Origin of the sequence: Streptomyces sp. NPDC088197, from assembly GCF_044741185.1 — a bacterium.
Classification (GTDB): Bacteria; Actinomycetota; Actinomycetes; order Streptomycetales; family Streptomycetaceae; genus Actinacidiphila.
Genome location: NZ_JBIUSD010000019.1, coordinates 1 through 56,130, shown reverse-complemented (window position 1 = coordinate 56,130; position 56,130 = coordinate 1). Strand labels below are relative to the sequence as shown.

Sequence of the window (56,130 nt, the reverse complement as noted above, 5' to 3'; positions counted from 1 at the left end):
CCATTCAATACGTGGTCGAGGAAGCCGTGTCCGCACAGCTCTCCGATGTGCTCATGATCACAGGTCGCAACAAGCGCGCCCTGGAGGACCATTTCGACCGCAACTACGAGCTGGAGGAAGCACTCACCCGCAAGGGTGACGAGTCCCGGCTCGCGCGGGTACGCGAATCCAGCGGTCTGGCGACCATGCACTATGTGCGCCAGGGTGACCCGAAAGGCCTCGGTCACGCGGTGCTGTGCGCCGAACCGCACGTCGGTGACCAGCCGTTCGCCGTGCTGCTCGGTGATGACCTCATCGACCCCCGCGACCCGTTGCTGGCGCGCATGGTGGAGGTGCAGGAACGGCACGGCGGCAGTGTCGTCGCCTTGATGCGGGTCGATCGTTCGCAGATCCACCTCTATGGTGCAGCCGCCGTGGTGCCGACGAGCGACGACGATGTCGTGCGCGTCACCGACATGGTGGAGAAGCCGAACCCCGACCAGGCACCGTCGTCGTACGCGGTCATCGGCCGCTATGTGCTCGACGCCGCCGTCTTCGACGTGCTGAAGAAGACCGAGCCGGGGCGTGGCGGCGAGATCCAGCTCACCGACGCGTTGCGTGAGTTGTCGCACCGGGACCACACCGGCGGGCCGGTGCACGGTGTGGTGTTCACCGGGCGGCGTTACGACACCGGTGACCGCGGTGACTATCTGCGTGCGATTGTCCGACTGGCATGCGAACGTGATGACCTGGGGCCAGATTTCCGGACCTGGCTTCGTTCGTACGTCACCGAGGAGATGCAAGAGTGAGTCATGACGCCGACCGGGTGTGGTCCGTCTCCGAACATCTCGACAGCATCCTGGGTCAACTGACCCCGCTGGAACCGATCGAGTTGCAGATCCTCGACGCGCAGGGGTGTGTGCTGGTCGAGGACGTCACGGTGCCGGTGGCGCTGCCGCCGTTCGAGAACAGTTCCATGGACGGCTACGCGGTGCGGGTCGCCGACACCAAGGCGGCGACCGAGGAGCACCCGGCGGTGCTCGACGTGGTCGGCGATGTGGCGGCGGGAAGCGGTGAACTGCCCACGGTGGGACCGGGCCAGGCCGCCAGGATCATGACAGGCGCCCCGCTGCCGCCCGGCGCTGAGGGTGTCGTGCCGGTGGAGTGGACCGACGGCGGCACCGGTGGCGGCCCGGCGGCGAGCATGAGCGCGCACAGCACCGATCCGGCCGGCGCGGCGGGTGAGGTGCGGGTGCACCGGCCGGTGGAGCACGGGCAGTTCGTGCGGGCTCGCGGCAGTGATGTCGCCGCGGGGGAGTTGGCGTTGGCCGCCGGTACGATTCTCGGCCCGGCACAGATCGGGCTGCTCGCGGCGATCGGGCGCGGCGCCGTCAAGGTGCGGCCCCGGCCGCGGGTGGTCGTGGTGTCCACCGGCAGCGAGTTGGTGCAGCCGGGTGAGGACCTCGGACCCGGTCAGATTTACGACTCCAACAGTTTCGTGCTCACCGCCGCCGCGCGGGCGGCGGGCGCCATCGCGTATCGCGTCGGCGCCGTCGCCGACGAGGTGGAGACGCTTCGCGCCACCATCGAGGACCAGCTCATCCGCGCCGACATCATCGTCACCAGCGGCGGGGTGAGCGTCGGCGCGTACGACGTCGTCAAAGAAGCGCTGTCGTCGATCGCGGACGGCAGTGAGATGAACGTCAACGGCGACGACGGTGAGGGTGACATCTCCGCGCCAAGTGGACATGTCGACTTCCGCAAGCTCGCGATGCAACCGGGCAAGCCGCAGGGCTTCGGGCGGATCGGCCCCGACCGCACACCGCTGCTCGCGCTGCCCGGCAATCCGGTGAGCGCGTACGTGTCCTTCGAGCTGTTCGTCCGCCCCGCGATCCGCACGCTGATGGGTGCCGGGTCGGTGCACCGGGAGGTCGTGCGCGCGGTGTGCGTCACCGCGATCGAGAGGTCGCCGGAAGGCAGGCGGCAGTTCCTGCGCGGTCACTACGACCGGGCGTCCGGTACGGTCACGGCGGTCGGCGGTTCCGGGTCGCACCTGGTCAGGGCGCTCGCGCACGCCGACGCGCTGATTGTCGTACCGGAAGCCGACACCTCGGTCGAGGCCGGCGCGGATGTCGAAGTGGTGGTGCTGGAGCCGTAGGCGATCGGCCGCCGGGCGGTCCGCGCGCACACCGGCGCGGACCCGCGGGCCGCGCGGGGGTCCCTGCCGGTACGGTGTCTGCCCAAGAGACCGCACCGGGAGAACGATGAGCAGCGCGCAGCAGCACCTCACCCACCTCGACGAAGCAGGCGCGGCCCGAATGGTCGACGTCTCCGCCAAGGACGTCACCGCGCGCACGGCCAGGGCGACAGGACGGGTCCTGGTCGATCCCGGCGTCATCAAACTTCTGCGCGGCGCAGGCGTTCCGAAGGGCGACGCCATCGCCACCGCGCGGATCGCCGGGATCATGGGCGCCAAGCGCACCCCTGACCTGATCCCGCTCTGTCACCCGTTGGCGGTGTCCGGTGTGACAGTCGACCTGGTGGTCGCCGACGACGCCGTGGAGATCACCGCCACCGTGAAGACCACCGACCGCACCGGGGTGGAGATGGAGGCGCTGACCGCGGTCACCGTCGCCGCGCTCACGGTCATCGATATGGTGAAGGCCGTCGACAAGGCTGCGGTCATCACCGATGTGCGGGTCGAGGAGAAGACCGGCGGCAAGTCCGGCGACTGGCACCGCGCATGACCGGGCCCGCCGTACCGCAGGCCGCGCCGGGCCGCACCCTGCGCGCGCTCGCCGTCACCGCGTCCAACCGCGCCTCCGCGGGGGTGTACGAGGACCGCGGGGGCCCGCTGATCGTCGCCGCGCTCCAGGAGTGGGGATTCACCGTGGACGGCCCGCGGGTCGTACCCGACGGCGCGCCCGTCGGCGAGGCGCTGCGGGAGGCGGCCGAGGCCGCGTACGACGTGGTGGTGACCACAGGCGGCACCGGTATCTCGCCGACGGACCGTACCCCCGAGGTCACCCGGGAACTGCTCGACTACGAGATCCCCGGTATCGCCGAGGCGATCCGCGCGGCGGGCCGGGAGAAGGTGCCGACCGCCGTGCTCTCCCGTGGCGTGGCGGGGGTGTGCGGGCGCACGCTGGTGGTGAACCTTCCCGGTTCGAGCGGCGGGGTCAAGGACGGCCTCGCCGTACTCGCCCCGCTCCTGGTGCACGCCGTCGACCAGATCCATGGCGGCGATCACGTGAATGACCAAACGACTTCAGTCCCTGGGAGACCGAGCTGAACGGGTCCTGGCCGGTTGAGTTGGTGGACGGTGACATCACCCTCCGCCCGATCCGGATGCGTGACCAGCGCGCCTGGCGCGAGGTCAACCGGCGCAACCGCGACTGGCTGCGTCCGTGGGAGGCCACCGTGCCGCCCGCCCCGCCCGGCCATGTCGCGCAGCGCCCCACGTACCGTCAGATGGTGCGGCACCTGCGCTCGGAGGCGAGCGCGGGCAGGATGCTGCCATTCGTGATCGAGTACCAGGGGCGGCTCGCGGGGCAGCTCACCGTCGCGGGCATCACCTGGGGGTCGATGTGCTCGGCGCACGTCGGTTACTGGGTGGACGAGGCGGTCGCCGGGCGCGGTGTGATGCCGACGTCGGTGGCGCTCGCCGTCGACCACTGCTTCCGGCGCGTCGGACTGCACCGCATCGAGGTGTGCATTCGCCCGGAGAACGGTCCCAGCCGCAGGGTGGCCGAAAAGCTCGGTTTCCGGGAGGAGGGGCTGCGTCCGCGCTATCTGCATATCGACGGTGGATGGCGGGACCATCTGGTCTACGCGCTGACGGCGGAGGAAGTCCCGGAGGGGTTGCTGAACCGCTGGCGGCAGGCCAGGCCCGGGACGCACCAGAAATAAAACAATTGTTCGAAAATGAAGCCAATCGCAAAAAAATCTCGGCATATCAGCCAGATCGTGCGACACACCGGGCCAAATTGCGTATGGCGTGTCTCGATCACCCCTACCGTGTAACGCGTGAGCAGTAGTGGCCTCATCTACGCAGTCATCGTCGGGGCCTGGGCTGCCTACTTGGTGCCCATGTGGCTCCGTAGGCAGGATGAGCTCAACGAAGCGCGTCCGACGGAACGCTTCAGCACCGCCATCCGGCTTCTGTCCGGGCGCGCGGCGATGGAGCGGCGTGTCGCGAAGGCGCGAGGTGAGAGCGTCGAACCCGCGGAAGACGCAGCCGACGACGTATCCGAGGACGACCTCGCCGGAGCGGTGGACGTCCGCGGACTCGCCGTGCCCGCGACCGAGGTGCGGCCGGGCATCCCGCAGGGCGCCCACGGCGTCCACGGAGCACGCGGTACTCAGGGCGCGGCCGGCGCGCATGGTGCGCACACCGCGCATGGTGCCCGTCCCGGCGTGCCCAACCCGCGTGCCAAGGTGCTCGCGCGCCGTCGCCGCACCACGACACTGCTCTTCCTCGGCTTCACCGTCGGCGCCGTCGCGGCGGCCGTCGGCGGCGTCGCGCTGCTCTGGGCGCCTGCCATCCCGGCCGTTCTGCTGACGGTCTACATCGGCCAGATGCGTCGCCAGGAGCGGCGTCGCTTCGAGGTGCGCATCGACCAGCGGTACGCCGCCGAGGCCGCCCGACGCCTGCGCGCCCGCCCCGAACCGGCCGCCGAGGAGCACCAGCACCTGCACCAGGCGGCGCCCGCCGAACGCCCCGCACCCTCGCCGCGTACGGCTGACCGGCGCGCCCTCGTCGAGCAGACCGACCACGCCGAGTGGGTCGACCAGCAGCGCGCGCAACAGAACAACGACGACGGCTGGGAGCCCGTACCGGTCCCGCTGCCCACCTATGTGACGGCTCCGGTCGCTCCCCGTACGCCGGGCGGCGTCGACCCCGGCGCGCCCGACACGTGGAGCGCCGCCAGGTCCGGCACCGCCGCCGCGGAATCCGCCCCGGCGGCTGCCGCGCAGGAGTCCGCCCCGGCCGCCCCCCAGCCGCGCCGCCCGCGCCCCCGCACCCCCCGCACCCCGCTCTTCGACCAGTACGCCGACCCCTCCGACCGCCCCCGCGCCGCCAACGAGTAGTGCCGCCAGGCTTCCCGGCCATCCGGACCAGCGTGAATCGCGTTCACGACCACCCGTCTCGGGATGCTAGAGTTTTCCTCGTTGCAAGGGCCTGTGGCGCAGTCCGGTAGCGCACCTCGTTCGCATCGAGGGGGTCAGGGGTTCGAATCCCCTCAGGTCCACAACCAACTGTTTACGAGTTGTCTGGTGAGCGGTTGACGAGATCCCGTCCGATCTGATTGATCGGGCGGGATCTCGTCGTTTCTGGTGTCTGTTCGATGTGCTGTCCGAACGCGGCAGGCGTCGTGACATCTGTCCGGTGGTCGACAGCCTGTGGGGCCGGGGTGGGTCGGGTGCGGAAGGTGTTCCGGGGCCTTAGCCGGGCGGGCGTGATCGCGTGTGGTGCTGAGCTCTCAGGTGACGGTGCGGATCTGCGGTCGTGCGGGCGGAGGAACCCTGGTCGCGGCGGGAGGCGAGAGTGCTGGACTGCTGGGTGCGCCGGCTTCGCAGAGGGTGGTGAGGGCTCGCTCGGTGCCGGTGGTCTGCTGCCAGGTGAACAGGATGTGCAGGTTGATGCTGCAGATCATCAGCGCGAGCAGGATGGTCTGCGCGACTCGCCCGTGGGCGAGCCGTTCGGCGGGGTCGGAGATGTCGAGGCCGTGGCTCTTGGCTCTGCCTTTGAGACCTTCGATGTTCGCCCGCTCGGGCCGGTAGACGTCCTGCCAGGTGGGGTGGAGGTAATGGCGGTCCTGGCGGAATTTGTCGAGTTTGCCGAGGCCACCTGGCCGGACGGTGATCGTCGGCTTCTGGCAGATCCGCGGCAGCTCGTTCATGGGCAAGGGCCGCAGCCGTTCGCCTTGCGGGATCGGGAGGGTGGGCTTGGCGGCGGTGTGTGCGGCGGTGGCTCGCTTGTTGGTGAGGTCGACGACGGCCGACTGCGGCGCGGGGACGCGGTGGGAGTGGTTGGAGCGGGGGCAGGTTACGGCAGGCGAGGGACCCGTCGACGAGGAGGGCGCCCTGGTGGGTGCCTTGGACGCCGGGTACTGCTGTTTGTAGTCGAGGACCAACTGGTAGCCCATGGTGCGGACCGGCTGTGCGACGTTCTCGGTGGTCTGGTCGGTGTAGGCGCGGTCGGCTGCCAGCAGTCCCGTCGGGAAACCGAACGGGGCGAGCTGGGCCAGGGAGTGAACGGCGTTCGGGCCGATGCGCTTGCCCGGGGTGTCCAGGCCGAGGGCGAGTTGCGGATGCCGACTGACACGTTCACCGGCCTGCGGGTGACCTGCGGGGTGCCGTCGGCTGGCGGCGACCAGGAGGCTGGCGGAGTGCCCGAAGATTCCTTCCTCGGAGCCTCCGCAGTAGTGCCAGCCCGCGGTGAGCTCGACGGAGGCCAGGCCCCGTCGTTCGCGGGGCGGCTGGTGCCAGGCGGGAATCGGTGTGGTGTCGGCGCCGATGTCGCCCCGCCAGCCCTTGAGCAGGCCCCGGCGGTGAGCGAGGCGGACGGTGATCAGGATCAGACGATCGCTGATCTCCTGCAGCAGCTCCAGGCGCCGTTAGTGCTCGGCGTCCGTGTCCTCCCAGGCGTCGGCCACGATCCCGGCCTCTTCGGCGGGAAGCTGGCGGCGCCGGTCGCAGCGCTGCGGGTCCAGGGCGGTGGTCAGGCGGTCGAAGGACCGGTAGACGCGGCGGGAGAACGCGACCCTGGCGTGGCCGTCAGCCCTGCTGTTGTCCGGGATGCCGAGCCAGGAGCGGGTAGGGGCCCGCAGCTCATCGGGCAGAACCCGGCAGACGTCCGCGAGGCTCGCGCTGCGGTGGTGATGCAGCGCCAGCAGCAATCCCACCAGCACGGTCCGCACTGGCAGCCCCTTCGGTCCCGGGCGGCCCGCCAACTCGGCGTCAATCAGCTCCAGCACCCCGGACTGGTGCAGGACGGCATCGAGCTGGCCGACCTTGGAATCGGGGATCTCGAAGGGGGCGTCGGTCACCGGCCGGGGTCGGCAGCGCTTGATCTTCTCCGGGTTCCGCCAGGCCCGGGGCTTGGTCACCGCTGCTCCGGGCCCCGCAACAGCCGGGCTGCGGTCGCCTCGTCCACGGGCGGCACCAGATGCTGCCAGCGGGCCAGGGAGGCGGCGGAAGCCAGTCCGGCCGCTTGGGCGATCAGGTGGTGATCAATATGCGCGCGCATCACTCGACGATCCACGTCGCTCGCAGCCGGCCCACGGACACCGCGGGCGTATTCCCCGGCGGCCGGTGCATCAGGGACCAGGAGCCGATCAGGTTCTTGGAGTATTCGACGGTCCGCCCGGGCCGGAACACGTACCCGCTGCCCGCCCGTTCCGCCAGTTCGCCCAGCAGGGCATCCCAGCCGGCTCGGGCGACGAGCGGGACCACACGCTTGACGCCCTTGTGCAGCAGCGGCCCGCCTTGGCGAGGACGCCGCAGATCGACGCCGCGACTGGCCGCCACCTCCCTGGGCGTGAGCCCCAGCCCCGCGCCCAGGCCCAGAAGTGCCAGGGCATCGGTCCGCTGCTGGCCCGGCAGGTGATCGGCCCAGTGCCGCAGACCCGCCAACTCGGCTGCCGTGTAGGGCTGGTGGGGAGACGCTTCCGCGTGCATCCGCGACGGGGCTGCCTCTCCGCGCTCGCTGAAGGCCAGAGCATCCCGCACCCGCAGGAGCCACGTCCGGTAGGTCCGCACCGACGACGTTTCGATGTCTCCTGCCCGCGACAGGACGAACGCGTCGATCACCTCATTGCGCAACCACGTATCCGGATCGCGTTCCAGCCCCGCCGACTCGGCCCACAACGCCAGGCGCCCGAGGACGTGCAGCAGCCTCTCCACCTCGTAGGGAACCGAGCTCACCGTGGCAGCGGCCACCGAGCTGACGAGTGGCGCGACCTCGTCCCAGAGCGGTGGAGCCTGCCGGGGGCGGTAGCGGGCGATCTTCGCAGACGTATCGGGATCAACGACCACGGCCATACATACCGGCTGGACAAGCAGCCATTCCAAGCGTGATCGACTTCGACGGACAGGATGGTGCGCGCATGGTCGGCGGACGCGCCCGCGCACGCTCCCCCCGGCAGATGACCCGCGATCCGGAAGCCTGGCCCGAACAGACCAGCCCCGACCCCGCGGCCGAGGCGGTTCGACAGATCGCTGACGCCCTCACCTGGGCGCTGGCCGATCAGGGACTGAGCCTGCGGGCGGCGGCGGCCGGTTCCGGAGTCAACCGGCAGGCCATCGCGGATCTGCTCGCCGGGCCGGTCCTGGCCCGACGTGGCCACTGTCGCCCGACTGGGCGCGTTCACCGGAGGGCGGCTGTGGCCGCGAGATTCCACGACCGATCGAACTGGGACGCATTGAGCCGCGATTCTCGCCCGAATCCGCACAACGGCGACCGGACATGACGACTTCGCGGCTCCGCGCTTTGAGGGGGAAAGGCATCTACTACGCTCGAAAACGCGGGAGCCACCGTTCACTTGGGCGCTCACGCACATTCGGCACCGCCGAGCTGAACCCTCGGCGGTGCCACCCTCCCCGGCCGCACCGGCGGCCGTCGCGTCACCTCATGCCCACTCCTTCCTGGCGGTGTCCGCCAGCCGTGGGCGCGATCGCGAAATACGCCGTCGGGCCTTCAACCACCCGGCCCTCTTTCGCCATCCGCTTCAGCCGGGAACGGGTCGTCTCCACCCGCCGCGTGCTCGTGACGTCCTCGCCGATCGCCACGCAGATGTCCTGCACCTTCATCGCCCGCCCAGCCCCAGCCAGAAGCACCAGCATCTGCTCGCGTGCCACCTCCCAGTCCAACTGGGTCCCGGACGCAGCAGAAGCACCCGAGCTATCGCCATCAGCCGAAGCTGAGACCTCGGCCGAACCGCGGGGCGAACTGCTGGCGGGCGGCGCCTGCCCGGCCTCTTCCGACGCTGCCTGAGGACCCTCGGTGGAAGCACCGCCGCCCAGAAGCGATTCCGCCGTCTCCCGGGTGATGGTCAACCGCGCCAGCCGTTCCTCGGCGACGGTGATCTTCTCCCGCAACGCGGACAACTCGCCGCGCACGATGGCTTCTTCCTCATCCAGACGCTGAAACAGCGATGTCATCTCGTCCCGCCAATCGCCCGCAGCCGACAGCCGGCTTCCACGGCCCCCGAAGCTCCAGGCAACCGTAGAAGGGAGCGCACCAAGATCGCAGAAGGTGACCGCTCATGCCTCCAAACGACCACACACGCCTGCCTTCCGCCCGCACCGCGTCGCCCCACGACAACTCCCGTCCGCGCCGTAAGCTCATCTCGTGCCGGCAGAGGACAGCCCCCAGAACAGCGTCAGGCACTGGCAGGAGTGCACCAGCGTCTACGACTTCCTGGAGCAGGTCCGTCTGCGACCTGGCAGGTGGCTTCCCGGCGGCTCACTCCAGCACCTGCACTCCATCCTCATCGGCTACCGAGTCGCCCTGGGCGTGCACGACATCAACGAACCCTTCGATTTCTGGCCCGACGGGGACTTCACCTACTGGCTTCGTGAGCAGCAGGGCATCTCCGGTTCCCTCAGTTGGGCAGCAGGCATCGAGCGTGCGACACCAGCGGACTCCACACCGGTCGAGGAGTTCTTCCGGCTGCTGGCCCAATTTCGCCAAGTCGGACGCCGAAGGCGGGAGGACGAGGCCGGTGCCTGATCTCCAGTTCAGCTGGGAACTCAGCGGGTCCGGCTGGGCAACCTGCCGCATCGCAGACGGTTCGTCGGAGCGCAAGGACATCGTCAGTTACCTCACCGATGCCCTTGCTGACCTGCTTCACAGCGTTGCCGGCCTCTACAGCCTGAACTCCGTCCACCGGTTCTCCTTCGACCTCGAACCGGCCGAAGTCAGGTGGGTCCTCCGACGTCTGGGGCCGGACGTGGACATAACGATCTACCGCTTCCCAGACATGTCCGCGAGCTTCGACGCGAACGACGATGCCGGCACGCTCGTATGGACCTCGACGCAAAGCCGTAGCGCCCTGAGTCACGCTGTCATCGAGGCCGCGCAGTCAGTGTTGCGGCTTCACGGCGAAGAGGGCTACCGAGCAAAGTGGGTGCAACACCCCTTCCCAGCCGCAGCACTGCAAGACCTGCGTCGGCTGCACATCCGAGAGGACGCATGCGGCAACCTGCACGACATTTCCGCCCCATAGGCGGCCCACGCTTCTCCCGGGAAGCGATCACCACTCGGGAAGCGATCTCCAAAGGCGTTGGACGGGCTGGTCAGACCCACGTCTGGCAGCCGTTCCCGACCCCGGCGTACTTCACGCTGGTCCGGTCCGTGCGGCCGCTGTCAGTGGCCTCTGTCAGGATTCCTCGATCAGCACCGTGAGCGGGAGAGAGTTATGGGCACTTGGGACGTCGGTCCCTTCGACAACGACACCGCAGCGGACTTCTGTGGCGACCTTGACGAGGCTGCCGCAGGCGAACGCGAGGGCCTCGTCCGCGGCGCTCTCACCCGTGTGATCGACACCGTGGACTACCTCGAAGCGCCAGAATCAGAGGTAGCCGTGGCCGCGGCCGCCCTCGTCGCGGCGCAGTGTCCCGGGGGTGAGCCTGCTGATCCGGTTTATGGGCCGGAAGAGCTCCTTCCTGATCTCACCGGCCTGCGCGATCTGGCACGTCAGGCCCTCGGCCGTGTCATGACCGAGCCGTCCGATCTGATGGAGCTGTGGGCCGAGCCGAGTGGCGCCTCCTGGCGCGCGAACGTCCGCCAGTTGCAGAACGTGCTCCTGCCACAGCCTCCTGGAGAGCAGTTCAGCCTGATCTGACCGACCGCGACCGCTGCTTGAGTCCTGCCTGAAAGGCCACCATGAGCTGGGATGTGCTCCTCCTCCGCTTGCCCGACGAGGTCACCTCGATGCACGAGCTTCCCGACGACTACTCGTCGGAACCGCTCGGCCGGCAATGCGACGTGCTCGCGGCTGTCACCCGGGCCGCTCCCGAAGCTGATCTCTCGGACCCCACGTGGGGCGACCTGTCCGGCCCCACTTGGTCCATCGAACTCAGCATCGGCTCAGAAGACCCGGTGGACTCGATCATGCTTCACATTCGGGGCTCCGGCGACGACGTGCTGGCACCCGTCTTCCGCCTTGCAGAGGCTCTGCGGTGCAAGGTGCTCGATCTCGCCGAAGGGGACCTGATCAATCCGGGACAGACGTCGGGCTGGCACACCTTCCAACAGTTCCGTGACGGTGTGCTCGGATCCGCTCAGTGATGCCGCCCGGCCGGATGATCACGTCCAGTGAAGGCGATGGGGATTCCCAACCCCTATGGCTCAGCGACGAGCCGGCCGCAGCCGGGCTGTGGGCTCGGATGCACGCCGAACACAGAGACTCCGGCCAGTGGCCCCTGCTGCTGGACGCGCTCGACCCCGAGGATGCCGAATTCCGCCCCTGGGGATCGGGCGAGGTGTTTCCAGAGCAGATGTCCGCTGCCACGGGCCACGACCCAACCGCCCTTCTCGCGAAGTGGTGGGCGACGTATACCGCCGTCGATGAAGACGACGACATGCTGTCGGCCGATCGGCGCCTCGCCGTCACCGCCCCCTTCGAGCAAGGCTGGCCTGGACGTGCACCCAGCCGAGAAGCCGTGTTGAGCGCTGACCAACTGGCCGCCGAGTACGCCGAGGTGTTCCTTTCCGACCACCCCAAGTCGCGTCTCGGGCTGGTCACCGCCGCATCCGGCGCAGAAGCCCTCACAACGGCAGGATGGTCCGGTCCCGCCAACTACGACAACGACACGGCGAAGTTCTCCGCGATCGTCGGCGACTGGGAGAACCGGTTCGGCGCCCGTGTCGTCGCTGTCGGCTTCTCCACCCTGCATCTCAGCGTCGCAGCCCCACCCACAACTGAGGAGGACGCCCTCCTGGTCGCTGCGGAGCACTTCGCCTTCTGCCCTGACAACATCTGGCAGGGCAGACGCCCGTACACACTGGGCGCGTACGCTGAGCGGCTCACCGGTGTCCACAACTGGGACTTCTGGTGGGACTGAGGCCCCTCGCTGACACCTCGCGCGGGAAACGATCAACCTTGCCGCGGGAAGCGATCTTCACGGGCGCCACGTGTGCCTGATCAGAGGTATTCGTCAACACCCCACAACAAGGCCGTTCCTGGGCGATTTCGGGAACGTTTGACGGAATCCCGCCGGTCTTCATGATCGGACGGGATTTCTGTCGTTTTACGGGGTCCGTTCGCGACGGGTCAGGGCGGCGGAGTTTTTCAGGGCGGCTTGCGGTCCCGGCCCGGCACCGGCGATACGGGGCGGGGGCGGCGGGGGCGGATAGAGTGCGGGTGGGCCGTGACTGGCGCTGAGGTGGAGTACCACCGGGGAGCGGCCTGACGCATACGTCGGTGCCGTGCGCCTGGGCGAGTGGACTGAACACGCCTGGAGGCAACGGTGGCATCGACACATACCGCGCGGCTCATGGACGGGGCCGGTCTGGCCCGGCGCATCATGGGGGAGACCGCCGCCAAGGCGTCGATCCTTGCGCGGCGCACAGGATTCGCGCCGTGCCTGGCGACGGTGCTGGTGGGTGAGGATCCCGCGTCGGTGACGTATGTGCGGATGAAGCAGTCGCGCAGCGCGAAGGCCGGAATCCTGTCGCGCCATGTGGCGCTTCCCGCGCGGACCAGTACGGCGGAACTCGTGGAGACGCTCGGCGCGCTGTCGGCCGACCCCGAGGTGCACGGCATCTTGTTGCAGCATCCGGTGGGCCCGCACATCGACGAGCGGGCGGCGTTCGAGGCCATCGCGCCGGAGAAGGACGTCGACGGCGTCACGGTCAGCTCGTTCGGCGCGATGAGCTTCGGTCTGCCGGGGTTCGTGTCGTGCACGCCGGGCGGCATCATGCGGTTGCTGGAGGAGTACGAGGTCGGGCTCGCGGGGAAGCGCGCGGTCGTGGTGGGCCGCAGCGCGATCCTGGGCAAGCCGGTCGGGATGCTGCTGCTCGCGAAGGACGCGACGGTGACGTACTGCCACTCGCGTACCGAGGACCTGGCCGCGGTGGTCGCGGAGGCGGACGTCGTGGTGGCGGCGGTGGGGCGGCCCCGGCTGATCCGGGGTCAGGACATCAAGCCGGGCGCGGTGGTGATCGACGCCGGGTACAACGCGGGCAATGTCGGCGACGTGGACTTCGAGACGGCCCGCGGTCGTGCGCGGCTGATCACGCCGGTGCCGGGCGGGGTCGGGCCGATGACGATCGCCGTGCTGCTGGCGCAGACGGTGGACGCCGCCGCACGCCAGCTCGGGGTGTGAGGGCCCGGGACCGGGACGGGCCGCCGTTGCCGCGGTGTTGAGCGCGGCCGACCTGCGCCGATGTCCGCTTGAGGGGCAATTGTCAGTGGTGGGTGGCAGGCTGTGACCGTGACCAGGACTCAGTACTACACAGCGACCACGCTCGACGGATTCCTCGCCGATGAGGCGAATTCGCTCGACTGGCTCTTCGAGGTGGACACCGAACCCGGAGAGCCGTTCGAGCGCTTCATGGCGGGCGTCGGGGTGCTGGCGATGGGTGCGACGACGTACCGCTGGGTGCTGGAGCACGAGAAGGTGGTGGAGCGGCCGGAGGAGTGGCGGCGCTGGTACGGGGACCGGCCGTGCTGGGTCTTCACGCACCGGGACGATCTGCCCGCCGTGCCGGGGGCGGACATCCGCTTCGTCCAGGGCGACGTACGGCCGGTGCACGCGGAGATGGTGGCCGCGGCGCGGGAGGGGAGCGGTGGCAGCCGCGGCTACGGGGAGAACGTGTGGCTGCTCGGCGGCGGCGAGTTGGTCGGGAACTTCGCCGACGCCGGGCTGCTGGACGACATCATCCTCGGCGTCGCGCCGGTGACGCTGGGAGCGGGCGCGCCGCTGCTGCCCAGACGGCTGGACGGGGGGCGGCTGCGGTTGACGGACGTGGAGCGGGTCGGCCAATTCGCCTATCTCACGTACGAGGTGGGGCAGCCGGTGACGCCGTCCGCCGGTGGGGGCGGGGGTCAGCCGAGCGCGTAGGCGATCAGGGTGAGGGTGACCATCGAGAGCAGGGTGGTGAGCAGGACGGTGTCGCGGGGGAGGTCGGTGGGGAGCCGGTATTCGGAGGCGAAGATGAAGGCGTTCTGCGCGGTGGGAAGTCCGGCGCACAGGACGACGGCGAAGAGGGCGTGGCCGGAGAGGGCGAAGGCGTAGCGGGCCAGCAAATAGGCCAGGAGGGGGCGGACGACGGTCTTGAGGCCGGCCAGCAGGCGGCGTTCGGTGCGCGCGGCCGGGGTGGGGCGGGAACGGGCGTGCAGCGACATGCCGAGGGCGAAGAGCGCGGAGGGAACGCCCGCGCCGCCGAGCAGTTGGACGGGGGAGACCGCTTCGGCGGGCAGGGCCAGTCCGGTGGTGGCCACCGCCAGGCCCGTGGCTGAGGCGGCGATCACCGGGTTGCGGAAGGGGAGTCGGAGCATGCGCCGCCACAGCGCGCCGACGCCGCGGTGGGTGTCGAGGTCGATCAGGACGAGGAACAGCGGGGTGACGAAGAGCATCTGGAAGAGCGCGGCGGCCACGATGAAGGACGTGTCGTGCAGGACGTGGACGGCGACCGGGATGCCGAGGTTGGCGGAGTTGACGTAGGACGCGCACATCGCGCCGATCGCCTGGTTGGCCTGGCGGTGCCGGAACAGCTTGCGGCTGCTGACGGTCAGTGCGCATGGCGGACCCGGGGGCGGCCGTATCGGGCGGGTCGGGGGGAGCGGAGACGCCGACCCGGGCGTGTGGCCTGGGTCACATCTCGGGGTGGGGGAAATAATCCGACCGCCGAAAGAGCTTGATGTTTCAAGATCTTATGAGGGGGGTCAGCATGGCGTCGAAGGTGTCGACCAGTGCGTCGGGCACGGCGGTCAACGCGGCGCGGGGCGCGGAGAATCCGCTGCCGGCCGCCGGGATACGGACGAAGGTGCGGGTGCCGCTGCGGTTCTCGGACGGGTGGGGGACGACGGCGGACGTGTTCACGTTCACCGGTCTGGTGGACGGCAAGGAGCACTTGGCGCTGGGACTCGGGGACTACGAGGGCGCCGAGTCGCCGTTGGTCAGACCGCATTCGGAGTGCCTGACGGGGGACGTGTTCGGGTCGCAGCGGTGCGACTGCGGGCCGCAGTTGCGCGAGGCGGTCGAGCGGATCGCGGAGACCGGCGGGTATCTGCTGTATCTGCGGCAGGAGGGCCGGGGGATCGGTCTGTACGCGAAGCTCGACGCGTACGCGCTCCAGGACGACGGCCTCGACACGTACGAGGCGAATCGCGCGCTCGGGCGCGGCGAGGATGAGCGGGACTACACCGCGGCGGCCCAGATGCTGGCGGCGCTCGGGGTCGACGGCATACGGCTGCTGAGCAACAACCCGGACAAGGCGCGGCAGCTCACCGCGCTCGGGACGGCCGTGGTCGAGCGGATTCCGACCGCCGTCCACGTGTCGGCGGCGAATGTCAGCTACCTGCGGGCGAAGGTCGAGCACACCGGTCACACGCTGGCGCTTCCCGCCTGAGCCGGGACGCGAGGTCGACCGCGGCGCCGCGCCTGGGCGGTGCGGATCCGTGCGCGCGAGGGCGCGGGCACGGTTGAGCGTCGTGAACGTGATTCGACCCACGATCGAAACGGTGGCGTTTCGATCGCGGGCCGTCTATGGTTATGTGTACGACATCGTTTCGACTCGGAGGGCAGGGCGACATGACGGCTGAGGTTTCCGCCACGCGTCGTACGCGCCTGACCCCCGAGCGCGAGCACGAGCTCTACGCGGCGGTGGTCGAGCTGCTGCGTGAGGTCGGCTACGAGGCGCTGACGATGGACGCGGTCGCGTCCCGTACGCGTTCCAGCAAGGCGACCCTCTACCGCCAGTGGAAGGGCAAGCCGGAACTCGTGGCCACCGCGCTGCGGCACTCCAAGTCGGTGTCCACGGCGGACATCGACACGGGCTCGCTCAGCGGTGACCTGCACGAACTCATCCGCTGTCACGACCAGGACGAGACCAAGCGGGACCAGGAACTCATGCGCGGGCTCGCCCACGCGGCCTTTAGGAACGAGGACCTGTTCCGCGCCCTGCGGGAGCTGCTCATCGAGCCGGAGCTGGTCAGCTTCCGGGCTCTTGTGCAGCGCGCCGTGGACCGCGGTGAGCTGGCCGCCGACAATCCGGCACGCGACTTCGTCCCGCACCTGCTGTTCGGGGCCGCATTGGCGCGGCCCATCATCGAAGGTCTCGACCCCGACCCCGACTTCTCACACAGATACATCGACGCGGTGGTCGTCCCCGCCCTGCGTCTGTCGTGACGAAGCGCAGTGACCACTGATGTGATCTGACCTTTCCCCGCGCCACTCAGCACGACTCGGCGCCCCGGCACGACTCAGCACGACTTCCTCAGCACGACATTCCCCGCACCACCGCTCCACCTGACACGCCGCTCTCGTCGTCGGGCTGGTTCCTCACGCCCACATTTCCATCCTCCTGACGGGAGCCCATGCCCCCATGGCCACATTCCTCTACAAGCTGGGCCGGCTCGCTTTCCGGCGACGGCGGTTCGTCGTACTGATATGGGTGGCGCTGCTGGCGCTCGCCGGTGTCGGCGCGGCGACCGCGCCGTCCGCGCCGAGCGACAACTTCACGGTGCCCGGCACCGAGGCGCAGCAGGCGTTCGACCTGCTGCATGAGCGTTTCCCCGGCACGAACGCCGACGGCGCGAGCGCGCGCATGGTCTTCCAGGCACCCGACGGTCAGAAGATCACCGCGGGACCGAACAAGGCGGCGGTCGAGAAGGTCGTCGACGAGCTGAAGAGCACACCGCAGAAGGCGACGGTCGCCGATCCGTTCGCCGCCGGCGGTGACGCGATCAGCAAGGACGGCACCACCGCTTACGCGTCGGTCAGTTACACGGCCAAGTCCTCCGACATCACCGACGCCACGCACACGGCGCTGGAGGACGCGGCGCAGCACGGCAGGGACGCCGGGCTGACGGTGGAGACCGGCGGTACGGCGCTCCAGGCGTCGGTGGAGACCGGGAACAGCGAGATCATCGGTGTCGGCATCGCGGCGGTCGTGCTGCTGATCACGTTCAGTTCGCTGGTCGCGGCCGGGCTCCCGCTGCTGACCGCGATCATGGGTGTGGGTATCGGTATCGCGTCGATCACCGCGCTGGCCAGCACGCTCGGTCTGTCCAGCACGTCGTCCACGCTCGCGTCGATGATCGGACTGGCGGTCGGTATCGACTACGCGCTGTTCATCGTGTCGCGGCACCGGCATGAACTGATGGAGGGCCGAGAGGGTGAGGACGCGGCCGGCCGGGCGGTCGGCACGGCGGGCTCCGCGGTGGTCTTCGCAGGTCTGACCGTGCTGATCGCGCTGGCGGGCCTGGCCGTGGTCAACATCCCGATGCTGACCAAGATGGGGCTGGCCGCGGCGGCCACCGTCGCCATCGCCGTGCTGATCGCGCTCACCCTGATTCCCGCGCTGCTCGGCTTCGCGGGACCGAAGGCGCTCAGCCGCAAGGTCCGCAAGGGGCGCGCGGTCGACACCGGCAAGCCGAACATGGGCACCCGCTGGGCGCGCATGGTGGTACGCCGCCGGGTGCCGATCCTGGTCGCGGGCGTCGTGGCGCTGGGCCTGGCCGCGATCCCGATGACGAGCATGCAACTGGGCCTGCCCGACGACGGTTCGCAGCCGGTCAGCACGACCCAGCGCAAGGCGTACGACCTGCTGTCCGACGGTTACGGGCCGGGCTTCAACGGGCCGCTGATGGTGGTGGTCGACGCCGCGGCGAGCGACGACCCGAAGGCGGCGGTCGACCGGATCAAGACGACCATCACCGGCTTCCCCGATGTGAAGACGGTCAACGCGCCCGCCTTCAACACCAAGGGCGACACGGCCACCCTTTCGGTGGTGCCGGACTCCAAGCCGAGCAGCGCGCAGACCGAGGACCTGGTGCACGCGATCCGCGGGCATCAGGGTGAGTTCACCGGTACGACCGGCGCGCACGTCCTGGTCACCGGCACCACGGCGATGAACATCGACGTGTCGCAGAAGCTGAACGACGCGCTGGTGCCGTATCTGGCGCTGGTCGTCGGCCTGGCGTTCCTGCTGCTGATGCTCGTGTTCCGGTCGGTGCTGGTGCCGCTCAAGGCGGCGCTCGGCTTCCTGCTGTCGGTGCTCGCGGCACTGGGCGCGGTCGTGGCGGTCTTCCAGTGGGGCTGGCTGTCCGGCCTGATGGGCGTCGAGCAGACCGGGCCGATCATGAGCATGATGCCGATCTTCATGATCGGTGTGGTGTTCGGTCTCGCGATGGACTACGAGGTCTTCCTCGTCACCCGGATGCGGGAGGCGTACGTCCACGGGGAGTCGCCGAGCCAGGCCGTCGTCACCGGCTTCAACCACGGTGCGCGGGTGGTGTCCGCCGCGGCGGTCATCATGATCAGCGTCTTCGCGGGCTTCATCGGCTCCTCCGAGTCGATGATCAAGATGATGGGCTTCGGCCTCGCGATCGCGGTCGCCTTCGACGCGTTCATCGTTCGTATGACCATCGTCCCCGCCGTGCTGGCGCTGCTCGGGCGCTCCGCCTGGTGGCTGCCGCGCTGGCTCGACCGCGCGCTGCCCAATGTGGACGTCGAGGGTGAGCAGCTCCGCAAGAGCCTCGGTGACACGGTGACTTCCGGCGGCGGCGCCTCGGGGACCGGTGCTTCGGAGGAGGAGCACGAACCCGTACGCGTCTGATCATGTGACGCTGTCGGTTGTGGCTTCGTCCAGTCGGACGCGGCACCAGGTGACGCCGTCCGTTGTGTGATCCTCCACCCGTCCGGTTGCCTTCGGGCACCGGGCGGGTGTTTGACGTTCACCTCGGAGTCGGTGGAATGTCGCGTTCCTGTCTGTCGGGGATGCCTAATATCTGGCGACATTCACAGAACATGCGTACCGGGGGAACCGATGGCACCTCAAGAAGTCCCTCCGGAAGCCGTCGGGCGCGTGAGGTCATGGTTCCTCGCCGCGCGCACACGGGCGGCGCTGCTCGCCGCGGGCGTCGCGGCGGTCGCCTTCTGTATCGGTGACGCGGTCGCGGGCAGCTACCCGTTCGGCTCGCGCACGCGCAGCGTCAATGACCTGGGCAACCAGTTCGTCCCGTACCACGCGCACCTGTGGGACCTGCTGCACGGCAGGGCCGACGGCGGGCTCCTGCTCAACTGGCAGTCCGGCTACGGCAGCAGCTTCCTGCCGGACCTCGGCACGTATGTCTCCAGCCCCTTCGCGCTGCTGGTCGCCTTCTTCCCGCGCGACCGGATCGACCTCGCCGTCTACGCCGTGACCGTGCTGAAGATCGGCGCCGCCGCCGCGGCGATGGCCGTACTGCTGCTGGCGCTGCGCCCCGGCCGGTGGTGGGCGGCGGGCGCGCTCGGCGCGTCGTACGCGCTGTGCGGCTGGACGGTGATGCTCGCGTCGTACAACCCGATGTGGCTGGACGGCCTGATCGCGTTCCCGCTGCTGTGCCTGGTGGGGGAGTGGGCGCGGACCGCGCGGCGGCCGTATCTGAGCGTCCTCGTGGTCGCCCTGTGCTGGATCGCGAATTTCTACACCGCGTATATGGCGACGATCGGCGCCGGGCTCGTCCTCATCGCCCGGCTGCTGACCGAGCCCGACCGCGACGACACGACCGCGCCGGACCGGACCGCACAGGACGGGACCGCACAGGACGGGACCGCACCGGGCGTCGGCGGCCCCGGCGGTACGCGTGAGCCGCGCGAGTGGCTGCGCGCGCTCGGCAGGGCCGCGCGCAGCATGGTGCTCGGCATCGGCCTGTCCGCGCCGCTGGTGCTGACCATCTTCAAGGGGACGAAGCTCGCCTACCCCGGCCTGGTGCAGGAGTTCGAGCCCAAGCCGTGGTCGGACCTGCTCGGCCGGATGCTCCCCGGCACGTACGGCTTCACGACGCCGTCCACGTACATCGACACCGCGGCGCTGCTGCTGGCCTTCGCGCTGCCCTTCCACCCGGCGGTGCCGCGCCGCACGCGCACGGTGTGGACGGTGCTGGTGCTGGTGGTCACCGCGTCGTTCCAGTGGAAGCCGACGCATCTGCTGTGGCACGCCTTCACCACGCCCAACGGCAGCGCGTACCGCGAGACGTTCGTGCTCAGCGGGATGATGGTGATCGCCGGGTGGTTCGCCTTCGCGCACGGTCTGCCCGGCCGGCGTCAACTCGCCTGGGCCACAGGCGTGATGGCGGCGCTGGTGGCCGTCACGCGCTTCGGTGCGGAGAAGGGCGTCACCGGGCAGGGCACGTATCCGCTGCTCGCGCTCGGCCTGGTGGCCACGATCGGCGCCCTGTTGCTGCTGCGCTGGGCGGCGGACCGGTCGCAAGGCGGTGCCGCGCCCACCGGGGCTACCGCGGCCACCAGTGCTTCCGCGCCCGCCAAGGCTTCCGCGACCGCCACGCTGCCTGTGGTGCTGGCCGCCACGCTGCTGATCGGCGCCCAGATCGGGCAGTCGGCGTTCACCAACGCCTGGGACGTCAGGAAGCGGCTGGCGACCATGGACGACTACGGGCAGTGGGGCCAGCGCGAGACGTACCAGTACGACGCCGTCGCGAAGGCCGACGGCTGGCCGGACTACCGCACCGATCCCGGACGCGAACAGACCGTCGGCAACGACCCGTTGATGGTCGACGGCCAGGGCGCGCAGTACTACAGCAGCCTCACCGCCGATGTGTGGACGAAGACCCTGATGGCGCTCGGCGGCGGCTGGACCTCGCGCGGCCGGTCGTTGCAGAGCCTCGACAACCCCGTCACCGACGTCATCTTCTCGGTCGGCGCGCGCGTCCACTCGCGCCGCGACCCGCACCAGGTGCATGTGAACCCGCCGCCGAACGTGCCGCCGACCGTCACCCGGCAGGAGGTGCCGCCGCTGGTGACGATGCGCGACGCCGCACCGGCAGGGCGCTACGGCCTCTCGCCGTACCGGAACCAGGAGTTGCTGCTCGGTTCCGCCGTCTACACCCCGACCACCGCCGAACTGCGCGACAGCAAGGGCCGGTTGATGCCGCGCACCTCGAAGGGGTACCGGGTCACCGGGTACGTACGGCATCCGCGGACCAGTACGTACTCGCTGCGGACGTCCTGCCCCGCGGGCAGCGAAGTGTACTTTTGGTCACCGGACTTCAAGGGTCAGGTCACGCTCCCGGGCGCCGCGCCGGTCGACTTCCTCGGCCGGATGCCCACCCACCGCGCCGCCGTGGAGCGCCTGGGCGATGTGCCGCGCGGCGGCGGGAAGTTCGCCCTGAAGGTACGGGCCCTGGAACCCGGCACCCTCTCCTCGGACGGCGTCGGCTGCCTCGACCGGGGCAGGCTCGCCGCCGCCGAGCGGAAGCTGGCGGCGGGCGCCGCCACCCGCGTCCAGGTGACCGACGACGGCATCAGCGCCCAACTCCCCTCAGGCGCGCACGGATTCGCGGTCGTCGCGGCCCCGGCCATCACGGGCTGGAGCTGCGCCACCGACAAGGGCTCCAGGCACCCCGCGCGCTCCTACCTCGGGCTGATCTCCGTGCCCGTCACCGCGGGCGCCACCTCGGTCTCCTGCTCCTTCACCCCGCCCGGCCTCCACCTCGGCGAGGCGATCGGCGGCGCCTCACTGCTCGGCGTCGCGGCCCTCGCGGCGTTCGGCTGGTGGCGCGGGCGGCGCCGCCCCGAGGAGGACGGCGACAGCGAACCGGTACGGCCGGTGCCCGCGGCACTGGTCGAGAGCTGAGGCGGCTCCCGCGCCTCAGAGCGGCACCGGAGACTTCCGCGCCCTCAGAGCGGCACCGGCGGCTCCCGCGCCTCAGAGCAGCACCGGCTGCTGGACGCCGTTCTCCATCGCCAGCAGCCACCGCTTGCGCGGCAGCCCGCCGCCGTAGCCCGTCAGGTCGCCGCCCGCGCCGACGACGCGGTGGCACGGCACGATGACGCCGATCGGATTCCTGCCGTTGGCCAGGCCCACCGCGCGGGAGGCGGTGGGATGGCCGAGGATCGCGGCGAGTTCGCCGTACGAGACGGTCTCGCCGTACGGGATGTCGCGCAGCGCCGACCAGACGCGCTGCTGGAAGGGCGTGCCCGACATCGCCAACGGCAGGTCGAAGCGGGTGAGTTCGCCCGCGAAGTAGGCGTCGAGCTGGGCGCGGGCGGCGGCGAAGACGGGGCTGTCGCCGCGCGGGCCGAAGGTCTCCTGCGCGGGGCGGTGCCGCTGCTCGGTCATGTAGAGGCCGGTGAGGGCGCAGCCGCGGGCGACGAGGGTCAGTTCGCCGCAGGGGCTGTCCACGACGGTGTGGACCGGGTGCTCCGCCGAGGGGGCGGGGCGGGTGGCGGTCATGAGGGTGAAGTCCCTTTCTCATCGGTGGTGTTGGGGGGCAGGACGTTGATCGGGTGGTCACCCGTCGCCCACAAGTACTGCGTGGCGTAGGCCCGCCACGGCGACCAGGCGGCGGAGTGCCGTACCAGCGCCGCCGGAGTCGTCGGCAGGCCGAGGTCGCGGGCGGCGTACCGCACGCCGAGGTCGGTGGCCAGGAAGGCGTCGGGGTCGCCGAGCGCCCGCATCGCGATCGTCTCGACCGTCCACGGCCCGAATCCGGGCAGCGCCGAGAGCTGGGCGCGGGTCCGTATCCAGTCGCTGCCGACGTCGAGGTCCAACTCGCCGCTCTCCAGGGCCCGTACGAGCGCGGCGAGGGTGTTCCTGCGGGTCTGCGGCATCGCGAGGGCGGCGGGGTCGAGTCCGGCGAGCGCGGCGGGAGCGGGGAAGAGGTGGGTGAGGCCGCCGCCGGGGTCGGTGACGGGCTCGCCGTGCGCGAGCACCAGACGGGCGGCGTGCGTACGGGCCGCCGCCGTCGAGATCTGCTGCCCGAGGACGGCGCGGACCGCGAACTCCGGCCCGTCCGTGACCCGCGGCACCCGCCGCCCCGGCGCCTTCGCCACCAGCGGCGCGAGCACCGGGTCCGCGGACAGCAGCGCGTCCACCGCCCGCGGGTCCGCGTCCAGGTCGAGCAACCGGCGGCAGCGGCTGATCGCCTGCGCCAGGTCACGCCAGTCGGTAAGCCACAACTGGCAGGCGATGTGGTCGGGTTGGGGCCGCAGCGCCACGATCCCGGTGCCGTGCGGCAGCCGCAGCGTGCGCCGGTACGCGCCCGCCCGCCACTCCTCGACGCCCGGTACCGCGGTCGCGGCCAGGTGCCCGAAGAGATTGTCCGGGGTGAGCGGGCGGCGGAACGGCAGCCGCAGTGACAAGGTGCCGGTCCCCGCGGCCGGACGCCCCTTGGCGACCCGCGCCCGCAGCTCGCTCGGCGACAGCGCGAAGACCTCGCGCACGGTGTCGTTGAAGGCGCGGATGCTGGCGAAGCCGGCCGCGAAGGCCACTTCGCCCATCGGCATCGCGCTCGTCTCGATCAGCAGCCGCGCGGTCTGCGCGCGCTGGGCACGCGCCAGGGCCAGCGGCCCGGCGCCCAGCTCCGCCAGCAGCTGCCGCTCGACCTGCCGGGCGCTGTAGCCGAGCCGCGCCGCGAGGCCCGGCACCCCGTCGCGGTCCACCACCCCGTCGGCGATCAGCCGCATCGCGCGCGCCACCAGGTCGGCCCGCTCGTTCCACTGCGGCGAGCCGGGGCTGGCGTCCGGGCGGCACCGCTTGCAGGCCCGGAAACCGGCCTGCTGCGCGGCGGCGGCGCTCGGGTGGAAGGTCATGTTCTCGGCCTTCGGCGGCACCACGGGGCAGCTCGGGCGGCAGTAGATGCCGGTGGTCAGCACCGCGGTGTAGAACCATCCGTCGAAGCGGGCGTCCTTCGAGCGGACGGCGCGTACGCAGGTGTCGAAGTCCGGGACGGCCGCGGCCGACCCGGAGTCCCGGACCGTTCCCCCGGCGGCGTTCCCGCTCGCGGCCCTGCCCGCAGCCGCGACCGCAGCCCCAGCCGTAGCCCTGTCCGTATCCCTGTCCGTATCCGTGTCCACCCCACCAGCATCGCCCGTCGTCAGGCTTCCGGTCTGGCGGAAATCCGACATGGACGTCGGGGCGCGTGCGGTGCGGGGGCGGCGGTGCGGGCGCGGCGGTGCGGGGGGGGGTAGGGACGCCCGTACGTACGGGGGCTCAGTCGGAGACGTTGCTCGCCGGTACGTAGAGCAGATCCGCGTACTCCGGGTGCTTGCCGAGCCAGCCCTCGAAGAACGGGCAGATCGCCAGGACCCGCAGGCCCTGCGCGCGGGCGGCGTCCAGGGCGGTACGGGCGAGCGCGGAGCCGACGCCGCGGCCCTCGTAGGCGTCCTTCACCTCGGTGTGGATGAACGCGATCATGTCCGGGGTGCGCAGATACGCGGCCACCCCGGCGATGTCGTCGCCGATACGTGCCTCGTACCGCTTGCTCTCGGGCGCGTCGGTGACCGTGACGTCACCGTGGACGGAGGCGGCGCCGTCGCTCATGAGCGGTAGTTCTCGACGGTGGAGGCCGGGCGGACCTTCGCGTCGCCGGGGTCCTCGCCCGCGTCCGTCAGGGCGCGGCGCTGCCGCAGCAGGTCCCAGCACTGGTCGAGCTCGCGCTCCAGGGCGGCGAGCCGCTCCTGTTCCGTCGCGCCGTCGATGCTGCCTGCGGCGAGCAGATCGCGCAGCGCCTTCTCGTCCGCGACCATCGCGCTGATCCGGCCCAGAATGGCCTGGTCTGCCGAGGAGTCATTGGGCTGTTGCACGGGGCACCTCCCGGGTCGGTACGGCCTTGTGGTCCACTCTCGCAGGTCGTGCGGCGGCGCGCTCGCGATGTGCGGGGTGATGTGACGGGTCAGACGCGTCCGGTACGTCGGGCGCGGTGCGTACGTCAGGCGCCGGCGGTGGGTTCGGCCGGGTCCGTACCGATTTTCGTACCGCCGTCCGTGCTGCCGCCCACACCGGCTTCCGCGCCGCCGTCCGTCCCGGCTCCTGCGCCGCCGTCCGTACCGCCGTCCGTACCGCAGCCCGCGTCGCCCTCCGCCCGCTCCGCCTGCTGCCGCAGCCAGGCGTCGATCTCGGCCCGTACCCGCCGCTCCATCGCGAGCCCCATCTCGGCGTCGACGATGTTCTTGGCGAGGGGCCGCAGGCGTTGCAGGGACTCGGCTATGCGGTGGGCCTCGGCGGGCGGGAGGTCGTCCATGGGCCCGATGACGTGGGTGCGGATGACCTGGGTGAAGAGGTCGGCGAGCGCGTCGGTGTGGGCGCGTACGCCGCGTCCGGCGGCGAGGACGGCGGCCAGCGGCACGCCCTCGTGGACGAGGGCGGCGGAGGCGTCGAGCAGGCGGCGGCTGATGTGGATGACGTTCTCGCCGTCGACGCCGATGTAGCCGATGTCGAGGGCCGTCGTCAGATTCTCCGGGGTGACGTCCTCGCCGAAGTAGTCGGCCAGCTCCTCGGGGGTGAGGCGGACCGGGGTCTCCTCCGACCAGGGCGCGGTGAGCGCGCCCTCCAGGCCGAGCAGTTCGGCGACGCCGCCGAGCGTGCGGCCGTTCTCCCACGCGCCGATCAGTTCGGCGATGCCGCCGAGGGTGTGGCCGCGCTCCAGCAGCCCCGCGATGGTCCGCAGCCGGGCGAGGTGGGCCTCGGAGTACCAGGCGATCCGGCCCTCCCGGCGCGGTGGCGGGAGCAGCCGCCGCTCACGGTAGAACCGCAGCGTCCTGACGGGGATACCGGCCGCCTTGGCCAGCTCCTCCACGCGGTACTCGCGCTCGGCCGCTGAGCCGCTGCCGGAGCCGTCGCCCGCGCCGTGGTCCCCCGCGCCGCCGCTTCCGTTGTCGTCCACGCGGCCAGCCTATGTGCTGTTCGGGGCTGTCCGACCCCGCCCCTGGGCAGGTATTCCGTCGTGACATCCGCCGCCGCGCGCCCGGCCGTACGCCCCCGTGTCCGGACCCGTACGCTCCGTCGCGCGCCCCGCCGCCCGGACGCGTACGCCCCCGCCGTACGCCCCGTGTCCTGGCCCGTACGCCCCACCGCGCGCCCGTCGTCCGCCACCGCGCGCCCCGCCGTCCGGGACCCCGCGCCCCACCCCGCGCCCCACATACGGACGACTTCCGCCCCTACCCCTACCGGAGGTAACCCGGCATGGTCTACAGTCCGAACCGTGCCAGTGATTGCTGGCATGATCGACGGGGGCACAATTCGGCGGAAGGCGGTGCCATGGACGAGCTCGAACACGTGCGGGTGGCGGTGATCGGGTCCGGGTTCGGCGGGCTGGGGGCCGCGGTACGGCTGCGGCGCGAGGGCATCACGGACTTCGTGATTCTGGAGCGCGCGGACTCGGTCGGCGGGACCTGGCGCGACAACAGCTATCCGGGCTGCGCCTGCGACGTGCCGTCGCACCTGTACTCGTTCTCCTTCGCGCCCAACCCCGACTGGCCGCGCGCCTTCTCCGGGCAGGAGCACATCCGGGCGTATCTGGAGCGGGTCACCGACACCTTCGGGCTCCGCCCGCACCTGCGGTTCGGCGCCGAGGTACGGCAGGCCCGCTGGGACGGCGAGGCCAACCGCTGGCACCTGACGACCGCGGCGGGCGAGCTGACCGCCGATGTCGTCGTCTCCGCGACCGGGCCGCTGTCCGACCCGAAGATCCCCGACATCCCCGGGATCGAGGACTTCCCCGGGCGCGTCTTCCACTCCTCGCGCTGGGACCACGACTTCGACCTCAAGGGCAAGCGTGTCGCCATGGTCGGCACGGGCGCGTCCGCGATCCAGATCGTGCCGTCCATCCAGCCGGAGGTCGCGCGGCTGACCGTTGTGCAGCGCACCCCGCCGTGGGTGATGCCGCGCGTCGACCGCGGGGTCAGCGCCGCCGAGCGCTGGCTGCACGGCAAGGTCCCGGCCACCGCCAAGGCGCGCCGCGGCCTGCTCTGGCTGATCAGGGAGTTCCAGGTCGGCGCCTTCGTACGGCACCCGAAGCTGCTCAAGGCCGCCGAGCGGATCGCGGCCAACCACCTGAAGCGGTCGGTGAAGGACCCGGAGCTGCGCGCCCGCCTCACCCCCGACTACACCATCGGCTGCAAGCGCATCCTGCTGTCCAACAGCTACTATCCGGCGCTCGCGCAGCCCAACACCGAGGTCGTCACCTCCGCGCTCAGCGAGGTCCGCGGCTCGACGATCGTCACCGCCGACGGCACCGAGCGCGAGGTGGACGCGATCGTCTTCGGCACCGGCTTCCACGTCACCGACATGCCGATCGGCGACCGGGTGATCGGCGCGGACGGCCGCACGCTCGCCGAGCACTGGAAGGACGGCATGGCCGCGCTGCGCGGCTGCGCGGTCGACGGCTTCCCCAACCTCCTGTTCATCATCGGCCCCAACACCGGCCTCGGTAACAGCTCGATGATCCTGATGATCGAGTCGTCGCTGAACTACGTCGCCGACTTCATGCGCACCCTCGACGCCACCGGAGCCGCCGCCCTCCAGGCCAGGCCCGAGGCCGTCACCGCCTGGAACGAGGAGATGCAGCGCCGCGCCGCCCGTACGGTCTGGAACACCGGCGGCTGCGAGAGCTGGTATCTCGACGCGAACGGGCGCAACACCACCGCCTGGCCCGGCACCACCGCCGAATTCCGGCGTGCCACCCGGCAGTTGAAGCTTTCCGAATACGAGGTGCTGGCCCCGGTCGCGGGTCGGCGCGAGGCTGTGGAGGCCGTGTCATGACGGTGCCCTACGAGGCGGTACGCGCCCGCCGCGAGCTGACCGTCGTCTCCGCCGACGGCACCCGGATCCACGTCGAGGAGTACGGCCGCGCGGACGGCCCGCCGCTCGTCCTCGCCCACGGCTGGACCTGCTCCACCCTCTTCTGGGCCCCGGTCGTCCGTGCGCTCGCCGCCGACTTCCGGGTCATCGCGTACGACCAGCGCGGGCACGGGCGCAGCGCGTCGCCGCGGTCGCGGGCGGGGTACGGGACGACGCAGCTCGCCGACGATCTGGAGGCGGTGGTGAGGGCTGTGCTGCCGGGGGGCGCTTCGGGGGCCGGTGCTTCGGGAGAGGGTGCTTCCGGGGCCGGTGCTTCCGGGGTCGGCGCTTCCGGAGAGGGTGCTTCCGGAGAGGGTGCTTCCGGCGACGGAGACGGCGGCGGCGCTGGCGACGGCACCGGTGACGGCTACGACGGTGAGAAGGCCGTGCTGGTCGGCCACTCCATGGGCAGTATGACGATCATGGCGGCCTCCGGGCGTACCGCCGTCCAGGAGCGTACGGCCGCCGTCCTCATGACCAGCACCGGCAGCGCCCGGCTGCTCGGCTCGACCCGGGTGCTGCCGCCCCGCTTCAGCTCCCGGCGCGTCCGGCGGGCCTTCCACCGGCAGCTCCTCGTGTCCCGGCTGCCGCTCGGACCGGTCACCCCGGTCTCGCGCGCGGCGCTCAAGTACGGCGTGCTGGCGTCCGGTTCGACCCGCGAGCAGGTGGCCTTCTCCGCCCGTATCGTGCACGCCTGCGGTGCGCGGCAGCGCTCCGAGTGGGGGCGGGTGCTCGCCGCGCTCGACCTCGACGCGGAACTGGCCGCGCTCACCGCGCCCACGGCCGTGCTGGTCGGCACCGCCGACAAGCTCACTCCTCCGGTGCACGCGCGCGGCATGGCCGCCGCCCTGCCGAACTGCACCGACCTGATCGAGCTGCCCGGGCTCGGCCACATGACCCCGATCGAGGACGCGGACGCGGTGGTCGCGGCGGTACGGAAGCTGGCCGCGGCCCATCTGCGGGTGGGCGCCGCGTCCGGCGACGCGCGCGCGGTGGACGACCCGCGCACCGACCCGCGTACCGGCACAGGTACCGGCACACTTACTGACCCGCTCACCGACACACGGACAGAGGAGAAGAGCGCATGAGCAGCCGTACGGACAGCTCGCTCGACGGGCAGGTCGTGGTGGTCACGGGGGCCGCGCGCGGGGTGGGGGCGCTGCTGGCGCGCAAGCTCGCCGCGCGCGGGGCGACGCTGGCGCTGGTCGGCCTGGAGCCGGACGAGCTGAAGAAGGTCGCCGAGTCGATCGGGGCGCGGGCGGGCTGGTGGACCGCCGACGTCACCGACCGGGCCGCGATGGCGGCGGTGGCCGAGGAGGTCGCCGAGCGCTTCGGCCGGGTCGACGTCGTCGTCGCCAACGCCGGGGTGGCCACCGGCGGCCCCTTCCTCGACTCCGACCCCGAGGCGTTCGACCGCGTCATCCAGGTCAATCTGCTGGGCAGCATCACCACCGCCCGCGCCTTCCTGCCCGCGCTGCTGCGGTCGCGCGGCTATCTGCTCCAGATCGCCTCGCTGGCCGCGCTGACCCCGGCGCCGCTGATGGCCGCGTACTGCGCGAGCAAGTCGGGTGTCGAGGCCTTCGCGCACTGCCTGCGCGGGGAGGTGGGCCACAAGGGTGTCAAGGTCGGCGTCGGCTACCTGAGCTGGACCGACACCGACATGGTGCGCGGCGCCGACGAGGACGACGTCCTGCGCGGCCTGCGCTCCAAACTGCCGTGGCCCACCAACCGCACCTATCCGCTCGAACCCGCCGTCGACCGTATCGCCGCCGGGATCGTGCGCCGCTCCCCGCACGTCTACGGGCAGGCGTGGCTGCGCGGCATGCAGTCCATCCGCGGCTACCTCCCGTCCGTCATCGGCGGCGCCCTCGGGCAGCGGCAGATGCGGCAGGTCGAACCCGCCCTCGCCCGCGCGGCCGGTACCCACCGCGGCCTCGTCGGTCGGGGCGGCGCCGCCGACGAGACGGCCCGCTCGGCCGGCGCGACCACGGGACCGAACGCCTGAGCCTCACGCTCCGTGATCCCAAAGTCCTTGCCGCGCTGGGCTTTTCGTCCCGAGATGCGCACTTCGCGCACCCGTGTAAGTCTGGTCGAGGCCCCATCCCCACAGACTCCAGGAGGAGTGATCATGGGCGCTTTCGACCAGTTCAAGGACAAGGCCAGCGAGTTCGCCGACAAGGCCAAGGGCGCGGCCGGCGACCAGCGCGACAAGGCGGCCGAGTCCGCGGACGACGCGCGCGACAACATGCAGCGCGGCACCCAGCAGGACCAGGGGCAGCGGGACCGTCGCTCCGACATCGAGGACCCGTCGCAGGACCGCCTCGGCTCCGAGTCGAGCGACGCGGACCAGGACGACTGGGCCTGACGTCACGCGAACACCGTGACAAATAAGGGGCACCCCCTCGGGGGTGCCCCTTCTCCCTTGTGCCCGCGGCCCGTTCTCCTGTCCGCCGCGCCCGTTTCTGTCCGCCGCGCCCGTTTCGCGGTGTGTTCAGCGCGGGGGGAGTGGGGGGCGCTGGCGGTTGGGGCGGGTGGTGAGGTCGGGCGGGGTGGCGGCGGGGTGTTCGGCCAGGAGGGCGAGGGCGGTGCGGACCGCGACGTCCATCTGGCCGTGGCGGCCCTCGGCCCAGTCCAGCGGGGTGCGGAGGGCGTCGATGTCGGGGTCGACGCCGTGGTTCTCGACGGACCAGCCGTACGCGTCGAACCAGGCGGCGTTCATGGGGACGGTGATGACGGTGCCGTCGCCGAGGCGGTGGCGGCCGGTCATGCCGACGACGCCGCCCCAGGTGCGGGAGCCGACGACCGGCCCTATGCCGAGGAGTTTGAAGGCGGCGGTGATCATGTCGCCGTCGGACGACGTCGCTTCGTCGGCGATGGCGACGACCGGGCCGCGCGGGGCGTTGCCGGTGTAGGAGACCGGCTGCGCGTTGCGGGTGAGGTCCCAGCCGAGGATGGTGCGGGTCAGCTTCTCGATGACCAGTTCGCTGATGTGACCGCCCGCGTTGCCGCGGACGTCCACGAGCAGGGCGTCGTAGGCGACTTCCATCCGCAGGTCGCGGTTGAACTGCGCCCAGCCGGAGCCGCCCATGTCGGGGATGTGCAGATAACCGCACCGGCCGCCGCTCAACTGCCGTACGACCGAACGGCGTTTGGCCACCCAGTGCTGGTAGCGCAGCGGGCGTTCGTCGATCAGCGGGACGACGGCGACGCGGCGGGGCGCGCCGCGGCGGCCCGGTCCGACGAAGGTCAGCTCGACGGTGGTGCCGCCCGCGCCCGCCAGCAGCGGATACGGTCCCGCGTCCGGGTCGACCGGCCGCCCGTCGATGTGGGTGAGCACCGCGCCCTCGCGGATGCCCGTACCGGCCAGCGGCGAACGGGCCTTGGAGTCCGACGACTCGCCCGGCAGGATCCGTACGACCGACCACGTACCGTCCTTGCCGTGCTGGAAGTCGGCGCCGAGCAGGCCGATGGGGCGCTGGTAGTGCGGCGGGCCCTCGTTGCGGCGGGCGGGGGCTACGTACGCGTGCGACGTGCCCAGTTCGCCGAGGACTTCGCGCAGCAGGTCGGCGAACTCGTCGGGCGTGGCGACGCGTTCGACCAGCGGGCGGTACTGGTCGAGGATCGCGGGCCAGTCGACGCCGCACATGTCGGGCGCCCAGAAGTAGTCGCGGATCAACCGCCCGGCCTCCGCGTACGACTGCCGCCACTCGGCCGTCGGGTCCACCTCGTGCAGGATGCGGCGCATGTCGACATAGACCGTCGAGTCGTCGTCGCCGCGTTCGGTGGCGGGCAGGACGGCCAACTCGCCCTCGTCGAAGACCGCCAGGCGCTGGCCGTCGCCGCTGACCGCGTACCAGTCCATGTGGTGGACCAATTCGGTCCGCTTGGACTTGGTCAGGTTGTAGTACTCCAGCGTCGGGCGGGCGGAGGGGTCGGTGGGGTTGGCGAAGGTCTCGCCGAGCGCGCCGGAGATCGGCCAGCGCAGCCAGACCAGGCCGTTGTGCACGGGCTCCAGCGCCGAGTACTTCGACGCGGGGACGGGGAAGGGCGTCACCCGGTTCGCCAGGCCCTCCACCTCGACGACCACCGGGCCGTCGCCGCCGCCGCTCTCGCCCGGGTCGAGACCGCCGCCGATGGGACGGCCGTCGACCGGCAGCGCGAAGGGTGACGGCGTCGCCGAGTTCAGCGGCACCAGATACGGGCGGCAGCCGAGCGGGAACGACAGGTCGCCGGTATGAACGTCGTACACCGGGTCGAAGCCGCGCCACGACAGGAACGCGAGGTAGCGGCCGTCGCGGGTGAAGACGGGCTGCTCGTCCTCGAAGCGGCCGTTGGTGACGTCGATGATCGACTGGTCCGACAAGCGGGCGATCTTCACCGAGCGCAGACTGCGGCCGATACCGGGGTGCGACCAGGTCAGCCACGCCGAGTCGGGGGAGAAGGCCAGGTCGCGGACGGGGCCGTTGGTGGAACGGATCAGCTCGTCGACGGCGCCCGCCATGGTGCGGCCGTCGGTTGTGTGATCGTCCAGCGGTACGCGGCGCACGCCGTTTCGCGTGCCGTCACCCGCGCCGCCGGGCTCGTCGCCTGCATTGCCCATCTCGCGCATCTCGCGCACGTCGCGTACGTCGGCCCGTACGTCGTCGCCTAGGCCGTACGGGTCATCGCCCTCGTCACCGTCCGAGTCGTCCTCCGCCTCGCCGGTCGTGACCAGCAGCAGGCGGCCGTCGTTCGTGGCGACGGCCAGCGTGCCGCCGTCGGGGGAGGAGACCAGCTCCAGGACGCGGCCGAGCTTGCCGACGGCGAGGCGGGTGGGGCGGTCCGGCTCGTGGCCGCCGCCGGTGACGTCGTCGTCCGTGTACACATCGGTGTCGGGCGATTGGCCGTCCGAGCCGGGGGTACGGGTGGGGCCTTCGCCCTTGCCGCGGCCGGCCGCGGGGTCCGTGTAGACCGTGCTCGAACGGCTGACGTCCGCGCCGCCCTTGCCGCCACCGGCCTTGCTCCCGCCGCCCACCCCGCCACCGGCCTTGCCTCCGCCTGCTGTGCCGCCGTCGCCCGCCTCACCGCCTGCCCCGCCGCCTGCCCCGCCGTCCGCCTTGTCGCCACCCGCGACCGGCACCACATCGGTCAGCTCCTCCGTCACCTCGGTGACGTCCTCCGCCTCCGTCACCTGCGCCTTCGCGTCCGCCGCCGCGGAATCCCGCGCGCCGCCGCGGATCGCCGTCCGCGACGCCCGCCCCGGCAGGTGCGCCAGCTCGATCCCGTCCTCGCCCTCCGCGTCCGTGACGAAGGCGACCAGACCGGTGTCGCCGAGCATCTCCGGCAGCCGGACCCGCGCGCCGGGCTCGTCGGCGATCGTCCGGGCGGGGCCGTCGCGGTGCGTGAGCCAGTAGAGGCTGCCGCGTACGCAGACGGCGCTGGCCCGGCCCGTACCGTCCATGGCCAGGCTGTCCAGATTCGAGGCCGCGGGCACCTGGTACGGGCGCTGCCCGCTCCTCGCGCCGCCCAGCCGGATGTCCAGGCGGCGCGGCCGGGCCTCGGGCGCCGCCAGGTCCTCCACCAGCCACAGCTCGCCCGCGCACTGGTACACCACCCGCCGGCCGTCGGTGGCGGCGCTGCGGGCGTAGAACTCGGCGTGGTCGGTGTGCCGCCGCAGATCCGCACCGTCCGGGTGGCACGAGTACAGATTGCCGATGCCCTCGTGGTCGGAGAGGAAGGCGATCCGGCCCGACACGAACATCGGCGACGCCAGGTGACCGTCGATGTCCGGAACCAGCCGCTCGCCGTGCAGCCACAGCCGCCCCGTCGCGCCGCCGCGGTACCGCTTCCACGCGTGCGGCTCGTGCGGCGGCGTCCCCGTCAACAGCAGGGTGCGGCGCTCACCCGGCTCCCCGTTCTCGTCGCACACCGCGATGTCCGACACCGGCCCCCACGGCAGCGGGCCGCCGGGCCCGCCGTCCACCGGCACGCTGTGCGCCCACGTGTGGTACGCGAACGGCTGCCCGTGCGACGACACCGCCAGCACCTGGCCGTCCGGCGTCCACGAGCACACCCGCGTGTCGGAGCTGCCCCAATACGTCAGCCGCCGCGACTCCCCGCCGTCCGTCGGGACCAGATACACCTCGGGGTCCAGGCTCCGCCAGGTCGTGAACGCGATGGTCGAACCGTCGGGCGACAGCCGCGGCGGCCCCACCCGCGTCCGGTCCGCCGTCACCCGCCACGCCCGCCCGGGCGACCCCCCGGCCGCCCCCAGCGGGGCCACCCAGATGTCGTCCTCGGCGGCGAAGCTGAGCAGGTCGCCGTGGAGATGCGGGAATCGGAGGTACGCGCCGTCGCTCACCCCTCCCATGGTTCGGCCCCCGGAAACCCCCGGCAACTTTTCGCCACCTTGCGCCCCCGCCTCGCCCCCGTCCGCCGCCCATGCGCCCCGCCCCGGGAGCCCCGGGGACCCCGTCCCACCGACCTTGGCCAGACGGCCGACGTCAGGCGGTCCCCACCGCCAGCAGGTGCGATGCGGCGGACAGCAGCTCCGGGTAGGGCTCCGCCAGCCGGGCGGCGGTCAGAGCCGCGGCGAACATCGGTGAGTCGGTCAGAGACTCGCCCGTGTGCTGCTCGGTGGCCTTCAGCAGTGCCCAGGCCGGGCCCTCGACGCCGAGGACGGTCACGTCGGTGAGGCCCGCGCAGGTCAGCTCATCCGCCAGCTCCGCCGCCGTATGGAAGTAAGCGGCTGTGAAGCCCTTGCGTCCGGGGTCGTGGCGGCCCGTCGCCAGGATGTCACCGACGGCGTCCCGGACGCGGTCCTTCGTCAGCAGCGTCGTCGCGGTGTGCTCGAAGAGCGAGGCGTACCGTCCGATCGCGGCGGCGGCGACCATGCCGCCAGGCCGTACCACCCGCCGGGCTTCCGCTAGCGCCTGATCGCGGTCGGCACGCTCCAGCAGGTGGTAGAGCGGTCCGAGCAACAGGACGGCGTCGTACGTCCCGGCCCCCGCGCTCAACGCTCGCGCGTCGCCCAACTCCGTGGTGCAGCCGACCGACTTCGCGTGCTCCACATGCCGTTCGACCGGGTCCACCAAGTGCACCCGGTAGCCGTCCTCGATCAGCCACTTCGCATGCACCCCGGCCCCGCCGCCGACATCGAGCACAGCGGCGGGCGCGGGCGGCAGATGACGCCGCAGGATCTCCCGGGTCCGCGCCAACTCCAGCGCGCCGTCGGCAGAGGAGGTCAGACGCGTCGACTCGTCGAATACCGAGCCGTAGAAGTCCAGGATCTCGGACGCTACATGGGGTGCGGTCGCCATGGTTGTGATGGTCTACCCTGACCGGTCAACCTGTCCACCGAACGGGAGTGCCCCGCCATGCCCAAGCTCAAGTACGAAGAGATCGCGGATTCGTTGCGGGCCCGGATCGCCGACGGTGAGTTCGGTTCGGGAGACGTCCTGCCGTCGGGGCGGGATCTGTGCGAGCAGTGGTCCGTGTCGCGGGCGACGGTCATCAAGGCGATGGATGTACTGAGGGGAGACGGCCTCGTGGCGGCTCGCCAGGGGCAGGGATTCCACGTACTCACAACGCCGTTGGCGCGTCCCGCCGGTCGGCGCCGGGCAGACGCCACGCGCGTGACCGGTGGTCACCCCTTCCGACGGTTGGGCAAGCCTGTTCACGAAACGCCGCCCGACCGTGTCGCAAGGATTTTGGACCTTGCCGCGGGCGTGTCCGCTCTGCGGCGTGACCGCTTGGTGCTGCTTGACGACGGTGCTCCGCTGTCGCTGGTCACGGCGTGGTTTCCGGCGGACATCGCGGCGGCCTGTCCGAAGCTGACTCAGGCGGGTCCGATCGCCGAAGGGACGACCCATTACGTGGCCCGCCAGACCGGGCGTTCACCGGCGCGGGGTACCGACCTCACGAAAGTGCGCCTGGCGACGTCAGCGGAGGCGGAGCAGTTGCGACGTGAACTACCGCTCGCAGTCGCGGTCGTGCTCCATGTCGCGCACGACAAGGACGGCCGGGTTCTCGTCGCAGAAGAGGGCGTCACTCCTTCCGACCTGTGGGAGCTGACGGACAACTACCCGATGAGTCACGGATAGTAGACAATCACTTGACTGGACCGGTCAACCGGTCCAGTCTCAAGGGGGGCGATTTCCTCGCACCCCTTGTTCGTCGTTGGCGTGCCGCGCGGGGTCTAGGCCGGGATCGCCGCCCATGCGGCACGTCTGCGTATGACTTCGCTGTGCTACACGAAGGGAACCGTTCGTGACTGATGACAGCGCTGCGCTCAAGGCCGGAGTCTTACCCGCGGCCGTATCGAGATTCTTCGACGCGAAACGCGAATCGGTCGGGCTGGCGCGCGAATTCGCCGCAGGGGCCCTGAGGGCATGGGGGTTGTCGCCTGTCGTTGACGACGTGCGGTTGTGCGTATCGGAGTTGGCGTCGAACGCGTTGGCGCACGGGACGCGGCGGGGGCACGGGTTTTTGGTGCGGGTGGTGGTGGAGGACGGGTGCGTACGGCTGGAGGTGCATGACAGTCGTGACGAGGAGGGGGAGCGGAGGCCGCGGGTGTGCGAGCCCGGTGCGGCGGATGTACGGGGGCGGGGGCTGTTGATCGTCGCGGCGGTCGCGGACGGGTGGGGGGTCGAGGGGCGGGAGCCGTTCGGGAAGGTGGTGTGGGCGCGGTTCAAGGGGGTGGCTTCCGGGCCCGCGGGCGGCCAGGGGTAGTGCGGGAAAACCCGGTCGAGGCCGGGCGCAGCTCGTCGTCATCGCCTACCGCGCGGGCCTGGCCCACGCCGCCCCGGAGAGCGGCGCGGACGGCCGTACGTAGTCAGGTGGTGGGGCTACGGCAACGGCTACGGCTACGGCTACGGCCGCGGGTAGCCGATGGCCGCGATGTCGTCGGCCAGTTCGGGGAGCGTGAGGTCGGGGTTGAGCGTGGTGACGACCTCGGCGGTCAGCGGGCGCAGGGCGAGGACGTGGTGGACGGGAGCGGGGGCGACCGGGACCTCGTAGTAGTCCTCGGCGAAGGCGCGGTAGGCGTCGGCGTCGCGGTCGGTGAGCAGCGGGAAGAGGAGCCCGGCGCCGTCGGGGTCGCCGTCGGGCGCGTCGGGGAACTCGATGGCGCTCCCGGTCCGCCACGCGGTGTCGGCGGCCTGCCGCCAGAGGCAGGCGGTGACGACGGGCATGCCGTCCTCGTCGCTGAAGGCGGGCTCTTCGACGCAGGGGCGGAAGACGGCGGGCACGTCGTCGAGGACACCGGGCCAGGGGCCGTCCTCGACGTAGGGGCTCATCCGGGACTCGTGGGCGAAGCCGCGGACGTAGGCGCCGAGGGGGGAGAAGACGATGGAGTATTCGTCGCCCGAGCCGTTGCTCATGGAGGCCATCTCCTCGACGTCCGACCAGTGCGCGTCGAAGGAGTAGAAGCGGCTCTCCCACGACGGGCTGAGTATCGCCTCCAGCATGGCCAGCGCGCGGCAGTGGTCACGGAGCACGGGGATGGCGGGGAGCCGCCGGGCGGTGTCGTAAACGGTCACGGCGGCGACCGTACGCCGTCCGGCGGCCGGTCCCGATGCCGGGTCCGGCGCGGCGGTGTAAGACCCGCCGCGCCAGGGTGGCGGGTCTTACGACTCGGTGGGCGTCTCCGACTCCAGCCGGGTGCGGGCGGCCTCCAGGCGGGCCAGCGCGCGCTCGCGGCCGAGGGCTTCGAGCGACTCGAAGAGCGGCAGCCCGACGGTGCGGCCCATGACGGCGACGCGGATGGGCGCCTGGGCCTTGCCGAGCTTGAGGCCGTGGGCGGCGGCGATGGACTCCAGAGCCGCCTTCAGGGGCTCGGCCGACCAGTCGGGAAGCGCGCCCAGTTCATTGGCTGCGTCGCGCAGAAGATCCGCCGCGCCCGCCTTCATCGCCTTGGACCACGACGCGTCGTCGCGCACCGGCTCGTCGAGGAAGAGGAAGTCGACGTACGACGTGATCTCGGACAGCAGGGCGATCCGGGTCTGGGCGAGCGGCGCGACGGTCTCGAAGACGGCCTCGTCGTACGACAGCGGGTCCCAGGTGGCGTGCGGGGCGGTCAGCCACGGCGCGCAGGCGCTGACGAAGGCGGCGGGGGACAGGGCGCGGATGTACTCGCCGTTGAAGGCGGTGAGCTTCTTGACGTCGAAGAAGGCCGAGGAGCCGATGACGTCCTCGATGCGGAAGAGCTGCTCCAGCTCCTCGTAGGGCAGGATCTCGCGGTCGTCGCCGGGGCCCCAGCCGAGCAGCATCAGGTAGTTGACCATGGCCTCGGGCAGGTAGCCCTCGGCGAGGTAGTCCTCGAGGGCGACCTTGTCGCGGCGCTTGGAGAGCTTCTGCCGCTTCTCGTTGACGATCACCGGCAGGTGCGCCCAGGTGGGCGGGGTGGCGCCCAGCGCCTCCCAGAGGAGCTGCTGCTTGGGCGTGTTGGACAGGTGCTCCTCGCCGCGGATGACCTGCGTGACGCGCTCGTCGAGGTCGTCCACGACGTTGGCGAGCAGGAAGACCGGGGAGCCGTCGCCGCGGGCGATGACGAAGTCCTCGATGGAGCTGTTGGGGAAGGCGGGTTCGCCGCGGATCAGGTCGACCACGACCGTCTCGCCCTCGTCCGGCGTGCGGAAGCGCATCGCCCGCCCCGGCTCGTACGCCAGCCCGCGCTCGCGGCAGAAGCCGTCGTAGCCGAGGTGTTCGGAGCCGGTGCGCTCCTTGAGCATGTCGCGCGTGCAGTCGCAGTAGTACGCGCGCCCCTCGATCTGGAGCCGGGAGGCGGCCTCGCGGTGCCGGTCGGCGTTGTGCGACTGGAAGTACGGGCCCTCGAAGGCGGGGTCGGCGCCGCTGATGCCGATGGCGGCGAGCGCGCTGATGATGCCGTCGATCCATTCGGGCTTGTTGCGCGCCGCGTCGGTGTCCTCGATGCGCAGGACGAAGGTGCCGCCCGACTGTCGGGCGACCGCCCAGTTGTAGAGGGCGGAACGGGCGCCGCCGACGTGGAACATACCGGTCGGGGAGGGGGCGAAACGGACGCGGAGCGGGGCATCAGACATGGCGTGAATCCTACCGAGCCGGGTCGGCGCCCCGCGCCTCGGATTATGCGGGGTCCCGATGCCGCTGACCCGCGCCCGCCGCTCGCGTAACGTGCTCGTCACTACGTTGACTACTGGCGAGTAAGGAGCGGTCGGATGGCGCTGGACGCGGATGTCGTGGTGGTGGGCGCGGGGCTGGCCGGTCTGGTGGCCACGGTTGAGCTGGCGGAGGCCGGACGGAAGGTGATCCTGGTCGACCAGGAGCCCGAGGCGTCCCTCGGGGGCCAGGCGTTCTGGTCCTTCGGCGGGCTCTTCTTCGTCGACTCGCCCGAGCAGCGCCGGATGCGGATCAAGGACACGCCCGACCTCGCGCTCCAGGACTGGCTCGGCACGGCCGGCTTCGACCGGCCCGAGGACTACTGGCCGCGCCGCTGGGCCGAGGCGTACGTGCACTTCGCCGCGGGCGAGAAGCGGGCCTGGCTGCACCAGCGCGGCATGCGCTTCTTCCCGGTGGTCGGCTGGGCCGAGCGCGGCGGCTTCCTGGCCACCGGCCCCGGCAACTCCGTGCCGCGCTTCCACATCACCTGGGGCACCGGGCCCGGCGTCGTCGCGCCCTTCGCGCAGCGGGTGCGCGACGAGGTCGCGCGCGGGCGGGTCGAACTGCGCTTCCGGCACCGGGTGACCGGCCTGACCCGTACCGGCGACGCCGTGGACGGTGTGACCGGCGAGGTCCTGGTGGCCAGCGACGTGGCGCGCGGCGAGGCCAGTTCGCGGGAGACGGCGGGCGCGTTCGAACTGCGCGCGCAGGCCGTGGTCGTCACAAGCGGAGGCATCGGCGGCAACCACGATCTCGTACGGGCCGCCTGGCCCAAGCGGCTCGGCACCCCGCCCGGCAAACTGCTCTCCGGCGTTCCCGCGCACGTGGACGGCCTGATGCTCGGCATCACAGAGGCGGCGGGCGGAAGGTTGATCAATGGTGACCGGATGTGGCATTACACCGAGGGCATCGAGAACTGGAACCCGATCTGGGCCCGCCACGGCATCCGCATCCTGCCCGGCCCTTCGTCGCTGTGGCTGGACGCCACCGGCAAGCGGCTGCCGGTCCCGTACTTCCCCGGTTTCGACACGCTCGGCACCCTGGAGCACATCATGGGGACGGGCCACGAGTACACCTGGTTCGTCCTCACCCAGAAGATCATCGAGAAGGAATTCGCGCTGTCGGGCTCCGAGCAGAATCCGGACCTGACCGGGAAGAGCGTGCGCGACGTGCTCAAGCGCGCGCTGCCGGGGGCGCCGGGGCCGGTCGAGGCGTTCAAGCAGCACGGCGTCGACTTCGTGGTGGAGAAGGACCTCGGCGCCCTGGTGCGGGGGATGAACGCCGTGACGGGCGAGGGGCTGGTCGACGAGGCGGTCGTACGGCGCGAAGTCGAGGCGCGCGACCGCGAGATCGCGAACACGTACACCAAGGACTTGCAGGTCACCGCCATTCGCGGGGCCCGCAACTACCTCGGCGACAAGCTCATTCGCACCGCGTCGCCGCACCGGCTGCTCGACCCGAAGGCGGGGCCGCTGATCGCCGTGCGGCTCAACATCCTGACCCGGAAGTCGCTCGGCGGCCTGGAGACCGACCTCGAAGGGCGCGTCCTGCGCGGCGGGTCGGAAGGCGCGGAGGACGGCGGCGCGGCCGGTCGCGGCGAGGTGCTCAGCGGGCTCTACGCGGCGGGCGAGGCCGCGGGATTCGGCGGCGGCGGGATGCACGGATACCGGTCGCTGGAAGGGACGTTCCTCGGCGGCTGCATCTTCTCCGGGCGCGCGGCGGGGCGGGCCGCCGCGGCCGCGACGGCATAACGCGCGAGCGGGCGCCGGGGGTTCCGCCCCCGGCGCTCCCTCCGTGCCCCGGCACCCGGCCGCCCGTCCGGGCGGGTCCGCCAACCGTCATGCGTTTCAGAGGTGTTGGCGCCCGGCCCCCGTCCGGGACCAACTCCATGGACGTAGCGCCAAGCATTGACAGGAGCGGACCGCCTGCCCACTATGGGAGCGCTCCCACGTTAAGAGCGTGTAACCGAACCATGCTTCACCGCACCACCTCCCATGACCCCGCGAAGTCGTTTCGAGGGGTCCATCCCCCCTATGGAGGTTGTTCGCACATGGCAGTCCCGACAGTCCGACGCAGAACCGCCGCGCTCGCGGCCGGCCTGATGGTCGTCGCCTCAGGCGGCGTGGTCGCCGCGATGAGTACGACATCCGCCTCGGCGGCCACCGCCGGTTGCTCGGTCGCCTACGACGTGAGCCAGTGGGATTCCGGCTTCACCGCGCAGGTGACGATCACCAACACCGGCCCGGCCATCACGAGTTGGCAGCTCGGCTGGAACTTCCCCGGCAATCAGAAGGTCACCCAGGGCTGGAACGCCACCGTGAGCCAGACGGGCGCGGCCGTGACCGCGGCGAGCCTGTCGTACAACGGTGCGGTGGCGACCGGCGGTACGGCGACCTTCGGCTTCAACGGCTCGTACAGCGGCACCAACACCAAGCCGTCGTCGTTCACCCTGAACGGCGTCGTGTGCGGCGGCGGCACCGGTACGACCCCGCCGACGACGCCCCCCACGACGCCCCCGACCACACCCCCCACCACTCCGCCGACGACGCCCCCCACGACGCCGCCGACCACCCCGCCCACCTCGCCGCCGCCCGGCACCAGGGTCGACAACCCGTACGCGGGCGCCAAGGGCTACGTGAACCCGGACTGGTCCGCGAAGGCCGCGGCCGACGGGGGATCGAAGATCGCCAACCAGTCCACCGCGGTGTGGCTGGACCGGATCGCGGCGATCGCGGGCACCAACGGTGCCATGGGGCTCAAGGCCCACCTGGACGCGGCGGTGCAGCAGGCCGCAGGCCAGCCGCTCACCATCGAACTGGTCATCTACGACCTGCCCGGCCGTGACTGCGCCGCGCTCGCCTCCAACGGCGAACTGGGCGCGACGGAGATCGGCCGCTACAAGACCGAGTACATCGACCCGATCGCCGCGATCATGTCGGACCCGAAGTACGCGGGCCTGCGGATCGTCAACATCATCGAGCCCGACTCGCTGCCCAACCTGGTCACCAACGCGGGCGGCACCGCCGGTTCGACGGACGCCTGCGCCACGATGAAGGCCAACGGCAACTACGAGAACGGCGTCGGTTACGCGCTCGCCAAGCTCGGCGCGATCGGCAACACGTACAACTACATCGACGCCGGACACCACGCCTGGCTCGGCTGGGACACCAACCTGGCGCCCGCCGCGCAGGAGTTCCTGAAGGCCGCGAAGACCGGTGGCGCCACCGTCAACGACGTCCAGGGCTTCATCGTCAACACGGCCAACTACAGCGCCACCGTGGAGCCGAACTTCAAGGTCACGGACAGCGTGAACGGCACCACCATTCGCCAGTCCAAGTGGGTTGACTGGAATCAATACGTCGATGAGCAGAGCTACGCGCAGGCCCTGCGCAACCTCCTGGTGTCGGACGGCTTCAACTCCAACATCGGCATGCTGATCGACACCTCCCGCAACGGCTGGGGCGGCGCCTCGCGTCCCGCCGGTCCCGGGGCGACCACGACCGTTGACACCTACGTCGACGGTGGCCGTATCGACCGCCGCATCCACGCCGGCAACTGGTGCAACCAGTCCGGGGCCGGCATCGGTGAGCGCCCGACCGCGGCGCCCGCCGCCGGTATCGACGCCTACGTGTGGGTGAAGCCTCCGGGTGAGTCCGACGGTTCGAGCACCCAGATCCCGAACGACCAGGGCAAGGGCTTCGACCGGATGTGCGACCCGACCTACACCGGTAACGCCCGCAACGGCAACAACCCGACCGGTGCCCTGGCCAACGCCCCGCTCGCGGGTGCCTGGTTCTCGGCGCAGTTCCACCAGCTCGTGCAGAACGCGTACCCGCCGCTCCCGTAGCGGACCCCCCACCGGGCCCGTGACGGGTCCCGCGCTCCGGCCGGACATCTCCGGCCGGGGTCGCGGGCCCGCCGCGGGCCCGGGTGGTTTTCCGGCTCATGCCGCGGGGAACGGGTGCCGCCCAGCCGCCGATCGTGGGGAACGGGCGCCGCCCCGCCGCCCGCGCTCGGCCGCGTATACGGCCCGTCCCACCGCCTGTTTACAGAACGCGCATCTTCGTCGTGCACCATGGGTGCCGCAGAGTTCGGTGCAGCGGGTGGACCGGCGGAGCGGCAGGCGGAGGCGGCATTCATGGACGCGTTCACGGACGTCCACGGCACGGCGGAGGACGGCTGGGAGCCGGTACGTACCGCTTTCGCCCAGAATTTCACCCGCCGGGGGGATGTCGGCGCCGCTTTCACGCTCTATAGGCACGGCCGCAAGGTGGTCGACCTGTGGGGCGGTGCCGCGTCGGCCGGGGAGCCCTCGGGGAAGCCGTGGGCCGAGGACACCGTGCAGATCGTCCGGTCGGCTACCAAGGGCGTGGCCGCGGCCTGTCTGCTGCTGCTCCACCAGCGCGGTCAGTTGGATCTGGACGCGCCGGTGGGCGCGTACTGGTCGGAGTTCAAGGCGCACGGCAAGGAGCGGGTGACCGTCAGGGACGTGCTGGCGCACCGGGCAGGAGTGCCCGCGCTGGACACGGCGTTGACGCCGGAGCAGGCGCTCGACGGCACGACGGGGCCGCGCGCGGTGGCCGCGCAGAAGCCGCAGTTCCCGCCGGGCGCGGCGCACGGATATCACGCGCACACCTACGGCTGGCTGGTCGCGGAGCTGGTGCTGCGCGCGTCGGGGCGGACGGTCGGCCGCTTCGTCGCGGAGGAGATCGCCCGGCCGCTCGGTCTCGACCTGTGGGTGGGGCTGCCGCCGGGGCAGGCGCACCGGGTGGGCGGGACCGCCGAGACCGTCACGCCGGAACCGGCCGTCTCCGGCGCGCTGCGGGCCCGGCCCAAGCGGTCCGTGCAGGACGCGTACGCCGACCCCGAGTCGCTGACCATGCGCGCCTTCGGGGCGATCTCGCCGCGGCCCGACGAGAACGACCCCGCCTATCGCGCGGGCGAGCTGCCCGCCGCCAACGGCATCACCGACGCGCGCTCGCTGGCCCGCTTCTACGCGGCCCTGATCGGGGAACTGACCGACGGGCCGCGGCTGTTCGTGCCCGCCACGCTCACCGCCGCCCGGACCGTGGAGTCCGAGGGGCCGGATCGAGTATTGATCGTCAACACTCGATTCGGCCTGGGATACATGCTGCACGGCCCGGCGTCCCCGCTGCTGGCACCCGGCTCCTTCGGGCATCCCGGCCGCGGCGGCTGCCTCGGTTTCGCGGACCCCGCGAGCGGAATCGGCTTCGGCTACGTCACCAACGGCATGCAGAAGAACGTCACCGCGGATCCCCGTGCCCAAGCCCTGGTCAGGGCGGTACGGGAGTGCCTACGCTGACCCGATGGTGCGTAACGGGACAGCTGCGGCGGCGTATTCAGGGCAACGATTCGCGACCTACACCGTCATGGTGACCGGCGGCGCGCGGGGCATCGGCGAGGCGACGGCCCGCAGATTCGCCGCGGAAGGCGCCGCCGTACTCCTCGCGGACCTCAACGGTGAAGCGGCCGAACGCACCGCCGCCTCGATCCGCGAGGACGGCGGACGGGCGGAGGCGGTCGGGTGCGACGTCGCCGACCGTACGGCCGTGGACGCGGCGGTCGCGCACGCGGTGGCGGCCTTCGGCGGCCTCGACGTCCTCGTCAACAACGCCTATTCGTGCAGCGATCACTCCGAGGACTTCACCGAGGAGCCGGACGAGAACTGGCTGCGCGACCTCGACGTCACCCTGACCGGCGCCATGCGCTGTTCCCGCGCCGCGCTGCCGCACCTGGCCGCCGCGACCGGCGGGCGCGGCGCGATCGTCAACATCGGCTCGGTCAACGGCATGTCGTACTTCGGCAACCACTCCTACAGTGCGGCCAAGGCGGGACTGATCTCGCTGACCCGCACGCTCGCCGTGCACGCGGCGGCCAGCGGCGTCCGCGTCAACCTCGTCGCGCCCGGCACCATCCGCACGCCCGCGTGGGCGGGCCGCGAGTCCATGCTGGAGACCGCCGCGGGGCTGTACCCGCTCGGCCGCGTCGGCGAACCCGCCGACATCGCCGCCGCCGTCACCTTCCTGGCCTCCGCCGACGCGTCCTGGATCACCGGTGTCACGCTGCCGGTCGAAGGCGGCATCCTCTCCGCGAATCCGGGGTTCACCCACGCGCTGTCGGCCGGGACCGCCGACGACGAGGCGCCGTAGGAGCCGCGGCGGGAGCCGCCGTCGGCGCTGCCGGGAAAGAGTGACGCAGGTCACCTCCGCTTCTGTCACGCAGGCGCCGGGCCGTTTGTCCTATGGGCATCGACGAGGCGGCCGGCTTGTGTGTCCGGCCCCGGCACGGGACGAGGGACGGACGGCATGGACGCTGCGAAGGACACGGGAAGCGACCGGCGCACGGGCGGCGGGGGCCTGCGGATTCTGCTGGCGGGCGGCAGCGGCGTCCTGGGACGTTCCGCCGCGAAGGAGTTGACAGCCGCCGGGCACCAGGTGGTACAGCTCGGCAGGGGCGCGTCCCACGACATCCGCGCCGACCTCCTCGACCGTGACGCGCTGCTGCGCGCGGTCGACGGGCTCCGCTTCGACGTCGTCGTGCACGCGGCGACCGCGCTGTCCGGCAAGTCCATGACCAGGCACCGGGACATGGACGGCACCAATACGCTGCGTACGGCCGGAACCCGGCACCTCTTGGAGGCGGCCCGCACGACCGGCGCGTGGCGCTGCGTCACGGAGTCGATGATGTTCGGCTACGGGTACGGCGACCACGGTGAGGGTCCGGTCACCGAGGCGGGCACACCCTTCGGGCCGCACAGCGACGACAAGCACCTGGAGCGGCACGTCGCCGCCATGCGCGTCAACGAGGAGCTGGTCCTGGGCGCGGACGGCGTCGAGGGCGTCGCCCTGCGCTTCGGCCTCTTCTACGGCGCCGGCGTCACCGACACCCTGATGCTGCCGCTGCTCCGCAAGCGCACCATGCCGGTCGTCGACGACACCCACCGCCAGGTGTCGTGGGTGGAGGCTGGCGACGCCGCCCGCGCGGTCGCGCTCGCCGTCACCTCGGGGCGGCCGGGGCAGGCGTACAACATCGCCGACGACCGGCCGCTCGGCTTCGCCACCCACATCCGCGCGGTCGCCGACGCGTACGGAGTGGCGCGCCCGCTGACCGTACCGGCCTGGGTGCTGCGCGCCACCCCGCTGATGCGCGCGATCATGGGGACCCGGCTGAAACTGGACAGCGCGAAGGCGGCGGCAGAACTGGGCTGGCGGCCGTCGTACCGCGACAGCGCGCAGGGCGTGCGGGCGATCGCCGCCGGGCCGGTTGCCGGGGCCGGGCCGCTGCTGCCAGCCTGAGCGGATGACGGACGACACGGGGGAACGGCGCACGGGCGGCACGTACGAGCGCCCACAGGGCGACCTCGGCGGCGCGCGCGAGGACGACGCCTTCCTGCGCGACCGGCGGCTGCTGTTCTCCACCGCCTACCACCTCCTGGGCAGCGTCGCCGATGCCGAGGACGTACTCCAGGACACCTGGCTGCGGTGGGCGCGCGTCGACCGCGCCGACGTCCGCCACCCCACCGCCTACCTGGTGCGTACGGTCTCGCGGCTCTGCCTGAACCGGCTCACCTCGGCGCGCGCCACCCGCGAGACGTACATCGGCCCGTGGCTGCCGGAACCGCTGCTGACCGGGCCCGACGCCGCCGACCGCACCGACACGGCGCACTCGGTGTCCATGGCCATGCTCGTCGTCCTGGAGACGCTCAGCCCGCTGGAGCGCGCGGTGTTCGTGCTGCGCGAGGTCTTCGGCTACGAGTACGCGGAGATCGCCGCGGCCGTGGAGCGCTCGGAGCCGACCGTACGGCAGACCGCGCACCGCGCCCGCGCGCACATCCAGGCGCGCCGCTCCCGTTACGACGCCGACGACGCCACCCGCGCGGCGGTGACCGAGAAGTTCCTCGCGGCCTGCGCGGGCGGCGACCTCAACGCGGTGCTGGCGCTGCTCGCCCCGGACGTCACCGCGTGGTCCGACGGCGGCGGCAAGGTGACGGCCGCCACCCGCCCGCTGCGCGGCGCCGACCATGTGGCCCGGTGGGTCCTCGGCGTCCTGGGCAAGCCCGAACTGGCCGCGATCACCGCCGCACCGGCCGCCGTCAACGGCCGGCCGGGTGTGCTTTTCACCCTGCATGGCGCGCCCGCCGGCGCCCTCACCTTCGAGCTCGCCGCCGGCGGCCGCATCCACGAACTGCGTTTCCAGGTCAACCCCGACAAGCTGCGCGGCCTGTCCGGGTGAGCGTCAACTCGCGTGCAGCATCAGACCTATGCCGGTCACGACCACCACGGCGGCGACCATACGGGGACGGCCGAAGTGCTCCTTGAAGAACAGCGCGCCTATGGCGGCGCCCGCGATGATCGAGGACTCGCGCAGGGCGGCGACCGGGGCCAGCGGCGCGCGGGTCTGGGCCCACAGGACGAGGCCGTAGGCGGTGAGGGACAGGGCGCCGCCGAGGAGGCCCCGCAGGGCGACGGGTCTTAGCTGCGCGGCCAATTCTCTGCGGCGCGCAGAGAATGCCACGGCCGGGATCACCAGGCCCTGGAACAGCAGCAGCCAGGCGATGTAGCCGAGCGAGCTGCCGGAGGCGCGCACGCCGACGCCGTCCACGACCGTGTACCCGGCGATGGTCAGTCCCGTACCGGCGGCTGCCGTCAGCGCGGGCCAGTTGGGGCGCTTGCCGCGCAGGCCCCACAGGGCGACGCCGCCGAGTCCGGCGCAGGAGGTGATGACGCCCGCGGTCTGCCAGGGCCCCGGCCGTTCGGCGACGAAGACGGCCGCCAGCACGGTGACGGCGAGCGGCGCGATGCCGCGGGCTATCGGATAGACCTGCCCGAACTCGCCGAGCTGGAAGGACCGCATCAACAGGTACTGGTAGGCGAGGTGGATGACCACCGACGCGATCAGATACGGCCACGCGCCCGCGTGCGGCACCGCCGCGAAGGGCAGCAGGGCCAGGGCGCACAGGGCCCCGCCGCCGCCCACGAGGGTGAAGGCGAGGACCTGGTCCTTGATGCCGTGCGCGATGGCGTTCCACGCGGCGTGCGTGATCGCGGCGGTGAGGACGACGGCGACGACCAGCGGCGTCATCCGCGGCTCGAACGGCCGGGGCTGCTCGTACGGCGCGGACCGCTCAGACGGCTGGGGCGGTTCGGCCGGTGCGACGGACGCATCGGCGGGTCAGGAGGCGCGCAGCACGGCCGCCACGATGGGGCCGGCGGACTGGTTGCCGTGACCGCCGCTGTGGACGACGGCGGCGGCGGCGACATGGCCCGCGTACGCGGTGAACCAGCCGTTGGCCTCCGCGGAGGTGTCGGTCTCGGCGGAACCGGTCTTGGCACCGGAGTTGGGGCCGAATCCGCTCATCACACCGCTGGCCGTGCCGCTGGTGATGGTCGCGCGCATCATCTGCCGCAGATACTGCGTCGTCTTCGACGGGATGCCGGAGGCGGTGGCGATGGGGCCCTCGATGAGGCTCTTGGCGACGATCCGCGGCTGGTGGAAGTCACCGGTGCTGGCGGTCGCGGCGACGGACGCCATGATGAGCGGGCTCATCTGAAGAGTGCCCTGTCCGATCATCTCCGACGTCAGCTCGTCCCCCGTGCCGCCCGGCACCACCGGGTCCTGGGACACGGTGCCGATGTTCCACCCCTGCGTCAGGCCGAACTGCTCGGCCGTGTCCACGAGTCCGGTCGCGCCGAGCGTCTTCGCCTGGAGGATGAAGCCGGTGTTGCAGGACTTCATGAAGTCCCATTGCAGCGAGGCGCCGGGGTTGTTCATGCCGCCGTCGTTCTTGTACGCCTTGCCGTAACCGTAGTTCGCACCATTGATGCATTTCGCGGGCGAGGACGGCGTCAGACCGCGCTGGAGCAGTGCCGCCGCCGTGACGATCTTGAACGTCGAGCCGGGCGCGGCCTTGTCCTGCAACGCGTAGTCGGTGCCGGACGCCGGGCCGTAGGCGACCGCCAGGATGGCGCCGTTCGTGGTGTCGACGGCGGTCACCCCGGACTTGTCCTTGCCCGCCACCGCCTTCTCGGCCGCCTTCTGGATCGTGGCGTCGAGCGTGGTGTCCAGCCGTACGGGCTTGCCCTTCTTGAGCACGTTCAGCGTCTTGCCGGCCGAGTCGTCCGCCTTCTGGACGTACGTCTCGATGCCGGGGGTGCCGTCGCCCAGCTTGTCCGCGTACCGCGTGCGCAGGTCGGGGATGATGCGGCTCAGCGACGGATAGTCGGCCGGGTCCATCACCCGCCCCTTGCGGTCCACGACATCCACCTCGGGCACCTTGGCCTGACCGGTGACGAGCTGGTCGCCGTCGCCCAGCTCCGGGCTGATCACGGACGGCTTCCACCGCACGACCGGCTTCCCGCTCGCGCCGCGCACGACGGTCAGCGACGAGCGGTAGCTCCAGGGGGTGGTGACGCCGTCGTACGTGACCTGCGCGGTCACCGTGAACGGCATGGTCGTGGTGGTTGTCGCCGCCGGTGTGCCGGGGGTGAGCTGCACGGACGTCACATGGGCCTGCGTCTTGTACGCGGTGAGCGCGGCCGTCGTCGTCCGCACGGAGTCGGTCAGGGCCGCCGCCCGCGTGATGTCGCCCGACGACCACGCGGTCAGGAAGTCGTCCCCGACGTCGGTGACTTCGGCGGCGCTCGGCGGCGCGGTGTTGACCGGCGTCGGCTTGGGCCGCGCGGACTTGCCGCCGCCCCCGCCGCCGCCCTCCAGCGAGTCGTAGACGTTGTAGGCGCCGTACCCGGCGACCACGAGCATTCCGACGAACACCGTGCCGATGATCCCCGACTTGACACCCCGTGACATGGGCACGAGACCTCCCCCTCCCCTTTGAACGCGTTCAAGGAACGCGCGCTGTAGCACCCTACGGGACCCCTGTGCGGAGGAAGGTCTCAGTCCGGGCACGGGTCCGTATGGAAACAGCCCTCCCGGGACCCTCACCCGCCCCAGGAAAACTCAGCCCGGCCCCGTAGCGCTGTCCGGCCCCCCGGCGCTCGGCCCCCGCGCTCGGCCCCCGGCCCCGGACCCCGGTCAGACCCAGGAGTCGAACCACATCCTGGCCTGCCAACTGCTGTACGGAATCGTCATACCGGTATAGATCGGGAAGAAGTAGATGAAATTCCAGATGATCAATAGGACAAGCGTGCCCGCGCCGACCGCGCCCCACATACGTCTGCCCTCACTCGCACTCGGTGGGCCGAGGAAGGCGCCGATCATCATGGCGACCGCGAGGCAGAGGTAGGGGACGAAGGCGACGGCGTAGAAGAAGAAGATCGTACGGTCCTGGTAAAGGAACCAGGGGAGGTAACCGGCGCCCGCCGCGCACAGGATGGCGCCCGCGCGCCAGTCGCGGCGCATCGCCCAGCGGTAGACGAGGTAGATCAGGGCGAAGCAGGCGGACCACCACAGCAGGGGCGTGCCCAGCGCGATGATCTCGCGGGAGCAGCCGGCCGCCGCGTGGCAGCCGTCCTCGCCGTTCTTGGGGGACTGGAAGAAGTACGAGACCGGGCGGCCGAGTACGAGCCAGCTCCAGGGGTTGGACTGGTAGGGGTGCGGGGTCTGGAGATTGACGTTGAAGTCGTAGACCTGCACCTCGTAGTGCCACAGGCTGCGGATCGGGGCCGGGATCCACGACCAGGTGCCGCCGCGGGCGTCCGCCCAGTGCCGTCCGTAGGCGTTGTCGGACAGGAACCAGCCGGACCAGGAGAGCAGATACGTCACCAGGGCGACCGGCAGGATCGTCAGCGCGGCCCAGCCCAGGTCCTTGCGCAGGACGGCGAGGTACGGGCGGCGGGCGCCGGCCAGGCGGCGTGAGCCGATGTCCCAGACGACGGTCATGATGCCGAAGACCGCCAGGAAGTACAGGCCGTTCCACTTGCTGGCGCAGGCCAGGCCGAGGCAGACGGCGGCGGCGATCCGCCAGGGCCGCCAGCCCATGCCCGTCCGGTCGCCGACCTGCCGGTCGGGTCCCGCGTAACCGCTCTCGTCGACGGGCAGGGCGCGCGCGAGGCGGGCCCGCGACCAGTCGCGGTCGATCAGCAGGCAGCCGAACGCGGCGAGCGCGAAGAAGGAGATGACGAGGTCTAGCAGCGCGATCCGGCTCATCACGAAGTGCAGTCCGTCGACCGCGAGCAGGGTGCCCGCCACGCAGCCGAGCGCCGTGGAGCGGAACAGCCGTCGCCCTATCCGGCACAGCATCAGCACGGACAGCGTGCCGATCAGCGCCATCATGAAGCGCCAGCCGAAGGGGTTGAGCCCGAACATCCACTCGCCGACCGCGATCACCCACTTGCCCATCGGCGGGTGCACGACGTAGCCGGGCGCGTCCGAGAGCGGGATCACCTGGGGGTGGGCCAGGATCTGCGGGTTGGAGACCTTGCCGTCGGGCCAGGTGCCCTCGTAGCCGAGCTTCAGCAGCGACCAGGCGTCCTTGGCGTAGTACGTCTCGTCGAAGACGACGTCACGCGGGTTGCCCAGGTGCCAGAAGCGGATCGCCCCGGCGAAGACGGCGACCAGCAGCGGGCCGAGCCAGCCGCTCCACTTCGCCACCCGGTGGGCCGCGACGGGGCCGAGGCCGAGCGCCTCCCACATCCGGGTGCCCGGCTCGGGGAACGGCGGTACGAGGCGGTCGCGGGTGTCGATCCGAGTCCGTTCCGCATAGCCGAACCGGCGCAGTCGTCGCGCCCACGCGCTCGACTCCGCCTCCACCCGAAAGCCCTCGTCGGCCCGGTCCTGCGTCGCGGTCTCACTTGTCACCGGCCCATCGTAGGGAAACCCCCTGAGAAAGCGATGAGGTCCGGGCTCACCGCCCGGGTTTGTCCGCAATCCCGGCCGGTAACCAGGGGTGCGCGGGCCGTATCCGGGCGGTTTCCGGGCGGTGGGGCGGCCGGGATCGGGGCCGATGCCGTTCGTCCGGGGCCGCGGGGGTGGGCGAGGGCCCCGGCGTGATCCTGGTCACGCGCCGTGCGGCCGGCTCCGAGGAGCGGGGCGGGGGGCGCGGGGCGTTGGGCGGTGGGCGCTGGGCGCGATTGAGGGGATACGGCGGGCAGGTGGGAGGCTGGGGGCGTGACCACCTCAGCCGTCGGCGTCCTCGTTCTGGCCGGAACCCCCATCGGCGACCCCGCCGACGCCCCGCCCCGCCTCAGCGCGGAACTGCTCGCCGCCGATGTGATCGCCGCGGAGGACACCCGCCGCTTCCGCCGTCTCACGCACGCGCTGGACGTGCACCCGACGGCCAGGGTCGTCTCGTACTTCGAGGGCAACGAGAGCGGGCGCACACCGGAGCTGGTCGAGGCGCTGGAGGGCGGCGCGCGGGTCGTGCTGGTGACGGACGCGGGGATGCCGTCGGTGTCCGACCCCGGCTACCGGCTGGTGGCGGCGGCCGTCGAGCGCGACATCAAGGTGACCGCGGTGCCGGGCCCGTCGGCCGTACTGACCGCGCTGGCGGTCTCCGGGCTGCCGGTGGACCGTTTCTGTTTCGAGGGCTTCCTGCCGCGCAAGGCGGGCGAACGGCTGTCGCGGCTGCGCGAGGTCGCCGCCGATCGCCGCACCCTGGTGTATTTCGAGGCGCCGCACCGGATCGACGACACCTTGGCGGCGATGGCGGAGGCGTTCGGCGAGGAGCGCAGGGCCGCGGTCTGCCGGGAGCTGACCAAGACGTACGAGGAGGTCAAGCGCGGGCCGCTGAAGGCGCTCGCGCTGTGGGCGGCGCAGGGGGTGCGCGGCGAGATCACCATCGTGGTGGAAGGCGCGCCGGAACCCGGCCCCGCCGACCTCGACCCGGCCGAACTCGTCCGCCGGGTGGCGGCCAGGGAAGAGGCGGGCGAGCGGCGCAAGGAGGCCATCGCGGCGGTCGCCGCCGAGGCGGGCCTGCCCAAGCGGGAGGTCTTCGACGCCGTCGTCGCCGCCAAGCGGACCGGCGAACTGCCCCCGGGCGCCTGAGGACCGGGACCCCGCACGGCCCGGCGGCCTGCGGGCCGAGAACCGTTTTCTGACGGCGCGGCGGCCTGCGGGCCGAGAACCGTTTTCTGACGGCCCGGCGACCGCCGTTCGCGGAATCCGCCGCCTGATGCCCTGATTCCCGGGCGCACAATCCCGGCGGGCCGCCCTTTTGACGCCGTAAGAACCTAAACCGTATGCATGGCAAAGCAATATCCGCCATCTGCCACATACGGGCCCAAATCTGGCTCAAGAGTCGGGCGCATCTCCTGCGGAGCGGGCAAATCGGGCGTTCGCTGGTAGGTGCAAAGTCCCGCTCCGGACACCGTGTCCGGAGGGCACGCAGGAGCTGCCATGAGCGAGACCATCGGAAGCGATCCCCGTCCCGTCGCCGCCGCCGCACCGGGTACGCCCGCCGTACCCGTCACGGTGACCGTCACCGCCCCCGCACCCGACGGCCCGGCCGCCGCACCCGACCGCGCGGCCGCCGCGCGCGAGGAGTCGGGCCGGAACGCGGCGGAGGCGTACGCCTTCGCCTGCCTGAACTGCGGCCACGGCTGGGAGCAGGCGTACGAGATCGAGCACCATGTGGACGCGTCCGGCCACGCCTTCGTCGTCTACCTCGCGGACGGCGCGAGGGTGCCGTCACCGCTCACCCGCCCGGCGTGCCTGAACTGCGGCGGTACGCACGTACGCATCATGCGCTCGGGGCAGGTCTCCGGCGTCGCCTCCGTATGGGCACACCCGCGGGGCGACCGCGGTGTGCGCCGCGAGCACCACTGGTCGGTCCTGCACTTCCTGCACCGCAAGCCGCACGGGGAGCGCGGCAAACACGGGGAGCGCGGCAAGCACGCCAAGCAGCACGGCAAGCACGGCGGGCGGCCCGACACCCAGCCCGGAGCGCAGCCCGGCCTCCAGCGCGATGAGCAGTCCGGGGGAGCCGACACCGCCTGACAGGACGACGGCCCCGCGTCCTTAGGATCGGGGCCATGCCCGACAAGAACGCCAAAGCCGACGACAAGAAGTCCGCCCCGCCGGCGCCCGAGCCGCTGCGGGTCGCGGTCGCCGATTCCCACACCCACCTCGACATGCAGCCGGGCACGGTTCCCCAGGCCCTCGCCCAGGCCGCCGCGGTCGGCGTCGACACCCTCATCCAGGTGGGGTGCGATCTCGCGGGTTCCCGCTGGGCGGCGAAGACGGCCGCCGCCCACGACGCGATCTGGGCCACCGTGGCCCTGCACCCGAACGAGGCGCCCCGCATCGTCCACGGAGCGCCCGAGGGCTCCTACGGGGGCCCGCAGGCGCCGCGCGGCATCGAGGGGCTCGACCGGGAGATCGACGAGATCGACGCGCTCGCCGCCCTTCCCCAGGTGCGCGGCGTCGGCGAGACCGGCCTGGACTACTTCCGCACCGGGCCCGACGGCGTCGCCGCCCAACAGCACTCGTTCCGTCGCCATATCGACATCGCCAAACGGCACGGCAAGGCGCTGGTCATCCACGACCGCGAGGCGCACGCCGACGTCCTGCGCATCCTCGACGAGGAGGGCGCCCCGGACACCGTCGTCTTCCACTGCTACTCCGGCGACGCCGAGATGGCCGAAGTCTGCGCGGCGCAAGGGTTCTACCTCTCCTTCGCCGGCACCGTCAGCTACAAGTCGGCGCAGAATCTGCGCGACGCAGTGGCCGTCGCCCCGCTCGACCGCCTCCTGGTGGAGACCGACGCGCCTTTCCTCACCCCGGTGCCCTACCGCGGACGGCCGAATGCGCCATACCTCATTCCGGTCACGCTGCGTGCGATGGCGGCGGCCCGCGGCATCGACGAGGACACCCTCGCGACGGCCGTCGCGGCCAACACCGCCAGGGCGTTCGCCTACTGACGTTTCCACGCGCTCACCCGGACAGGTGACTTCGCGCGACCGGAGGTGACGACGCCACGTGACGGCGAGGGCTTGGCCGGTGGCGACAAGTCGGCTACGTTCCCGGTTCCCCGCACCGGAACCCCGCAGCCGTGGAGCGAGCCGTCGTGAGCAATACGCAGGGCACACACCGAGCCGCCGCCCATCCGGCGGCCGCCGTCCGGCGGACCGGCCGCGCGATCGTGCCGCGGGCGCTGGTGATGGCGGTCCTGGCGGGCGGCACCGGCGCGTACGTGCTGGCCGACAAGGCGGTACGGCTGACCGTGGACGGCCGGCCGCGCACGCTGCACACCTTCGCCGACGACGTGGCCGACGTGCTGCACGAGCAGGGCGTCGAGGTGGGCGACCACGACATCGTGGCGCCGGCGCCGGGCGAGGCGCTGCACGACGGCGACGACGTGGTGGTCCGCTACGGCCGTCCGCTGACGCTCACCGTGGACGGCCGTCACCAGCGGGTGTGGACGACCGGCAAGACCGTCGCGGAAGCGCTGCGGCAGCTCGGCGTACGGGCCGAGGGCGCGTATCTCAACGCCTCCCGCGACGCGTCCATCGGCCGCCACGGCCTCTTCCTCGACGTGCGCACGGAACGTACGGTCACCGTCCTGGCCGACGGCCGCGAGCACACCGTGCGCACCAACGCCGCCACCGTCCGGCAGGCCGTCGCGGACGCGGGCGTCACCCTCGGCGGCCAGGACGCCACCTCCGTGGACGCCGACAGCTTCCCCCGCGACGGCCAGACCGTCTCGGTGCTGCGGATCTCCGGCCACCAGGAGACCCGCGAGGAACCGATCCCCTTCCGCACCCGCAAGCACACCGACGCGACGCTCGCGCAGGGCACCGAGGCCGTGGACCGGCCGGGCCGCGACGGCGTCCGCCGCGTCACCTACGCCTACCGCACCGTCAACGGCGTCCGGGAGCGCCCGCGCGTCGTGGAGTCGGTGACCGCGCGCGAACCGGTCACCGAGGTCGTACGCGTCGGCACCAGACCGCCGCCCACCGCCGTCACGGGCGCCGACGGCCTCAATTGGGGCGGCCTCGCGCAGTGCGAGGCGGGCGGCAGACCCGACGCGGTGGACGCGACCGGCACCTATGGCGGGCTCTACCAGTTCGACGTGCACACCTGGCACAGCATCGGCGGCCAGGGCCGCCCCCAGGACGCCCCCGCCGCCGAGCAGACCTACCGGGCCAAGAAGCTGTACGTCCAGCGCGGCGCGGCCCCCTGGCCGGTCTGCGGGCGGCACCTGGGCGGTTAGGGCCTTCCGCCGGACAGGCCCTAGGTGTATTGACCTGGAGGGTTGTTGACGCGGGTGATGGGTGGCTGGCCGCCGAGTGCGGTGTGGGTGCGGTGGTGGTTGTAGGTGTGGA

52 protein-coding genes, 1 tRNA gene and 1 riboswitch (1 of these 54 only partly in view) are annotated in these 56,130 nt (G+C 71.6%); of the genes, 35 read left to right on the top strand and 18 right to left on the bottom strand.

Annotated elements, in window-relative coordinates:
- The 7 genes from galU to ACIOC1_RS31410 form a co-directional block, all read left to right on the top strand.
- Positions 1-788 carry the 3' portion of a UTP--glucose-1-phosphate uridylyltransferase GalU gene (galU, locus tag ACIOC1_RS31440; RefSeq protein WP_401310442.1) on the top strand. It extends 127 nt beyond the left edge of the window, so only the last 788 of its 915 coding nucleotides appear in the window; its start codon lies off the left edge, out of view; the stop codon is at positions 786-788.
- Positions 785-2,137: a gephyrin-like molybdotransferase Glp gene (gene glp, locus ACIOC1_RS31435; protein ID WP_401857396.1), complete on the top strand. Its 1,353-nt coding sequence runs from the start codon at positions 785-787 to the stop codon at positions 2,135-2,137. Before galU ends, glp begins: the two co-directional genes overlap by 4 nt.
- 106 nt (positions 2,138-2,243) lie before the next feature.
- Complete coding sequence (moaC, locus tag ACIOC1_RS31430) at positions 2,244-2,726, top strand: cyclic pyranopterin monophosphate synthase MoaC (protein WP_355337867.1); 483 nt, start codon at positions 2,244-2,246, stop codon at positions 2,724-2,726.
- On the top strand, positions 2,723-3,271 hold the full coding sequence (locus tag ACIOC1_RS31425; protein ID WP_401857393.1) for a molybdenum cofactor biosynthesis protein B: 549 nt from the start codon (positions 2,723-2,725) through the stop codon (positions 3,269-3,271). Before moaC ends, ACIOC1_RS31425 begins: the two co-directional genes overlap by 4 nt.
- Positions 3,268-3,888, top strand: coding sequence for a GNAT family N-acetyltransferase (locus ACIOC1_RS31420; RefSeq protein WP_188279753.1), 621 nt, complete (start codon positions 3,268-3,270; stop codon positions 3,886-3,888). The genes ACIOC1_RS31425 and ACIOC1_RS31420 overlap by 4 nt, the downstream gene beginning before the upstream one ends.
- 117 nt (positions 3,889-4,005) lie before the next feature.
- On the top strand, positions 4,006-5,070 hold the full coding sequence (glpR, locus tag ACIOC1_RS31415; protein WP_401857390.1) for a gephyrin-like molybdotransferase receptor GlpR: 1,065 nt from the start codon (positions 4,006-4,008) through the stop codon (positions 5,068-5,070).
- 87 nt (positions 5,071-5,157) lie between these two features.
- Positions 5,158-5,231, top strand: a tRNA-Ala gene (locus tag ACIOC1_RS31410).
- A 231-nt stretch (positions 5,232-5,462) separates the two neighbouring features.
- On the opposite strand, the gene ACIOC1_RS31405 is transcribed toward ACIOC1_RS31410, so the two are convergent.
- The 4 genes from ACIOC1_RS31405 to ACIOC1_RS31390 form a co-directional block, all read right to left on the bottom strand.
- Entirely contained in the window at positions 5,463-6,128 is a 666-nt protein-coding gene (locus tag ACIOC1_RS31405; protein ID WP_401857387.1) for a hypothetical protein, read from the bottom strand.
- Between the two features lie 471 nt (positions 6,129-6,599).
- Entirely contained in the window at positions 6,600-7,091 is a 492-nt protein-coding gene (locus tag ACIOC1_RS31400) for a hypothetical protein (protein WP_401857384.1), read from the bottom strand.
- Complete coding sequence (locus ACIOC1_RS31395) at positions 7,088-7,231, bottom strand: hypothetical protein (RefSeq protein WP_391043386.1); 144 nt, start codon at positions 7,229-7,231, stop codon at positions 7,088-7,090. The genes ACIOC1_RS31400 and ACIOC1_RS31395 overlap by 4 nt, the downstream gene beginning before the upstream one ends.
- Entirely contained in the window at positions 7,231-8,025 is a 795-nt protein-coding gene (locus ACIOC1_RS31390) for a hypothetical protein (protein WP_401857381.1), read from the bottom strand. Before ACIOC1_RS31390 ends, ACIOC1_RS31395 begins: the two co-directional genes overlap by 1 nt.
- 32 nt (positions 8,026-8,057) lie before the next feature.
- Here ACIOC1_RS31390 and ACIOC1_RS31385 point away from each other — a divergent pair, with 32 nt between their 5' ends.
- Positions 8,058-8,453, top strand: coding sequence for a hypothetical protein (locus ACIOC1_RS31385; RefSeq protein WP_401857379.1), 396 nt, complete (start codon positions 8,058-8,060; stop codon positions 8,451-8,453).
- Positions 8,454-8,607: 154 nt separating this feature from the next.
- Here ACIOC1_RS31385 and ACIOC1_RS31380 read toward each other — a convergent pair whose 3' ends face one another.
- The gene (locus ACIOC1_RS31380; protein WP_401857376.1) at positions 8,608-9,144 is read right to left on the bottom strand and encodes a hypothetical protein; all 537 of its coding nucleotides are present in this window, start codon (positions 9,142-9,144) and stop codon (positions 8,608-8,610) included.
- Positions 9,145-9,334: 190 nt separating this feature from the next.
- Between ACIOC1_RS31380 and ACIOC1_RS31375 the strand changes: the two genes are divergently transcribed.
- From ACIOC1_RS31375 to ACIOC1_RS31345, 7 genes are all read left to right on the top strand, one after another.
- On the top strand, positions 9,335-9,715 hold the full coding sequence (locus tag ACIOC1_RS31375) for a hypothetical protein (RefSeq protein ID WP_401857373.1): 381 nt from the start codon (positions 9,335-9,337) through the stop codon (positions 9,713-9,715).
- The gene (locus ACIOC1_RS31370) at positions 9,708-10,211 is read left to right on the top strand and encodes a hypothetical protein (protein WP_401857370.1); all 504 of its coding nucleotides are present in this window, start codon (positions 9,708-9,710) and stop codon (positions 10,209-10,211) included. Before ACIOC1_RS31375 ends, ACIOC1_RS31370 begins: the two co-directional genes overlap by 8 nt.
- A gap of 192 nt (positions 10,212-10,403) precedes the next feature.
- Positions 10,404-10,829, top strand: coding sequence for a DUF4259 domain-containing protein (locus ACIOC1_RS31365; RefSeq protein ID WP_401857368.1), 426 nt, complete (start codon positions 10,404-10,406; stop codon positions 10,827-10,829).
- Positions 10,830-10,870: 41 nt separating this feature from the next.
- Positions 10,871-11,275: a hypothetical protein gene (locus tag ACIOC1_RS31360; RefSeq protein WP_401857365.1), complete on the top strand. Its 405-nt coding sequence runs from the start codon at positions 10,871-10,873 to the stop codon at positions 11,273-11,275.
- A 98-nt stretch (positions 11,276-11,373) separates the two neighbouring features.
- A complete protein-coding gene (locus tag ACIOC1_RS31355) occupies positions 11,374-12,051 on the top strand; it encodes a DUF4253 domain-containing protein (RefSeq protein ID WP_401857362.1) in 678 nt (225 codons plus the stop codon).
- Between the two features lie 296 nt (positions 12,052-12,347).
- A riboswitch (ZMP/ZTP riboswitch) is annotated at positions 12,348-12,434 on the top strand.
- Between the two features lie 49 nt (positions 12,435-12,483).
- A complete protein-coding gene (locus ACIOC1_RS31350) occupies positions 12,484-13,314 on the top strand; it encodes a bifunctional 5,10-methylenetetrahydrofolate dehydrogenase/5,10-methenyltetrahydrofolate cyclohydrolase (RefSeq protein WP_401857512.1) in 831 nt (276 codons plus the stop codon).
- A 108-nt stretch (positions 13,315-13,422) separates the two neighbouring features.
- Positions 13,423-14,052 (top strand): dihydrofolate reductase family protein, encoded by a 630-nt coding sequence (locus ACIOC1_RS31345; protein WP_401857359.1) that lies wholly within the window; start codon positions 13,423-13,425, stop codon positions 14,050-14,052.
- Here ACIOC1_RS31345 and ACIOC1_RS31340 read toward each other — a convergent pair.
- Entirely contained in the window at positions 14,037-14,705 is a 669-nt protein-coding gene (locus ACIOC1_RS31340; RefSeq protein WP_401857509.1) for an AEC family transporter, read from the bottom strand. The genes ACIOC1_RS31345 and ACIOC1_RS31340 overlap by 16 nt on opposite strands.
- 176 nt (positions 14,706-14,881) lie before the next feature.
- Here ACIOC1_RS31340 and ribA point away from each other — a divergent pair, with 176 nt between their 5' ends.
- The 4 genes from ribA to ACIOC1_RS31320 all read left to right on the top strand — a co-directional run bounded on the left by ribA (position 14,882) and on the right by ACIOC1_RS31320 (position 21,790).
- A complete protein-coding gene (gene ribA, locus ACIOC1_RS31335) occupies positions 14,882-15,562 on the top strand; it encodes a GTP cyclohydrolase II (RefSeq protein WP_401857356.1) in 681 nt (226 codons plus the stop codon).
- A gap of 182 nt (positions 15,563-15,744) precedes the next feature.
- Positions 15,745-16,341, top strand: a complete 597-nt coding sequence (locus ACIOC1_RS31330) for a TetR/AcrR family transcriptional regulator (RefSeq protein ID WP_188282412.1) — start codon at positions 15,745-15,747, stop codon at positions 16,339-16,341.
- A gap of 196 nt (positions 16,342-16,537) precedes the next feature.
- On the top strand, positions 16,538-18,772 hold the full coding sequence (locus tag ACIOC1_RS31325; RefSeq protein ID WP_401857353.1) for an MMPL family transporter: 2,235 nt from the start codon (positions 16,538-16,540) through the stop codon (positions 18,770-18,772).
- 210 nt (positions 18,773-18,982) lie between these two features.
- Positions 18,983-21,790, top strand: a complete 2,808-nt coding sequence (locus ACIOC1_RS31320) for a YfhO family protein (protein WP_401857350.1) — start codon at positions 18,983-18,985, stop codon at positions 21,788-21,790.
- A 72-nt stretch (positions 21,791-21,862) separates the two neighbouring features.
- On the opposite strand, the gene ACIOC1_RS31315 is transcribed toward ACIOC1_RS31320, so the two are convergent.
- The 5 genes from ACIOC1_RS31315 to ACIOC1_RS31295 form a co-directional block, all read right to left on the bottom strand.
- The gene (locus tag ACIOC1_RS31315; RefSeq protein WP_355337888.1) at positions 21,863-22,390 is read right to left on the bottom strand and encodes a methylated-DNA--[protein]-cysteine S-methyltransferase; all 528 of its coding nucleotides are present in this window, start codon (positions 22,388-22,390) and stop codon (positions 21,863-21,865) included.
- Positions 22,387-24,012, bottom strand: a complete 1,626-nt coding sequence (locus ACIOC1_RS31310) for an AlkA N-terminal domain-containing protein (RefSeq protein ID WP_401857347.1) — start codon at positions 24,010-24,012, stop codon at positions 22,387-22,389. Before ACIOC1_RS31310 ends, ACIOC1_RS31315 begins: the two co-directional genes overlap by 4 nt.
- Positions 24,013-24,148: 136 nt before the next feature.
- Positions 24,149-24,478, bottom strand: coding sequence for a GNAT family N-acetyltransferase (locus tag ACIOC1_RS31305; RefSeq protein ID WP_355337894.1), 330 nt, complete (start codon positions 24,476-24,478; stop codon positions 24,149-24,151).
- A complete protein-coding gene (locus tag ACIOC1_RS31300) occupies positions 24,475-24,684 on the bottom strand; it encodes a DUF2630 family protein (protein ID WP_391043593.1) in 210 nt (69 codons plus the stop codon). The genes ACIOC1_RS31305 and ACIOC1_RS31300 overlap by 4 nt, the downstream gene beginning before the upstream one ends.
- Before the next feature lie 182 nt (positions 24,685-24,866).
- On the bottom strand, positions 24,867-25,733 hold the full coding sequence (locus ACIOC1_RS31295; protein ID WP_401857505.1) for a MerR family transcriptional regulator: 867 nt from the start codon (positions 25,731-25,733) through the stop codon (positions 24,867-24,869).
- A gap of 461 nt (positions 25,734-26,194) precedes the next feature.
- On the opposite strand from ACIOC1_RS31295, the gene ACIOC1_RS31290 reads away from it, so the two are divergent.
- The 4 genes from ACIOC1_RS31290 (at position 26,195) to ACIOC1_RS31275 (ending at position 30,140) form a co-directional block, all read left to right on the top strand.
- The gene (locus tag ACIOC1_RS31290) at positions 26,195-27,697 is read left to right on the top strand and encodes a flavin-containing monooxygenase (RefSeq protein ID WP_401857344.1); all 1,503 of its coding nucleotides are present in this window, start codon (positions 26,195-26,197) and stop codon (positions 27,695-27,697) included.
- Positions 27,694-28,863, top strand: coding sequence for an alpha/beta fold hydrolase (locus tag ACIOC1_RS31285; protein ID WP_401857341.1), 1,170 nt, complete (start codon positions 27,694-27,696; stop codon positions 28,861-28,863). The genes ACIOC1_RS31290 and ACIOC1_RS31285 overlap by 4 nt, the downstream gene beginning before the upstream one ends.
- The gene (locus tag ACIOC1_RS31280; RefSeq protein WP_401716239.1) at positions 28,860-29,780 is read left to right on the top strand and encodes an SDR family oxidoreductase; all 921 of its coding nucleotides are present in this window, start codon (positions 28,860-28,862) and stop codon (positions 29,778-29,780) included. Before ACIOC1_RS31285 ends, ACIOC1_RS31280 begins: the two co-directional genes overlap by 4 nt.
- 123 nt (positions 29,781-29,903) lie before the next feature.
- Positions 29,904-30,140 (top strand): hypothetical protein, encoded by a 237-nt coding sequence (locus ACIOC1_RS31275; RefSeq protein ID WP_401857338.1) that lies wholly within the window; start codon positions 29,904-29,906, stop codon positions 30,138-30,140.
- A gap of 126 nt (positions 30,141-30,266) precedes the next feature.
- Here the strand turns inward: ACIOC1_RS31275 and ACIOC1_RS31270 are convergent, their stop codons facing one another.
- Together ACIOC1_RS31270 and ACIOC1_RS31265 are read right to left on the bottom strand one after the other, a co-directional pair.
- Entirely contained in the window at positions 30,267-34,124 is a 3,858-nt protein-coding gene (locus tag ACIOC1_RS31270; RefSeq protein ID WP_401857335.1) for a S41 family peptidase, read from the bottom strand.
- 133 nt (positions 34,125-34,257) lie between these two features.
- Positions 34,258-35,073 (bottom strand): class I SAM-dependent methyltransferase, encoded by an 816-nt coding sequence (locus ACIOC1_RS31265; RefSeq protein WP_355337915.1) that lies wholly within the window; start codon positions 35,071-35,073, stop codon positions 34,258-34,260.
- 57 nt (positions 35,074-35,130) lie between these two features.
- Here ACIOC1_RS31265 and ACIOC1_RS31260 point away from each other — a divergent pair, with 57 nt between their 5' ends.
- Together ACIOC1_RS31260 and ACIOC1_RS31255 are read left to right on the top strand one after the other, a co-directional pair.
- Positions 35,131-35,856, top strand: coding sequence for a GntR family transcriptional regulator (locus ACIOC1_RS31260; protein WP_401857332.1), 726 nt, complete (start codon positions 35,131-35,133; stop codon positions 35,854-35,856).
- Positions 35,857-36,022: 166 nt separating this feature from the next.
- Positions 36,023-36,484: an ATP-binding protein gene (locus ACIOC1_RS31255; protein WP_401716231.1), complete on the top strand. Its 462-nt coding sequence runs from the start codon at positions 36,023-36,025 to the stop codon at positions 36,482-36,484.
- 140 nt (positions 36,485-36,624) lie between these two features.
- Here the strand turns inward: ACIOC1_RS31255 and ACIOC1_RS31250 are convergent, their stop codons facing one another.
- Positions 36,625-37,293, bottom strand: a complete 669-nt coding sequence (locus tag ACIOC1_RS31250; RefSeq protein ID WP_401857329.1) for a hypothetical protein — start codon at positions 37,291-37,293, stop codon at positions 36,625-36,627.
- 87 nt (positions 37,294-37,380) lie between these two features.
- Positions 37,381-38,766, bottom strand: coding sequence for a glutamate--tRNA ligase (gltX, locus tag ACIOC1_RS31245; RefSeq protein ID WP_401857502.1), 1,386 nt, complete (start codon positions 38,764-38,766; stop codon positions 37,381-37,383).
- Positions 38,767-38,949: 183 nt separating this feature from the next.
- Here gltX and ACIOC1_RS31240 point away from each other — a divergent pair, with 183 nt between their 5' ends.
- The 6 genes from ACIOC1_RS31240 (at position 38,950) to ACIOC1_RS31215 (ending at position 47,143) form a co-directional block, all read left to right on the top strand.
- Positions 38,950-40,641, top strand: a complete 1,692-nt coding sequence (locus tag ACIOC1_RS31240; protein WP_391162333.1) for an FAD-binding dehydrogenase — start codon at positions 38,950-38,952, stop codon at positions 40,639-40,641.
- Between the two features lie 299 nt (positions 40,642-40,940).
- Positions 40,941-42,737: a glycoside hydrolase family 6 protein gene (locus ACIOC1_RS31235; protein WP_355337930.1), complete on the top strand. Its 1,797-nt coding sequence runs from the start codon at positions 40,941-40,943 to the stop codon at positions 42,735-42,737.
- 291 nt (positions 42,738-43,028) lie between these two features.
- A complete protein-coding gene (locus tag ACIOC1_RS31230; protein WP_391162331.1) occupies positions 43,029-44,213 on the top strand; it encodes a serine hydrolase in 1,185 nt (394 codons plus the stop codon).
- Positions 44,214-44,217: 4 nt separating this feature from the next.
- Positions 44,218-45,060, top strand: a complete 843-nt coding sequence (locus ACIOC1_RS31225) for an SDR family NAD(P)-dependent oxidoreductase (protein ID WP_401310364.1) — start codon at positions 44,218-44,220, stop codon at positions 45,058-45,060.
- Positions 45,061-45,216: 156 nt separating this feature from the next.
- Positions 45,217-46,206 carry an NAD-dependent epimerase/dehydratase family protein gene (locus tag ACIOC1_RS31220; RefSeq protein ID WP_401310361.1) on the top strand — a complete coding sequence of 330 codons (990 nt, stop codon included), beginning with the start codon at positions 45,217-45,219 and terminating at the stop codon, positions 46,204-46,206.
- 4 nt (positions 46,207-46,210) lie between these two features.
- On the top strand, positions 46,211-47,143 hold the full coding sequence (locus ACIOC1_RS31215; protein WP_401857323.1) for an RNA polymerase sigma-70 factor: 933 nt from the start codon (positions 46,211-46,213) through the stop codon (positions 47,141-47,143).
- A gap of 3 nt (positions 47,144-47,146) precedes the next feature.
- On the opposite strand, the gene ACIOC1_RS31210 is transcribed toward ACIOC1_RS31215, so the two are convergent.
- The 3 genes from ACIOC1_RS31210 to ACIOC1_RS31200 all read right to left on the bottom strand — a co-directional run bounded on the left by ACIOC1_RS31210 (position 47,147) and on the right by ACIOC1_RS31200 (position 51,667).
- Complete coding sequence (locus ACIOC1_RS31210; protein ID WP_401857320.1) at positions 47,147-47,992, bottom strand: EamA family transporter; 846 nt, start codon at positions 47,990-47,992, stop codon at positions 47,147-47,149.
- A gap of 90 nt (positions 47,993-48,082) precedes the next feature.
- On the bottom strand, positions 48,083-49,717 hold the full coding sequence (locus tag ACIOC1_RS31205) for a penicillin-binding transpeptidase domain-containing protein (protein WP_355337948.1): 1,635 nt from the start codon (positions 49,715-49,717) through the stop codon (positions 48,083-48,085).
- A 225-nt stretch (positions 49,718-49,942) separates the two neighbouring features.
- Positions 49,943-51,667, bottom strand: coding sequence for a phospholipid carrier-dependent glycosyltransferase (locus ACIOC1_RS31200; protein ID WP_391043451.1), 1,725 nt, complete (start codon positions 51,665-51,667; stop codon positions 49,943-49,945).
- A 309-nt stretch (positions 51,668-51,976) separates the two neighbouring features.
- Here ACIOC1_RS31200 and rsmI point away from each other — a divergent pair, with 309 nt between their 5' ends.
- The 4 genes from rsmI to ACIOC1_RS31180 all read left to right on the top strand — a co-directional run bounded on the left by rsmI (position 51,977) and on the right by ACIOC1_RS31180 (position 56,018).
- A complete protein-coding gene (gene rsmI / locus ACIOC1_RS31195) occupies positions 51,977-52,852 on the top strand; it encodes a 16S rRNA (cytidine(1402)-2'-O)-methyltransferase (RefSeq protein ID WP_355337951.1) in 876 nt (291 codons plus the stop codon).
- Between the two features lie 351 nt (positions 52,853-53,203).
- Positions 53,204-53,803, top strand: coding sequence for a hypothetical protein (locus ACIOC1_RS31190; protein WP_401857316.1), 600 nt, complete (start codon positions 53,204-53,206; stop codon positions 53,801-53,803).
- 35 nt (positions 53,804-53,838) lie between these two features.
- The gene (locus ACIOC1_RS31185) at positions 53,839-54,726 is read left to right on the top strand and encodes a TatD family hydrolase (protein WP_401310348.1); all 888 of its coding nucleotides are present in this window, start codon (positions 53,839-53,841) and stop codon (positions 54,724-54,726) included.
- 146 nt (positions 54,727-54,872) lie between these two features.
- Complete coding sequence (locus tag ACIOC1_RS31180) at positions 54,873-56,018, top strand: ubiquitin-like domain-containing protein (protein ID WP_391043457.1); 1,146 nt, start codon at positions 54,873-54,875, stop codon at positions 56,016-56,018.
- Positions 56,019-56,130 lie beyond the last annotated feature (112 nt).

What these genes read in the sequence shown, in the direction of transcription:
- moaC (WP_355337867.1), top strand. Translation starts at nt 2,244, where the DNA reads ATGAGCAGCGCGCAGCAGCACCTCACCCACCTCGACGAAGCAGGCGCG.
- ACIOC1_RS31425 (WP_401857393.1), top strand. Translation starts at nt 2,723, where the DNA reads ATGACCGGGCCCGCCGTACCGCAGGCCGCGCCGGGCCGCACCCTGCGC.
- ACIOC1_RS31405 (WP_401857387.1), bottom strand. Translation starts at nt 6,128, where the DNA reads ATGGGCTACCAGTTGGTCCTCGACTACAAACAGCAGTACCCGGCGTCC.
- ACIOC1_RS31395 (WP_391043386.1), bottom strand. Translation starts at nt 7,231, where the DNA reads ATGCGCGCGCATATTGATCACCACCTGATCGCCCAAGCGGCCGGACTG.
- ACIOC1_RS31390 (WP_401857381.1), bottom strand. Translation starts at nt 8,025, where the DNA reads ATGGCCGTGGTCGTTGATCCCGATACGTCTGCGAAGATCGCCCGCTAC.
- ACIOC1_RS31380 (WP_401857376.1), bottom strand. Translation starts at nt 9,144, where the DNA reads ATGACATCGCTGTTTCAGCGTCTGGATGAGGAAGAAGCCATCGTGCGC.
- ACIOC1_RS31365 (WP_401857368.1), top strand. Translation starts at nt 10,404, where the DNA reads ATGGGCACTTGGGACGTCGGTCCCTTCGACAACGACACCGCAGCGGAC.
- ACIOC1_RS31360 (WP_401857365.1), top strand. Translation starts at nt 10,871, where the DNA reads ATGAGCTGGGATGTGCTCCTCCTCCGCTTGCCCGACGAGGTCACCTCG.
- ACIOC1_RS31355 (WP_401857362.1), top strand. Translation starts at nt 11,374, where the DNA reads ATGCACGCCGAACACAGAGACTCCGGCCAGTGGCCCCTGCTGCTGGAC.
- ACIOC1_RS31350 (WP_401857512.1), top strand. Translation starts at nt 12,484, where the DNA reads ATGGACGGGGCCGGTCTGGCCCGGCGCATCATGGGGGAGACCGCCGCC.
- ribA (WP_401857356.1), top strand. Translation starts at nt 14,882, where the DNA reads ATGGCGTCGAAGGTGTCGACCAGTGCGTCGGGCACGGCGGTCAACGCG.
- ACIOC1_RS31330 (WP_188282412.1), top strand. Translation starts at nt 15,745, where the DNA reads ATGACGGCTGAGGTTTCCGCCACGCGTCGTACGCGCCTGACCCCCGAG.
- ACIOC1_RS31325 (WP_401857353.1), top strand. Translation starts at nt 16,538, where the DNA reads ATGGCCACATTCCTCTACAAGCTGGGCCGGCTCGCTTTCCGGCGACGG.
- ACIOC1_RS31320 (WP_401857350.1), top strand. Translation starts at nt 18,983, where the DNA reads ATGGCACCTCAAGAAGTCCCTCCGGAAGCCGTCGGGCGCGTGAGGTCA.
- ACIOC1_RS31315 (WP_355337888.1), bottom strand. Translation starts at nt 22,390, where the DNA reads ATGACCGCCACCCGCCCCGCCCCCTCGGCGGAGCACCCGGTCCACACC.
- ACIOC1_RS31305 (WP_355337894.1), bottom strand. Translation starts at nt 24,478, where the DNA reads ATGAGCGACGGCGCCGCCTCCGTCCACGGTGACGTCACGGTCACCGAC.
- ACIOC1_RS31300 (WP_391043593.1), bottom strand. Translation starts at nt 24,684, where the DNA reads ATGGTCGCGGACGAGAAGGCGCTGCGCGATCTGCTCGCCGCAGGCAGC.
- ACIOC1_RS31290 (WP_401857344.1), top strand. Translation starts at nt 26,195, where the DNA reads ATGGACGAGCTCGAACACGTGCGGGTGGCGGTGATCGGGTCCGGGTTC.
- ACIOC1_RS31285 (WP_401857341.1), top strand. Translation starts at nt 27,694, where the DNA reads ATGACGGTGCCCTACGAGGCGGTACGCGCCCGCCGCGAGCTGACCGTC.
- ACIOC1_RS31280 (WP_401716239.1), top strand. Translation starts at nt 28,860, where the DNA reads ATGAGCAGCCGTACGGACAGCTCGCTCGACGGGCAGGTCGTGGTGGTC.
- ACIOC1_RS31275 (WP_401857338.1), top strand. Translation starts at nt 29,904, where the DNA reads ATGGGCGCTTTCGACCAGTTCAAGGACAAGGCCAGCGAGTTCGCCGAC.
- ACIOC1_RS31270 (WP_401857335.1), bottom strand. Translation starts at nt 34,124, where the DNA reads ATGGGAGGGGTGAGCGACGGCGCGTACCTCCGATTCCCGCATCTCCAC.
- ACIOC1_RS31265 (WP_355337915.1), bottom strand. Translation starts at nt 35,073, where the DNA reads ATGGCGACCGCACCCCATGTAGCGTCCGAGATCCTGGACTTCTACGGC.
- ACIOC1_RS31260 (WP_401857332.1), top strand. Translation starts at nt 35,131, where the DNA reads ATGCCCAAGCTCAAGTACGAAGAGATCGCGGATTCGTTGCGGGCCCGG.
- gltX (WP_401857502.1), bottom strand. Translation starts at nt 38,766, where the DNA reads ATGTTCCACGTCGGCGGCGCCCGTTCCGCCCTCTACAACTGGGCGGTC.
- ACIOC1_RS31240 (WP_391162333.1), top strand. Translation starts at nt 38,950, where the DNA reads ATGGCGCTGGACGCGGATGTCGTGGTGGTGGGCGCGGGGCTGGCCGGT.
- ACIOC1_RS31235 (WP_355337930.1), top strand. Translation starts at nt 40,941, where the DNA reads ATGGCAGTCCCGACAGTCCGACGCAGAACCGCCGCGCTCGCGGCCGGC.
- ACIOC1_RS31230 (WP_391162331.1), top strand. Translation starts at nt 43,029, where the DNA reads ATGGACGCGTTCACGGACGTCCACGGCACGGCGGAGGACGGCTGGGAG.
- ACIOC1_RS31225 (WP_401310364.1), top strand. Translation starts at nt 44,218, where the DNA reads ATGGTGCGTAACGGGACAGCTGCGGCGGCGTATTCAGGGCAACGATTC.
- ACIOC1_RS31220 (WP_401310361.1), top strand. Translation starts at nt 45,217, where the DNA reads ATGGACGCTGCGAAGGACACGGGAAGCGACCGGCGCACGGGCGGCGGG.
- ACIOC1_RS31215 (WP_401857323.1), top strand. Translation starts at nt 46,211, where the DNA reads ATGACGGACGACACGGGGGAACGGCGCACGGGCGGCACGTACGAGCGC.
- ACIOC1_RS31210 (WP_401857320.1), bottom strand. Translation starts at nt 47,992, where the DNA reads ATGACGCCGCTGGTCGTCGCCGTCGTCCTCACCGCCGCGATCACGCAC.
- ACIOC1_RS31205 (WP_355337948.1), bottom strand. Translation starts at nt 49,717, where the DNA reads ATGTCACGGGGTGTCAAGTCGGGGATCATCGGCACGGTGTTCGTCGGA.
- ACIOC1_RS31190 (WP_401857316.1), top strand. Translation starts at nt 53,204, where the DNA reads ATGAGCGAGACCATCGGAAGCGATCCCCGTCCCGTCGCCGCCGCCGCA.
- ACIOC1_RS31185 (WP_401310348.1), top strand. Translation starts at nt 53,839, where the DNA reads ATGCCCGACAAGAACGCCAAAGCCGACGACAAGAAGTCCGCCCCGCCG.